Source organism: Bacillus sp. FSL W8-0640, from assembly GCF_038007725.1.
Classification (GTDB): Bacteria; Bacillota; Bacilli; order Bacillales; family Bacillaceae_G; genus Bacillus_A; species Bacillus_A cereus.
This window is the reverse complement of the sequence record NZ_JBBOXT010000002.1, coordinates 403700-461370: the sequence shown is the minus strand read 5'-3', so window position 1 is coordinate 461370 and position 57671 is coordinate 403700. Positions and strand designations below refer to the sequence as shown.

Genomic DNA, 57671 nt, shown 5'->3' with positions numbered 1-57671 from the left:
TTTTTTGATTCTGCCAAACTATAAAGAACCCTATAGTAAGAGGTATCCATTCTCCAAAACTATGTTTATATAGATACGTAAAGCCATCATGACTATGAACTTTTATAAATGGATAACATAGTTATAAAACAAAAGAAAAATATCATTATAAAAATAGTATTCATTTCAAAGAATAAACAACCCCATAAGAACTCGTATCTTAATAGTTATTCCTACAATTTATCTCTGGTTATTTATTGTATATAAAGTGAAGTACGCATTGTATTGAATGGGAAATTAATAGAGGTTTTTTGATATTCAAATGTCCCCTGTTGATGTCCAGATGCATCCCACTTATAATACCAACCAACAATTGGGTTGCCGCCAATTACAGTTGATCCAATACTCTTTACTGCTGAACCATTCATTTTTGCAATTGGATTTTGTCCATACCCAATCTCTTTTGTGTAAATATATAGGTAACTTCCCCCATGGTTTCTTGTTGTACTAAAGCTATTAGTATTGATAGTCTCTATCCCACCTTGCTCAGACTCTACTTGTACAACGTTTAATGAAGATAATGGTGCTGCAGGACCAGCAGATGCCTCTGTTGCCATTCCTAAACCTACAAATGTAGTGATTGCTAACGATGAAATCCCTAAAGTTACTTTTTTAAACATATAAGATCCCTTCCCTCCATTTATTGTATATCATCACAAACATAACTTTATTCCCTAAATATGTAAATAATTTGAAGTTTTATAAAAATAAGATGGAATATTCTGTTTTATATTTCTACAGTTTTTATCAACACAAGAGATAGGATTTTCAAAGCATTTAGGGGTCACACCACATCGCTATCAAGTTAAGCCCATACAACGTTAATTATAGTAGAGGTTGTTTCTTTTTTTAAAGCTACGTGTAGGGAATTTAAAGATTTGCATACGAAATAAACCCTAATGGGTTTCAATTTTTTGATTTAAGCCGCTTGATTATCAAACATGGTACAATTGTAAATGACACCTAATATATCAAAGACTGTTTTCTTCTCATATCGATGAGATTTTCTCCCGTTTTGCTGTAGGAGGTTGAACAGGCGAAGTAATACCTTTGATAGCTCTTGGGTGTCTTTTTGTATCGATTGGAAAAGAAGAAAAAAGTAATCTTTAATCATATATATGGCCTTATATTCACTCAGTTCTCGTTTCTTTTTCATAAGAAGTAATTGCCGCATTTGAAACATGGTAGAAGAACAAAGTAGAATGGCAATCAGTTGCCCATACAAATGGCATTCCAATCGTTCTCGTTTTATTTTTTTACAATGATGAATATGAAAGAATGATTTCCATGTTTTAAATAAAATCTCGATTTGCCAACGTAAAGAATACCAATCATGTACTTGTCCCATCGGGACAATATCTATAGGGGTATTTGTCATATATACATTGATACCGCTTAGTCGTTTACTACGAGCAGAATACTTCATTCCTTTCTTTTTTTCTCTTACCGTTTGATCATGTAATCGTTTTCGTTGCTGTTCTTTTGTTAGTCGATGAACAATCATACGAGCTGGTACTTTATCAGTCATTCCCACATAAGCGTCGGATATTTCATATGTTTGTCCTGGCTGAAGAGAATTCATTAAAACCTCCATATCTATTTGGATATACTCTGTACCCTTCTTAATTCTGCCATCTTGAAAATAATCAGGGTTTGGATTTTTTTGATAAATACGTGTATTCGATTTGATACGTGAGATATAATAAGCCTTTTTATCTTGTATATGTTGAAGATCTTTCAAATGAAAATAACCTAAGTCTCGGATACATAAATCATTCGCTGTTACAGTTGGGGCACACAGGGAACCGTAGGTTCGATCATGTTGTTTACCTGGACCTGTATGAATATGAAGGAATTGTCCACTTAATAAATCATACTCAAGCTGTATCTTTACTCCCGCTGTATGGCTGCATCCTCCCGCACCAGGATAAATTGATGAAAATATATCCTGAAGTTGAAATGCAGTTGAATCTAAAATACGAATACGCTTGAAAACAGAAGTATATGGATAAGAAATTGGCATAGATGAGGTCAGTTTTTGGTTTAGTAGTTCAGCTAATAGGTGTTGTAAAAATTGAACAGCCGCTTTATTAAATCGTTGATTCAAGCCCTCAGGGCTGATGAGTACTTCTGTTGATGCTTCTAAACAGCTAGATAACTGAGTTAAAGAAGTCATAGCTACATTTTGGCTCAGCCATACACATAAAGCGACTAAATCTTTTGCTCGGTACTTACTGGTTCGTTGTACAAAGCCAACATCTCTAGCAAGATTTCGTAAGGCATTTGGAGATAGGGCACTTTGAATCTCTTGAGCAAATAGTTGTAATTCGTTAGACACAGAAACAGACATAAAAAACGCCATCCTTTCCTATGATTCTACAGAAAGAATAGCGTATTTTTTCATTATTTTATAGTAAAATAGGTCTCATGGTATGAATGTACAATTTAGATATTTGCCCAATGAACCATATGCTTTTAGAACTGAGAAAGACCTTGAAACAAATAAGTTATATATTTAAGACAGTAATGTTCCAAGCAGTATAGATGGGAACGTCAAGAACTTAAATGATTTAAGATTCACACTATATAAAAGTTGAAGTATACGACTAAGGAAAGAGTGCTTTGCAGTGTGCTGCATATTCAATAATTAACCTTACGTAGGAAGTGCTTATATGAAAAGCATGAAAAATGTAATATTGCTAGTAGTATGTTTCATATTTTTAAGTGGTTGTAATCAAGTTAATGAAGATGAGGTACAAAAATATATAAAAGAAAAACACGGAATCGATGTTGTTGTAACACATATGAGCCCTTTAAATGAAAATAATATGGGACATGCATACCATACTGTGCAAGTAAAGAATAATAAAAATATTCAATTTCGAGTAGAGGTAGATGGTCTCTTCTATTCATCCATAAAAAGTGATGAATACAAATATGGAAAAAAAACATATGAGGCATATCAGAAATTCCAACCAACTCTAGAAGAAATAAAAAAGTTAGGGTACGTGGAAACTAAAACTGATAACACTCTTCAATATTTGTCAGAGGATAGAAGGTCAGATGAAGGAAAACCAACTAATGAATTATTATTAACTTTGCAAATGAGTAACGAGATTGACTTTAGCCAATTTGAATCAGTAGAATTAGATCGTTTATATACTCTATTTCAACTCATCCAGAAAAATAATAAAAAGATAACAGAACTTGAAATTAAGGATTATAATGGAAAATCTTTAGGTGGACCTTTTAAAAATGTGCAAAAAATGATAACAAAAGAAGAGCTGTTATTAACAATGAAAAAAACGATGAACAATACGATAGACATTTATTTGGAAAATTGGATTAAAAATCATACAAAAATAGAAGAGAGATTAATTGCAATTCAAAACAATCGTTTTGAATTACAAGGTATTACTTATGCAAATTTGGAATATATGGATGTTCGAGGATATAAGGTGAATTTAATTATTAATACCGGTAGTAATGAATTTGAAAATAATCCCCTTGTAATTAAAGATTTAATCAAGATAACCACAATCCTTAAAGAAGAACTATATAATAAAAAATTTCAGATATACTTACAAACTAAGAATGGAACAAGATATACACCTTGGTTATCATCAGAAAAAATTAAAAAAGCTATTAACATCGAAGAACTTGTAAAAGAGCGATATCCTAAGAATTAAATTTAAAGTACTGTTGCTGTTTGTTATTTGATGGGAAAGCATGATATTTCGATTTGTTCCGCTAGCTTGCAAATTAGGGTTCTGTTGTAAAGTTTATTAACAGGTAGAAGGTTAGAATAAGTATAGTCGGATCTGATTTAAGAGGAAGTACGACATCATCTTAAATTAGGGGCACAGACACATGCCCATCAACCCAAAGTTTTATTACACCCCCAGAACGAAATTTTTAGGATTTCTTGTAACGAAAAAGCTTATTTATCGTTTTGGGGGTGAACTGTTTTCTTAGGTTGATGGCAATGTGGTGTGACCCCATCGCTATCAACCTAAGAAAATACAACTATCCCAGAACAAGATTTTGTGCTAATTTGTAATAAAAAAGCTCATTTTTTCGTTTTGGGGCTGATCTGCTTTCTTAAGTTGATGGGCATGTGGAATGCAATATTATTTGGATTTATTTCAACGGACATTATAGAAATTAATAAGTCACTACCACCAATTGCAAATTCAATTATATTTCTTGTTGTAGGAATCTTATCATTTATCTTACTAATACGTTATTTTTTATACGGTGGTTTATTCTAAAACTGAAGAAATTCCTATTTTTAATTACTCTTTAGGCACTGTTTTATCCTTAGTTATCCTTGTTATCCACTTATTTATCGATCAATATCAATGGTTAATTAAAGAGATGACTTCATTAATTATAAATTTTTAATAAACTAGTAAAAAATAATAAAATATAACAAGAATATGTTAAATAGTTCTTAATCTACTTGTAATGGATTATTTTTAATTTAGCCCTTATTGTATTACCTTATTGAATAAAACCTCTTATAAAGGAATCTGAAAGGTCGTTTTTAAGTTATAAAAATTAATTTTTGGATTACATGCAAATAAAAAGAAAAAAATTCCATTTTACGGACCCTTTTTCCTTTTATTTTTTAATCTTAGTGTATTCTGTATTGTCCTGTTAATTGCTCTTCAGCCATTCGAACTAAACGCTTTGTAATTTCTCCACCGACAGAGCCAATCACACGTGCTAATGTATCTATTCCAAGTGTAGCTTCTAATTTACAAGCTGTCACTAAACTTAACTACAAAAGTATTTTTGATTGAATGTAATTTTTTATCAATAGAATAAAATAATACTTTCTTATTGTTTTTTATACGGATATAACCCTTGTTAATCATATAAAAAATACATAATAAAATTAGGTTCTTATATTAAAATCTTACATCAACATATCCGCAAATGAAGTCCCCACATTATTCTTTCTTTTCATATGCTTCTCTAAATAGATTTTTGTTGTTTGGATATTTTCGTGACCCAGTGTTTGCATTAAATGATATAGATCCGCATTTCCTTGTTCAACTGCCATGATTGCAAATGCATGGCGAAATGTATGTGCCGTTACAGGATTTTCACGATACTTTAGAAACTCTAAATTTGTCTTTTTTATCATATCTGTTACCTGATTTGATAACGTTTTTGGATTATAAAAATTTCCTCTTTGATTTACGAATAAAGGACATTCATCTCCCCGATCCAATATAGTTTGGAATCCTCTTCTCCGTCTCATTTCGCTTATACATTGGAATAAATACTCAGGAATGAAAAGTTCACGTGCTTTATCTCCTTTTCCTGTGACTTTTAACCAATACTTTCCGTCATAATGTAAGTCTTTTACTCTCGCGGTGCACAATTCTTGAATTCTTGCACCAGTACTTGCTAGAGCTAGTAAAATTGTATAGTTCACTAAATGCCCTTGTTCTTTATAAAACCCTAAAATTTTCATTACTTCATCATAGGATAGGTCCCGATTTGGTCGATCCTGTTCATTTACATTAGCGCGCTGCAGTTCCTCATGAAGAGGCTTCTCGATATATGAAAAAACATGAAGATGTTTTAGAAAAGAACGAATGAGCACTGTTTTCTTCGCAAGAGTTGCGACCGCGTATGTATCCCCGTTCCTACCGTTCTCTACCCGCTTCAACCAAGCATTATATTTACGAATATGCCAAGGCTGCAATGTTTTTAATAAAGATTCATTTTGCTGTACCTCTTCCCCATTCAATTCGAATGCTTCTGCATGCTGCACCATGCACTGACAAAATGATAAGATTTCAGAAACATAACTCTTTTTCGTATCCTCTTTTCTATTCTTCTTCTCATCCATATCTTTTTGTAAATGTATGAAATGATAAATGACTTCCAAATCACTTAAATACGTATATTTACTCTTCCCCTCTTTTTCTGCAACCTCTATCTTCTCTTCCATCTTATCTACATAACGACTATCATGCAGGAATGGAACCATATCTCTTATATTTTCTACATATGTATCTATCTCTTCACTTTGATTCATTGTTATAGGTAAGTTCTCTTTTTCATTTTGTTTATTCATATTTCGAATCCACCTCTCCTATTGAAGATTATGAGTATAACTCTCTTTATAATCCTTACTTACCATTTTATTTTACTTCTATCCATTATACAAAAGATAATTCATATTCTTTCTGTAAGAATGCTACATTCTTCTCTATTTACTTATACTTATATTTTTTTTATAATTTATTAGAAAGTAGATATCTTTTAATCATTTGCTATTTAACAGTAAAATTATTTTTATAATAAAACAAAATATAAAAACCCATTAAAATATAAAAAGAATTATAAGTATTTTTAAATCATAAATATGTATAAGAACTTTAATGAATTCTAGTTCTTGTTTTAAATATATATCATATTCTGATATGATATATACATATCTAAAATACTAGCAAACGATAGTTAAGGAGGTGTCCTTTCATGACACAAGATTTATTGTTCATTACAAAACCTACTGTAACGACAAAAGAGGCAGCCGGCTTATTAGGAGTAACGGTACAAACAATTTTACAAAAAGAAAAAGATGGATTAATAGAATGTGTATATAAAGATAACTGGAAGCAATTCGGTAGTAAGATTTTTTATTTAGAGGATATTGAACGTTTAAAAAATATTGAAGAGGTTCAAGGATATAGTACAAGAGAAGCAGCTGAAATTCTCAATGTAGCACCATCTACAGTTTTTACCTATATCAAATCTGGTAAATTACCTGCTTCAAAGATTGAAAAACGTGGAAAAGAAGTATATATCATTGATAAAGATGATCTTGAAACTTTTCAACTTACTTATGAAAAAACTACATCAAAAGAGCGAAAAACATTCATTACTAAGATTCAAGAAGAAGAAATTTATCTTTATCAATTATTAACACACCAACATACCGGAAAAACAGCTAGGGTAATAGAGATCAATGGAGCAGACGGCAAGATTCTTACAGAAGACGAAGAAATATTCTCTCTATCCACTTATAAAGAACATGATTACTCCTTTGAGTCTTTCCATAAACAAGCGGTAATTACGAAACGAGGGTATTTATCTTTTTCATTTAAAAAACCTCAGCTATTCCATTCCATCACCTATAATCTAATAAATTTATTTTATAAAGAACTAGGTGTCACAAATATGCGATTGAGTATTTCATCTGATACTATCAAATTAGAAATTAAACCTTTCGTATTACAAGTTGATCCATTGCAGTTTCAAGAGGAGATTAAATACTTACATTCTCATATGAAATCTGGCACGATCCTTCCACATGTAGAAGGTATTTACTTTAAAAGTAATGTAGAGTCATTAACTTTTCATGCAGATCATGAATTCAAGCAAAAAATAGTGCAAATGGCAGCGGACGCAAGTATGGGACAGGAAGAATTCTTATTGCAAGCTGTAAAATCTTATATAAGAAATTTAGAACAACAGTAAATATTTATAAATAATAAGAAGGGTAGAAAATAAATCTTTCTACCTTTTTTAGATTTATAAATTTTAACTTAATATCAATGTGTTATGCTCCCCCTAGTAGAGATAGAATTCAGCATTCAAGAGTTCGTTAAATCTAAGTTTAACGAAAAGTTAAGTGGTGTGGTGTAAGTAAACTCCCCTCCTATTGTACAAGGATATACAAAGACATGAGAATGGATACTTTTTAGACAAGAAAATCTAATCTTTGGAACTTAATTGGACAATAAAATCCAAACTGAAATTATATAAATTTACAAAACTAAATACATGTAATCTTGTGTGAGCGTATAGCTTTACATACTACATTAATGTTATTTATAAAAAAAGACATCCTAAGATGCTTTTCTACTCTGTAACAAATTTAAATACATAGTACATAAAAAATAGACAAGATAGATATGCTAGTCTCCCACCAATCGATTCTCTCATAAATCTCATAAGTATGACTTTGACAATCCATGCTAAAAATAAAGGTACCATAGCAAGTTTGATTGCTATGGTACCTTTATTTTTGGATTAGAAAGGTCAAGCATCCTATATTAACTAAAAATCTATTTTTTTAGTATAGCTACTACAGTTCTTATAGTGGTCCAGCTAATGTAGCATCTGCAATGTGATACTAGAAACGCCTTAATCATTAAAAAAATCTAATATAAGGTTATTTATATACTGAGGGTTCTCCATAGACATCAAATGACCTACATCCCTCACCAATTCTATAGTTAGATTGGTTGATGAATTTTCAGCATATTTGAAAGCTTCCATTGGATTATACATTACTTCATTCTCTCCTAACATTAATAGCATAGGCGTTTTAATTTCGGATAACTCTTGATTTGTAAAAATATATGGGAATCCCTGTTCTATTTTTGTTTCACTTTTTACTGAATTATTCCACATCATTCCTGCTATCAATTGTTCTTGAATAAAAGGATGAATAGTGTACCGATTATCAAAAATCCAATCTAAAAATTCTACTACTCCTTCCCTACTACTTACCATTCCTGAAGCATAGGAAAAAAACAAAGGATGAAAAGGAATATATGTTGCTGCAGGACTCATTATTACAGCCTTATTTACCTTCTCTGGAAAAAATGTCAAGAAGTTAACAGTATGCAAAGCACCATATGACAACCCTACAATGTTTGTTTTATGAATTTCTAATGTATGTAGTACTTCTTTTAACCATAGTGCGTAACTTAAGCGATCTGTAAAGCCTTTTTTGGGAACACTTTTATTTTTATCGCCTAAAATGTCAATACACATTATTCTAAAATGGTTACTCCAGTGTAAAATATTTGGATACCACATTGTCGAACTCATTTTCGATCCATGGAGTAATACGAGAGGTTGTGCTAATTTATTACCACTTTCAATAATATGAGTCTTTCCTTGAGATGTTTCTACAAAATAAGATGAAGAACTAGTTGGCCATAATTTTAGACTTTTCTCATAAGATTGTAGATAATTAGTTTCTTGATATTTTTGTTCTAAATTCTTCACGTTTATTCCCTCCACATAGCGCATCTTCATAGTTCATTTTTAAAATCACAGTAGTTTTACTTTAATTAATACCCATTTTAAATTTAAAGGTTTCAATTTCGTCGACTGCTTTCTTATACCCCCCAGCATTTTTTAAAGATTTCCCAATTCTATGGCTATTTTTTGTATAAATATTATTTGATAACACATGCATTGATGTATTACGTAATATTTCCGGAGTAAGCAAATTACGATCTAACTGGATTCCGGCTTCTAATTCTTCTATTCTTTGAGCAACTATAGGCTGATCTCCCATAACTGGGATAACTAGCATAGGTACACCAAAATATAAGCTTTCACTGGAACTATTCATTCCCCCATGTGTAATAAATAGATCCGTATGTTGTAGAATGTCTAATTGAGGAACGTAATTATATAGCTTAAAATTAGAAGGAATATTTCCTAATTGACTAATATCATTTTGTTCCCCTACAGCTAATATGATAGTAACCGGGCTATCTCGAAATGCTTCAAAACATGTGTAATAAAAGTCAGGTTGTTTGTTAAATACTGTTCCCATAGAAATAAAAACAAGCTTGTTTCCCTTTTCCTGTTCTAAGGAAAAAGTATCTACATCTTTACGCTGTGCAATAGAAGTCCCGACAAATATATAAGAATCATCAAATTCCTCTACATTTGGTTGATACAATTTTGATGTATATACAATTGTAATATCCCCCGGGCATGTCATCACATTTTGTCTTTCATTAAGGGTAATACCATAAATATCTTCCCATTTTTTTAAAATATACATGACTTCCTGATATGAAGGAGATTTTTTATTTTCTTCTCCATGATTTTTCATAAGAGTAGAGGCCATCTTCTTAGTAATGGCAAATGTTGTACATGAAGAAATTTTAGGTAATTGTAATACTTCTGCTATAATCCATCCAACAGCAAAATTATTATCATATATAACATAATCGTATTCTTCTTTTACTTCTTCTAAAATTATCTCTATTATTTTATCCATGGATTTTACCATGTGTAATAATAGTTCTTGAGAATCTATTTGCCTACTCATTCTTTTTACCATGTCTATTTGTAATATGAAATTTTCATATGGTCGAAACAAAGCTCCTGTATTCTCTATTTTACTTCTATACTTTTCTACGCAATAGTAAATAACTTCCTCGCCTCTTTTTATTAGTTCTTCGACAAGTGCAGTTGTCGGATTAATATGTCCTTCTCCTGGAAAATTAAACATTAGAACTTTTGCCATATTATTGTTCCCCCTCTAAAGTTTAATTAACTTTATTATTACTAATATCAATCACGTACTGATATTTGAAGTGAAGGTAAAGATTTTCTCCTTTCATTTTAATGAAATCACCTGTGCTATTAAATGGAAAAAACAATTAAGAAACAAAGTAGATATAAAAATCACATAATTCCCTCTCTCTATTTCACTCATGTATAATAAAAAATAACTAAGAGTAGAAAGGGCTGAATTATGCGCAGATATCAATATTTTTAATCTACCCATCACCAATATAATGGAGGTAAAAGTATTGATTACAGAATTATACACACAAAGATTACATTTAAGAAAAACAGAAGAATCCGATTCATTAAGCTTATTTAAAATATGGTCTGATCCAGATGTTACGAAATTCATGAATATTATTAATTTCACAACTGAGGATCAAGCAAAAGACATGATTAAATTTCTAAACGAGCTGGCTCAAAGCAATAAAGCGCTCCGATTTACTATTATCGAAGCAAAATCTAATCAAATCATTGGTTCATGTGGTTATAATTTCTTAGATTTCGAAAACTCTAAAACTGAGATTGGTTATGATATTTCAAAAGCATTTTGGGGCAAAGGATATGCACCTGAAGCAATTTCCGCTTTATTAGACTATGCATTTACTAATTTAAAGCTAAACCGTATTGAAGCAAAAGTTGAACCTGAAAATCTAAATTCCATAAGTGTTTTAAAAAAATTAAAATTTACATTAGAAGGAACGCTAAGAAAAAGTGAAAAATCAAATGGAAAATTCATCGATTTAAGTATCTATTCGAAACTAATAACTGATTGATTGTACTCTCTCCCCCTATACTTCAATGAAGTATAGGGCCTTTTGATTCCTTAATAAAATTATAAATTAATAAAAAATTGATTTCGTTTCTAGTTACTAACCTCCAACTCAAAACCCTTTATAAAGGTACACTTTTATAGGCATATCAAATGCTCTCTATATCTTTGAACACGTAATAATAAAAAGCGAACCAAAGGGTGTACCTTTTGAAACGTAATAAAAAGAAGAGTTTGCTATGAACTCTTCTCTTTATAAAAACAATGAATAATTTCTATTATTTAATTTACACTCTTCCCTCATAAAAATTTATTTTTTAAAGAGCATAATTATCTGTGTACTCTTTTCATTTACTATTTTAATAACTATGTTGTTAAACTTCCTCTAACAGCAACCACTTTCACCATTAATATCAAATTAACTTCAGTGCTTTCAGTAAGGCGTGTTCTCTTGACTTAGCATCTTCTTTTGAAAAATGTGCATCTGGAAACATAGAAGACAAATGATGGTACCCAGGGTAGACATGTAATTCCACTAAAACACCATCAAAAATCAGTTGTTTCGCAAATGTTAAGGCTTCGTCTATAAATAAATCAATGGTACCTATATTCATATAAGTCGGTGGTAACCCAGCCAATGACTTTGCACGTGCAGGTACGTAATATTCACTTACTTCCTCCAGACCTAGTTCATGCCCTAATACGGATTTCCAGCCAAAATAATTACTTTGTTTTGTCCAAATAAATTCCCCTGCATAGGGATGCTCTGGTGCAATACTCGTACGGTCATCTAGCATTGGCCTTATTAGTCTTAGATGATGGATTTCAAATTCCTTCTGATCACGAATGTATAGGGCTAATCCAGCTGCCAATCCGCCGCCAGCGCTGCTACCCGCAAGAGCAACTTTCTGCGTATCTATTCCTAATTCCTCCGCATGTTCAATACACCATTTTAGCCCTGAATAGCAATCCTCGAGTTGACTTGGCTGAATATGCTCAGGTGCCAGGCGATAATACACAGATACACAACAAAAACCATGTTGTACAGCTAATGATGCATTGCTTGAACGATCAACGGCTGGGCTTCCTAAAACCATTCCACCACCATGGATCGAATAAAATAAGGGCATTCTATAATACTTTGATTGGGTTGGTTTAATGATTTCTATTCGAATATCCGGACCACCAAAATAACTTGGCACAACCTTTTCTTCAAATGTGACAGGGAACATCTGTGTTATATCTATTTGTGGCATCATTTGTGATTGATTCTTACGTGATTCCATTAGGGTAGATTGGGTAAGTGCGTTTGTTGGTATTAAATCAACTGCCCTGATAATTTCTGGATCAATCAAATGTCTACTTCTGCTTTTTTTCTCCGCCATAGTAAAAATCCCCTCACTTTCTTGTTATAAACATAATTTAGTATTAAAATTTCATTTTGTTTTAATCATGAAACAGGATCTATCCAAACCGTTATAAAATCTTTCTAAGAAATAAAAGTCGGCCACCACATGTATTGTTATATCGTTTTTTTATGTTGCTGACATGCTGTCTATTCATATTTTAAAGTGCCAAATAATCTTCTTAAATGGAAACAATGATTTAGAATCATTGTTTCCTATTTTTTTATATAAATAAACAATTTGGTTCTGTTGCAAAGTTTGTTAAATATTATCTGATTTTGATTAAAAGCACTTTGCAGTCTTCAGGTCTCTTGTTTTGCTTAGGTAAAAATCGATTGTATTTTCTTTAAAATCAACAGCACAATACAGATACTTCCATTGACTTTTAACTTTGATATAGGTTTCAGCGACTCTACAGGAGTCATTTATTTTTTTAGGTGATATCGGATTCGTTTGTCGAATTTAGAACTGTACTGATGAATCCAACGGATAATCGTTATATAAGAAATAGATAAGCCCCGTTCCTCCATTATTTCCAATGAATCACGAAAACTGAGGTTTTACCGTAGGTACCATCTTACCGTTAACAAAATAAGACTGAGAATGCTTTCATTTGAATACATTTTTCTTTTCCATACCAATCACGCACTCTTTCTAAAGTAATAGTATCAGTATGTCCAAGATTTATAGATTCATTGCAATGGTCCTTAAATTTTTGCATCAGAATCAATATAACTGCCCTCAAGATGAAGACTTACTTTTCGTAACAAATTATAAAAGGAAATATACGCAGTTAACTGTTAGAGCTATAAAGAAGTTAAATGATAAATATTTAAGTGCATTTGATGAGAAGCATGGCCCTCATAAACTGCGCCATACCTATGCTATAAATCACTATAAAGAAAATAAGGATCTGGCATTGTTACATGATTAACTTGGTCATACTTCTGTCGAGGTGACCAGTATCTATACGAACATCAATAATGAGAAGAAACGTGAGGCGATTTAACGTTTAGAAAGAAGGCAATTCGAATAGTATCAACTCATACATTTTTATTAATCAAACTTGCATATTTTACGTAATACAAAATGTATGTTACAATATCCTCTTCATCCTTAATTATCCAGGGCTTTCATCCGTTTAGAAAACCATCGTAATAAAAAATACGATGGTTTCCTTGTGTTTTTCATTTTGCTTTATCACAAGGTAATTTTACCTTTATATAAGAAACTTCATAACTTTATTTCAAATCTACAAAAGATGTTTAAAAAAGTAGAGTGACATAAAACACTATGTCTCTCTACTAAATACTACTTTCTACAACTAACAAAATATTTTTACTAATTCTTCTGCGCAAATTTTAATGTATCAATACTGGATATCACGAAAAACCTCCTCCAATTTTTCATCTGCACGGTCTGAGAAAAACATATCTAAGTTGGCTTGAGTAATGGCTGCCATTTCTCCAGCGTATGCAAACATTTTGTCTTCATAGATTTTAATTGCATCATCCAAATTAGAATGATTAATGATGGACAGCGCTAGCTCTGCGCCATCCAGCATGGCCAAATTTGCTCCAGCACCAGCAAAAGGAGACATTAAATGAGCGGCATCACCGATAAGCGTAACTCCAAATCTATTTTCCCATCGGTGATGCACAGGGAGCATATAGATTCTTCTAGGGATTATTTCTCCATTCGCACATAAAATATATTTTTTTAAATCGTCTGACCAATCATCGAAATATTCCAACAATTCTTTTTTAGCCTTCTCTGGTTCATGAAAGGGAATGCCACATTCATCTAAAAAATTGTAATTCGTTCGGAACCCTAAATAGATGCGAATTCTACCGTCACCGTTTACTTGAGCCACAAGTGTTTTATTGTCCCCCATTGCAAACATGGAGCCACTGCCATTAAATTTTAAAATGTCTGGATGCTGGTCAGCGACATTCATTATACTTAATTCAATCATGCTAATACCAGAGTATTTTGCACTGGCCTTGCTTACCAGGGGTCTAATTCGGGAGAAAGCACCATCAGCTGCAATGACAAGATCCACAGTAACTTTTTCTCCATGTTCGAATTGAAGTTCATATTGATGATTTGCTACAGGGACAGCCTGAATTAACTTATAGCCCCATTGAACGGAATTGGGGTGTAGAGAATTTAATAGCAAATTTCTTAAATCCATTCGGTCAATCTCGGGCCTGGAATTTTCCTCTTTATCCTGGAAATCATTCTTATAGCGAAGGTGACCATTCTTATTCATAATCCTTAATTCTTGCCCTTCATAACGGCAAACTTTTTCAAATTCTTTCATCAGTCCAGCCACTCGTAGAGCTTTTTGACCTGTATGAGTTTCCAAGTCAAGCGTTCCTCCTTGAGACCGTTCAGTTGACGAAGATTCACGTTCGTAAATCAAAGGTTCAAATCCTGCTTGCTGCAAAATACGCGCAAGAGTTAATCCACCTGGACCAGCTCCAATAATGGCGATTCTTTTTTTTGAGTTGTACATAATAGTAGCCCCCTTTTGTATTTAATAATAAGCAATGTTCACTTTAGTATCAATACATGGTTTGTTTGTGAATTAATGTAAACTCGATATACTTATTCTTTCCTATTGAGATATGGCAAAGGCTCAAAAAATACCCCCTCATACCTGAATTTTTTATTTAAGGGATTACTTATGCTAATTATTAAAAATACGATTTACCCTAGAAGTTTTTGCATCACATTATACCACTTAATTATTTTCCCTTAGTAATACTTCTCCAGAGTCTGGTCCTTAAGTTTTTGTATCAGAATCGTCTATCATGAGACAGTATCTTTGATAAACAATAATTTTTTATGCAATATTGCATAAAAAACACCTGTCACTTTTGCTATAATTTCAAGAGTAAACTGTTGCATCCAACATTTTATAATCTTCTATATTTATTAATATAGAAACCCTAATTAAAAGCAAAAGGGGAAGAATATTGGTGGTTCTTCCCTTTTTGCTTTTTTTTTAACAGTCTAATGCTTTATTCTATAGTCTAAACTATTTTTATTAATGAAACTTATTAAAATTCAAACATATAAAACTTGAGTTAGCAAACTAAAGATAAATACTTCATTATTTTTTCTGCTATATTAAAAAGTTCCTACTCTAAATACAATAAGAAAAGCAAGTACCCCAAAACGAAAAAATGGACTAAAATTTCATATACACCTATGAAAAGACCAAATTTTCTTTTTGGGGGCGCTTCAAAATGTTAGCTAGATGGGTCTGTTGCGTAACCTCTACTATCAAATTTGCGTACGCTTTATATAACTACCAAAAATCCCTATCGTATATCCTAATAAACCGACAACTAAGATATCTCCACCATTTGTAAAAAAAGAATTGGATAAAAGGATGGATGTTTTTTCATTAACAAATAAATGCTTTATAAATGGTGTGATTGCCAATAGACGTACTAAAGCATAAAAAAGGATAACTTGCCAACTTGTAATGGAAGCATCCTTAAATATTATTTTTTGACGTTCATCGCCCTTTGATAATCCTTCACCTTCCCCTGCTAAGTTGCGTGTAAATAAGCTAAATATTCCGACTAAAATAATTATTAAAATAATTTCCATTCTAATCTTTCCTTTACAAATAAATTTATTGTTTATGCATCCAAATTAAGAATTACGCCTTCCAACGAATATATGGATAATTTGGTAAACGATAGGATATAAAAAGACTAAAAAGATTAACGGTTTGTTATGCATATGGTTAAAGTTCCATGTTCCTTCTGTTATAAATAAAATACCTACAGTTAATACATACATTATAAAACAACAAATTGATAAGCTCTTCTGTCTGATATGTAAAAACATTTCATCGATAACATGATCATTCTCTTTTTTATCTTTTAAAATTCTCTTCATGAATAATGATTGCAAAATGAGCGTAGCTACAAATAACGTGGTGATAGAGAGCTGTTGCTTCTGATACCACTCAAGCGCAAGTAAACCTATAATCAAAATGTAAAAAATAGTAAATAAGATATTAATTCCATTCTTCATTTGTTTTTTCTCCTCATCTAGCTTTTATAAATAAACAATTGATTAACTGTTACACCAAGATTTTTCGCCAAATTAAAAGCAAGTTCCAATGTAGGATCATATTTATTATTTTCTATCGCATTAATCGTTTGTCTTGAAACATGACATAATTTAGCTAAATCATCTTGGGAAAGTTTTTTCTCCTTACGTAAAATCCGAATTACGTTCTCCATTTATATATACATCACCCCTAATTTTGTCAAAAACCTTTTACATTATTAGTTTACCTACTTAAGTAATAAATGTCGAAAACTTTTTACATTTTTAAAATACAAACGATGCTCCTCCTACATTTTAGATAGAAAAAAAGCCATCCTTTCCTATGATTCTACAGAAAGAATAGCGTATTTTTCAGTTGAGGGTAATTTAATTTCGTTAGATTAATAGTAATTTGGTGAGATTATAACACAATCATCTCTAAATTATAAATCATTACCAATTCAGTTAACTTTTTGATAGTAGGTATCACTGCAATTAATCAATTATTATACAGTAGTTAGTATATTATTTTTAGTCTCCGGTTGAATCATGTATGTAAGATCAAGGATGATTCAAGAAGATTCTTTATTTCAATAATTGAGTAATTGCTGCTTCAAAATCACATTTTCCATATCCTGCATCAATAGCTGCTTTCATCTGATTTTCCATAACTTCACATACACTGGTATCAATGTTATTATCCTCTAATGTTTTCATTACCGTTTGGAGTCCATGCGCATGAACATCCAAGGATGCGACGGTAACATCTTGGAATTTGCCAGTGTAGTTTTCTAGATTATCAGGCAAGTGGGTAACCAGTTGGTGACCCACCACTGGAAGCGCTGCCTTAATATGTTTGCAATACTCGGAGATAGGTAATTTGTTTCGTATACAAAGCGCTGAACCTAGAAGGGCAAACCAATAAAGACCGAATTGCAGAGCTGACGTGCTCATCTCAATTATTTCTGCAAAGCGAATGTCTGTCCCAACAAAATGTGGCGAAGAAAGTGCCGAAAGTTGATCTTCAATTAGGTCAAAAGCCTCCTTGGGGCCAGAATATACAAGATATGCGCGATGTGTGCCAATATCGTGAGGATAACAAATAATCACACTTTCAAGGGCGATAGCGCCTCTGTCTTTAATCATTTGCTCAAAAATTTGGGCTTGAGTTGGGGTTGTTGTAGTAGTGTTTACAATGATTTTCCCTTTGATAGCTTTCGATTTGCATTGTTCAATAACCTGCATTGCTATCCTATAATCTGGTAAGTTTAACAGAACGAAATCGCAATCTAGAGCGTCATCCAATGATAATTTGAACGTAGCTCCTTCAGCTACAAATGGCTTGGCTGCCGTGGGATTTTTATCGACAATGGTAATAGTATGACCTGCTTTCATAAACGCGCGAATCAGAGCGATTCCCATAACACCACAACCAACTACAGTAATTTTTGACATAAGCGACCTCCAATATGATTTATTTAGTCCACTTGGACTAAATAAATCATATTACTCATATCAAGTTTCGTCAATGTTTTTTGAATAATCAAAAAGATCATAGCGTAATATTTGCTAGCACAGCATCTATTCTTGACTCATCTATCTTTTCGTGAAGTGAATAAATAAGAAGCCCATCAATAATGATTAAAACTGCTTCTGCCTTATATACCATGTGGTCATCCTTGCCTCGATAAACCTCTTCCAAAACACGTTTGATGGACTCTCTCCAATCGTTATAAACATTTTTGATTGCAGACCTTATTTCCATATTGTATTGACCCATAGTGCTTATTTGCGTGAAAGCCCACGATTGTTTTTGATGACTTATCAAAACCATATCTTTGATGAAATGTTTTACTATCGTTTGTGAACTTTCGTTGAGATTGGCGTTATTTTGTTTATACTTTATGTACCAATGCTCAATCCCCGTTTTATATGAAATAGCAAAAAATTCGATATAAGCCAGTAGAAGTTTCTCTTTTGTATTAAAATAATAGTTGATTTTTGAATGAGCGATTTTGGCCTTTGCTGCGATATCTCGCATAGAAACCTTTAGAAGAGGCTTTTCCTCTAAACATTGCTGAAGTGCATGCAGTATTTCATGCCGTACCTGTTCTCTGTCAACAATAAGTGGCATATCTTTCCTTCTCCTTTTCTAATTTAATGTGCCTGATATCTTTTTCCAATCGATACCTCAACACATGAGATTATAGCACATTATTGACCTGTTTGATCTTGAGTATTTTTGCTTTTAGTTACCCATCAATCCAAGATTATATAACTTTAATTTCACGTAAGTTTTTTCTTTTTTTTAATATCAGTCCGATTTATTTAAAAATAGGAAACTTTCCATCACCATCCACTTAAGAAATTGATTGTTGTCCAAAACGAAAGAATTGAGCCAAATTCTCATGAACAATTGTAAAAAGTTGAAATTTTCGTTATGGGGATAATTAAAAACCTTAGGTTGATGGGCATGGGATACCGCCAGTATTTTGGAAAAAAACCACGTTAAGCAAAAAAAAAATAAGCTGCCCATATAGACAGCTTATTTACATAATTATCGTTATTGGAAGTAAAAACATTAGGTTAATTTTTGTAAATGTGTTTCCTTAAAAGAATTATTATATTTTAAGCCATATCCTAAAATACGATCCATTCCTATATGTGCGGTCCAGATTAGTCCTAATATAATAGTAATATTGTTTGTGAATAGTATTCCTAATATGATGCACAAGATAGGTAAGATATAAGAGTGAAATATATTATATAAAATTGCTCCTGTCCTGAGATTAACGATATAGCCTAGCGCAGAAATATCAGGAGCTAACAAAAGTATTAAAAACCACATCAAGCTAAAATGGTAGTGATAGAAATATATAAAAGTGCTTAAGAATAATACAAATAATCCCTCAATATTTAAAATATTTTTAATCAATGTAATCCCTCGCAATTTAAATTTTCTTCCATTATGGCATAAAAGTATTAATAATACAGCTTTATTTTGATGTATACTCCATACATATTAGGTTAACATAACGTCTCATTATCGGGATTCAATGTATTTAGAAGACTATTAAAAGTCCTCCAAATTGTTTAACTGGAGGACTTTCGTGTTCACATAATTATTGTTAGCGAAAGTCAATTAATATATGAATACTCAGATTTATTCATTTTCATATTAAAAATGATATTATATATAATCTTATGCTTGCAAATCTTTTTTTGATGTTTTTTCTCTTATTAGTAAGCCAGCTAAATGCTTACGTGCTGTTTCCATTGGTCCCATGGTAAAGTAACCTAACCATACAGTAGCAAAGAGTAGCTGCAGTAAACAGATTAATATCCAAATAGAAATGACCGTAAATGAGTTGAGATTTCCACCAAACCCCAATCCCCAACCATAAAACAGAACTGAACACAAAATATTCTGTAATACATAGCAACTCAAGGACATCTTACCTGCTTTTTCTAGGAAGCTCCACAATGAAAAGGAATGGAATTTTTCAACTAATAAGCTAATTCCCCCCATGTATCCAATCGACAAAATTGGAGCAAATATATACCTTACTGGAAAATCAAAATAACCTCCAGGAATAAACAGCAATAAGTTTAAAGGCAAGCCAAGAGATAGTCCGATTTTCATCATCTTTTTGCGAATGTTCCTTCCGTTATCATCATTCGTAAAAGCTCCTTTCCTCATCAACAGAACACCCGTTAGAAATAGAAAAATATTAAAGGGAATAATAAAGATTGCTTCTGTTCGCAAATCCCAAAAATGACTAAGTCGATATTGAACTTGTTTCAACCAAGGTCCGATTTGATAAAGGTTAGTGATTTCTTGAGGTTTTGCAATTGACTCACTATTTACTTGGTGTTCCAGTACACCTAAGCAAACAATTAATATAAAGAAGACATGAATCACTGCAGCACTGATTATCGTTATTTGCATCGTTTTTTCTCCTGCTTTGACGATAAGAGAGACAATAATCGCGGTTATTGCATAAGACATCAAAATATCGTACTCTAACACTAAGGTAAAGTGCAAAAATCCTTCGAGAAGTAGAATTAAGGAAATCCATATGTATATTCCTGGCCAAGGACGGTTCAACCGTTGCGATTGCTGATATTTTAATTCCAATCCAACGCCAAACATGATGGCTAATAAGCCAAGTAATTTGCCATTAATTAAAGCTAAAAATAAAGTTCGTAAAAAGTCATCACCCGATAACCACCATTTGTTATGAGTAAAAGTAAATATATAATTTAAATCCCCTAAATGTGCAAAAATCCAAATATTTGTTCCTAAGGTTCCTAAAATTGCTAATCCCCGTAAAATATCCAGACTTCGAATTCGTTTGCTGCTTTTCATGTTTCACTCCCTACTTTCTTAATTTTTTTATTATTAATCACATGCTTACTTTATTTAAAAAAATAACTTATATACCATTATTATACAAAAAGTAATTGAAGATTTTATTTGTATATTGTATACATGCTCGGTTAACATAACGTAACATTATTAGTATTCAGTGTATCTAGGAATCTAAAAGAATTCCTTCAGAACCCCCCTAGATGTTTCACACTCCAAAAAGGTATAACTTTCAGGATGTTTTTTATTTTCATACATCTAAAGATAAAAAGAATCCTTGATACGTCTGTAAAATGTTTCAAAAGGTTACAGTTTTTACTTTTGGTGACTTGACGCCTATAATATTATTAATAATCTATGTTCTACATAATAGCTGCTACACTATCAATCTTATAGAGGTGTATATATGAAAATATTATTAGAGGGAAGAAGAATATTTGAATACGAAACTGATGAAAATACAAGGTATCTAATCTTTTCGAATGAAAGTTTAAAAAAATATGTGTACAATGCCCCATCGATATTTATTAAAAAAGGAGACTTTTCTTATCCTCAAAAATGGCTCATTAGTGACAATTTTAAAACTAGAGAATTATTAACTCCTATAGATGATTTTGATTCAAGTATTTATGAATATATGTTTCATATTGATTGGCCACTAGTAGAAAGGATAATCCAAATTCTAAAGCCATATGGCATACAAGTTGCCGAAGAACCTAATGGAGTACGAATGCGCGATTTAAATGGTTTGTTGCGTTTAGGAGAGATACCTCAAGAAGTCCAAGATGAAATTAGAGATGCTTTAGCAGAGGAGGATCTAAGAACATACGAGGGGTTTCAAGTATTCGAGTGTTACTCTTGTAAAGAAAAAGGTAATGAAGAATTCCTCATTATAAATGGGGATAGTGACATAACCTTATCCGCTATTTCTTACGATTAGACAGATTGGTTTTCCGATAAATATATAGTTGAAACATATCGAAAAAAACTCATTCAAACACGGAATATGTTTTTAAAACTGATAAAGACGAATGGTTTACATACTCCCCTGGAGATTCAGATAGTAACTATTGGGTTTTAGAGCATATATATGACGATGAATTGGAGAATTTTCCACTTTCTTCTTATATAAAAGTTGAAACAGAAAAGAGAGATATTCCCGAACGAGAAGATGAAATCGATTTTCAGCGTTATTACAATAAAGATACTCCTTACGACTTTTATTACTCAGATAAGATGTTTGCACTAAGAATTTTACAAGATGAAGGACGATTCAACATGGCAAACATTAATGGTAAATGGGAAAGGTATACAGAAATGGTCTTAAAAGATGAAGAGCCGTTCTACAAGTGGGATGATATGAAATATGTTGGTTCAGGTATTTTCGGTGATATTAAAGAAGAAAAATTAACACAGGAAGAGATCATGAACTTTGCTGTTGTAATGAGGGAAAAGAAACAGCAGGACACTACAATAAGAAAAGTCTAGAAGATACGGAATATTTAAATATGAACCACCTCAAAAAGAACATGTAGTAATTAATCTGTACCCTTTGTAAAGGACATTTTGAAAAAAGTTAGGCAACATCAAGAAGATGATTTCTGTATCCAACAGGAGTCATCTTTTTTAAATTCCATTGATATCTATAATGATTATAATACGTCATATATTTCTTAATCTCTTGTTTCAATTCATTAAAGGACACGCAAGGTTTTATATGAGCTTCATCTTTCAGATGACCAAAAAATGATTCTTGTGGGGCGTTATCCCAACAGTTTCCTCTTCTTGACATGGATTGTCCAAGGTTTAGCTTTTTAACTAGCTTTTGATAGGTAGGGCTTGTGTAGTGGGATCCTTGATCTGAATGAATATAAGCACCTTCAGTCAATCGAATCCACGGATTCCTTTTTAGTTTATGGAGAGTTGTCGTTACGAGCTCTAATGTCATCTGTTCTGAAACATGGTAAGCTAAAATTTTATTAGTTGAGCCGTCTAAAATTGTAGATAAATAGGCCCTTTGATTCTTACCGTAAACTAAATAGGTGATATCTGTAAGAAGTGTTTTCCCTGGGGTATTTTGTTTAAATTCCCGATTTAATTGATTCGGTACTATTCGATGTTCTTTTGTAGCTTTAAGCATTCTTTTATAAGGATTCCCTTTGTGAACCGGACAGATAATCTCGTATTTCTTCATAATTCTACGGATACGCTTTAAATTGTAGACAACTTGAAACTGACCCGCCAATGTCATCTTTATCTGACGAGCCCCCTTGTTTCTATTTCTAAATCGAAGTGCTTTTAATATGGTTTCCTTCAAGATTTCATCTCGATCACTCTTTTGTTTCCGTTGTTCTTGAGATGAAACTGAAAAGTAATTATAGTATCCCGAACGGGATACACCAGCTACTTTACACAAATGACTGACCATATTCCTTAAGTTGTATTTCATGATGACGGAACGAATCAAGATGAATTTCTGACTAGGTGGTAGTGTTATTTCCTTCTCATCCTCCCTTCCATAAGTTTGATTTTTTTTAGCAATTCGTTTTCCGCCTTTAGTAAGTTTCGTTCGGCTTCTAAACGGGCACACTTTTCTTCTAACGTAAGCTCTCTCTCAAGAGTTCTTCCAGCGTTTTCGATACGTGTATCCCTTAAACCCAATACACCATTTTTTCTATAAGCAGCACGCCATCTACTTCCCGATGACATAACTCGTTTCATTCCAATCATATCTATATCAAAACCACATTCTTCAAAAATATTTCGAGGTAGCTTTCCTTTTTCATTTTCCTCAATAAAAATATGCTTAAATTCCTCTGTATAAGTGATACCTTTCTGACTTACAGATTTTACGTATAGGTTATTTGATAGAATTTGAATTCCTCTTTCTGTAAATAGTTTTTTTGTCATTTTCAACATTCTCCGATCCCAATTTTCCTTTTATTATACAAGAAATACCCTATAGAATAGACTTTTTTCAAGTGTCTATTCTATAGGGTACATTTTAGTCTTACCTGGTCCTTTTTAAATTTTAAAGAAATGGAATTGATGAGAAAGTGCCAAAACCACCATCAGGCGGAGGAGGAAATACTAATGCTTATAATAGCTTGTGTCGTGCAATGTTGAGTGATTTGCAATAAGTTAGTGATTTAAATGCAGCTGGTTTAGTTAATATTCGCCTGCACTTTGAATATGATGAAACTACAAATAATCCAATAACAATTACGGTTACAAGCGTTAATCTTCAGACTTGCACAATTCGAGTTGTAGAAGAAGGAGGAACTGGAGGCAATAAAACAATATCTTGCGCTTTTGCATTTGTGAATTATATCGACATGCAAGTGAATTAGTGAACTACCCCCACCTCAAGCGATGCATATAAGTAGGTGGGGGAAAGATACTTCACCTTATCTAAGATAAAATGGTGAATATAATTTTAATGCATACATATAATTTATTAAATTGATACAAATTCCCTCGACGATTCAAAAGAAAAAGTAGCCGGTAATGGCTACTTTTTTGTTTGGAATTTCCCGTTTTCGAGTCTTCTATTAGGGGTCCCGCCACATCGCTATCAAATTAAAATTTTATAGTACCCCCAGAACGAAATTTTATGTTAAATTATAACAAAAAAGCATATTTTTCGTTTTGGGATTAACCTGTTTTCTTAGCTTGATGGTCATGTGGCTGTACCCCTATTTTAAATAGGAGATGTGACACATAGATAAAAAGATGAAGTTATTTGCTATTTTAGGACCTTTTTAATATTTTTGATTTCTTTTGCAGGATGTTCAGGTATTTTGTTGGGGGGAGAGATAGTTATTAGTTTTAATTCTAATTTAGCTACATGACTGGATTTACAGTTAGTTCGATTGTATATTTATTGATTATCATTGCGAAAGTAATTTTTGCTTATATAGGGTTGAGAGTTTTGGATAAGTTATTCGTTAATAGTTGTCTAAAACATCAAATAAACAAGAATAGAAATAATTAAAGAAGCTATGTTTATACGTTCCAGAAGTTATACAAAGGAAAATATATAGGGTTATTCCAAACTTGTTACTGTGAAGTAAAATTTTATACCTAAACAGCTAATAACCAGCCTAACTTATTTCATTTCTGAGGGATATTTCCAATCTCGTTCCTTTTTAGGCAGGGAAAAGACTTAGATGTTTTTTGAACCTTAACATGTCTATCTGATATGCTGCCGCTAAATTAACAGCAGAATTAGATCAAACGGATGAAATTATCAAGCAAATCACTGGTTATAAACCAACTCTCTATCGACCAGTCGGAGGCCTTCTCAACGATTTAATTATTAATACAGCTATACAAAATTGGAAACTTGTTATTCTATGGTCATGGCATCAGGATCCTCAAGACTGGAGAAATCCAGCAGCTAGTAAAATTTATAGGTATATAACTAAAGGTGTTAAACCTGGAAATATTATTCTACTTCATGATTGGAATGGTAGCGAATTTTCTCAGACATCTCAGTCAGTTAAAACATTAGAAAATATTATGAGATATTTATACAAAAATGATTACGAATGTGTAACAATATCTGAAATGCTCTATCGTTCCATAAAAATAATCCTCACACCTTTTGATACTTTTATCATTTTAGCCAAGAAGACTCCTTCCTCAAGGAACGCGAAGTGAGTAGGTGGAATTGAAATAAAAAAGTGGCCGAGCGCCACTTTTATTATTATTATTATTGTTAAGCTTGTTCGGAATTTCGTACATGTAATGGCGGAGGAACTACCCAGCCTTTCTTCTTGCTTAAACGTAGTAAAGTTACTCCAGCTTGTGCTTTTTTCATGTGAAATTGTCCAAAGAGCATGCCTACATCTTCTCGAAGGCATTTCCCCATAACTTGACTACAAGTTACTAATCCTGCTGCAAGACTTGTAGCAACGGCTGCTGCAATTTCAGCATCATTAATGCGTGCGCCAGGAGGAATATCTTCAATAGAGGCAACCGGTCTTTCTGGAGGTGCTGGTGGTAAAGCCACTCCATTCACCTTTAAAAGAGCTTTTAACTCTTCTATTTCAGAAGTCATATCATTCTCAATTAAGTTTTGTAAGAACTTATTTAAATCTTCATCACCTGTGTGATTCATAAATACTTGATGTCCAGCTACAGCTCCTTGTGCTGCAAGAAGATAACTCCAAATATCAAATACTTCTCCGTAATGTAAAGGCTCATTTTGAGGATTTCCACTTAATATACCCATTTTAAAATGCCTCTCTTTCGAAAATATCATAATAAGTATAGTTTTCAATATTGAAAAGATATTTTTAAGTATGTTTTTTCCTACAAAAGACTTTCTATCATGCATGGGAAACACCTTCCCAACACTGTGTGTAGTTTAGAAAAGAGATTTGCAAACAAAATACTCAAAGATTATCAATAACCTTTAAGTGAGAAAGCGTTTACTATAAGGGCTTATTTTTTTATGAATACACAAAAGAAATTGGTTTGAATATCTGCTATGTCTTATACTAATCCACTCTCATTTATAATTGAACTTAGCGATTAACTCCACCGCCAAGTTGTTGTTCAGCCATTGCAACTAAACGTTTTGTGATTTCTCCACCAACAGAACCGTTTGCACGAGCTGTTGTATCTGCACCAAGTTGTACACCAAACTCTTGTGCAATCTCATACTTCATCTGATCAATTGCACTCTCAGCGCCTCGAACCAATAATTCATTACGACTTCCGCTATTATTGTTTGCCATAGTGTATCACCTCCTATAATTTTAATATGCTACGAATCATGGAAAAATAGTTATTCCTTTTTATGGAAAAATAATCCCACTTTAATTATGTATTAATATTGACTCTCTTCTTAAAAGAAGATTAAAAAATAAAGCTGAACAGAGTAAGAATAATTAATCTGTTCAGCTTTATCCAATACAATTTAATTAACATATGTGCTTACTAATTCTTATATTATTGTAACGGCTGATTAATAGGCTGATAACTGCTTGCTATTGCTTTTATTTCAGACTCTGGTGCTGGAGATAACGGATAGTAACCTTTTTTAACCATGTATTGCCAAATATCATACGCATGTCTACTACTATTTAAAAAGGCTTTTTCTAAAAAAGACCTCAAATTTGGATTCGCGCACTCTAATACAGCCCCAGCATAATTTAATGCAGCTGATTTTTGATTTAAGAGATAGCCCGTAGCGATTGCTCGATCGTTTGGAGGTGCTCCATTTATACTAGGTGCAACTGATGGATATTGTTCAATAGGTGCTTTTAAATAAGAAACCAATACTGGATTTAACTTAGAGGGCTGAAAACGCTCAATATCGGGTGTATTCTGGCTTTGGACAAATTCTACTTTTAAATTATAGTCTTCCACATGGAGCGGAAAATGTTGCTGTAATAGTTGTTTTAATTCTAGATCTTGTGCTTGCTGAATGTATGTACCCATCGTATTAATTGTATTGTAACAGCCAGCAATTAATTCACTTAAATCACGTAACTCATGTGTAGCTAATTGCATTTTTGAATCCTCCTTTTCAAAGTTTTTTTAGTCTCTCCCAAAATATAAAAAATATAAAAAATGCATATGAATTTTCTTATTACTCATACTAAAACTATTCATTTTCTTTTTATGGAAGGAGAAGTTTCAAATGCACACGGTATGGAAAGGCTCTCTTTTACTTGGATTATTAAACATCGGCATTATGCTATATAGTACTGTAGAAGAAAAAGATATTAAATTTTTAAGTCTTCATAAGGAAAGTCTTACCCCTATTCAATATAAAAAGATTGCCCCTGATTGTACGGATACTTTAGATGAAACTTGTTCAAGAACTACGCTACCAATGTATTAAATCGCTAGTTAATTATCAAAATATCTGTAGATACTTAAATACGGCCAAATAATTGCATGATTGTTGGTATTTACGACCTGTTGGTTAATCCACATATCAAGCAACTAAACCTTGTGCGTGATACTTATATTTAAGCTAATGTTAATAAAAGAGGTATATTCTAAACATGAAAACAGGACAAGCTATATTGCTTGTCCCATCAGGAGCAATTCATAAAGATTTTTAAAATGTTCAAATGACTCATATTGGTAAAATGAATCATTAATAGTTTGTGTAAGATCAATGTAATTATACAAAAAAGAGCAAGTAACTTCTTTAATTCCCCGCTATTACAGCACTTGTATAATAGGGGAGAATTCCGGAATTCCATTATCGTTAACATATAAAGGATATGTACGAGACTATCATTCGTTATATAAAAAGTTAATGATTTGGCAGACAATATTTTAGATTGTCTGCCTGTGGGTTTCATGAGCTTGATTGGAAAACTAATTGTTTTCCAAGAGTGAAGCCGCTAGATCAACCGGCTTAGAAATAGTTTATGTAAAAACAGCAAAAATATGTAAAGTGAAGTTAAATTCTAATTCTATAAATAAAATATGGCGATATATATAAATTTCCTACTTTAAATAAGTGGAGTATCAGCGTTCTTACAACTGAGGGCGAAGTAGCATTTGCCATAGAATAGATGCTACTTTGCTTCTTCATATTGCTTAATTATTTTATATAGCGTGTTTTTCTTTAGTTCTAACATTTCCATAAACATAACAGCGTTATTTCGCCACTCTTCCATTTGGAATAAGTTTCTTCTATATTAAAAAGCCTAATTCCTCAGCATTAAAATTGAGAAATTAGGCTTTTTTCGTTCCTCAATAAAATAGAAACACAGAATATAATTTGTCATAATATAGATTTACTGAGATTTCTTTAAACTTTTAATAGCGAGAAACAGAATAACGACTGCGCTAAGTGAGAAAACGACATTACCAATCTGGTCTATGGTCCCTGTGGCCCCAATGACTGGTTCTTCGATGAAGCTGTGCCATGCGTAGGTCAGGAGTGCTCCTGCTGCTAGGGCTAACTCGTGTATATTCCCCCAACCTTTGCGCCGTGACCAATGCAAGAATAAGATCGTCATCACGGCGAACAGTAATATCCAGAAAACGACAACCCCCCAGGCATTGTACTCACGCACAATCATAAATAAACTTGAGGCTATCAGAGAAACTACACCGATTACCCAAGGATTTGGTGCATCCCCTCTTACAAAAGTGCTTGGAACATGGCCAATGCTGACAGCAATGATAATCACTATGAAAATAGCAATGAGTGTACTGATTAATTGTGTTGGAGTAGCAAGAAAATGTCCTTGTGCATACGAACCATTAAAGGTGAAGATCATTCCAGCTACGAATAACAGGCTAATTATGAATATTCCAATCTTTCCTAACCAGGGTGTTGTTTTCCGGTTAGGTATAAAGGATTCAATGAGTGCAATGGGCACGCTAGTACTCCAAACTGTGTGTAATGTAAGGACGAACAAAGTCCACCAAGCGCTTATCCCTAGTTCCGGTATAGGTGCATTACTCAGAAGATTGGCATTTGCATACGAAGGATTAAAGAGAGATTGTGTGATTAATCCTTCTTCTAAGATTCCATACGCTAACCCCATTAAGATCATTGTGGGCCATCCGTAACCTCTACGTCTGGTAATCTCCCGAATGAGAATCGACCCACAGCCATACATCAAAGCAAGAAAAGGTAATGCTGCTATTGCGCTAATTGAAATGTTTCCTAGCAAATACTCTGCAATGAGCGGTGATAAGAAGAATAGCCCGAGTGTTAGAGTAATTCGTCTACCCTTTGTTAGAGGCTTAATGGAAACAGCTTTAGAATTTATATCCATCTTGTTATCCACCTTCATAACTTAGTTGTAAATCCGCATTTTCCTGATGCTTCTCCATATACCCTTGTAAAGTGTGCATACGGTTCCCGTCCCTTTTACAATCGTTTCATAATTTAATTGTAATACTGTATCTTATATGTATTTCGAAACTAATGCATCTATACCCCCAATCTATAGAAAGTGTTATCCCAAAGGTGCAAAGGCCTTCCCCATATATTAGATAAGAATTGGATGGTGAATAGTTTTTATTTTATATTAATAAAATTTTCAAAATAGGAGTTCAACTTGATATTAGATTATTATTTTTTATAAAATAGTTTTCTCATTATTCATGAATTTTCCTATACCATTAGATACGTGTTTACTTCTTGTCCTAATCGGGTCAAAAAAGAAGGAATTCTTTTCTTTGCTCTTGAAGAGAAATATGCTCATTTGATTAGATATGAGAATCAAATAAACATATTTATAACATGGAAGGTCATAGAATTATTCGGTAAAGAGGAGTATTAATACCAGAGCATTCAATAGTTATGCGCTGATAAGGAGGAAACTAATGAAAAAGATCACTTTTAACGATTTAAACTCACAGGAAACTATGCGCAATCCCATTATGTTCTATAAAAAGCTTATCAATCAACAAGAGCGTTTCTTTCATATTGACGACTTTTATGGAATGGGAGGAGCATGGGTCGTATTGCAATATGATGATGTTGTTTCTATACTGAAAGATCCACGTTTTCTCAAAGATTTACGAAAATTCGCACCGCCCCATGATAAGCAGAAGTCCATTGAGGAGAATACACCTGTGAGTAAACTGTTTGAATGGATAATGAATATGCCAAATATGCTTACGGTAGATCCTCCTGATCATACGCGCCTACGTTGGCTAGTCTCTAAATCCTTTACACCACGTATGATCGAAGAACTTCGTCCCCGTATTCAGCAAATTTCTGACGAATTATTAGCTGCTGTGCAGAAACAAGGAAAGATGGAAATTATTGCAGACTTTGCTTACCCACTACCCATTATTGTCATTTCAGAAATGCTCGGAATTCCCGCCACTGATCGAAACCAGTTTCGCAAATGGACACAAGAAATCATGAACGCCTCTGTGGACCCTAGTCAGGGGACTGCAGTTACTGCAACACTTGAAAAGTTTATTCATTACATCGAAGTATTGCTGAACGAAAAGCGCCTAAATCCTGGTGACGATTTGATAAGTGCTCTAGTTCAATCAAAAGAGCAAGAAGACAAGTTGAGTAAGAACGAGCTTCTTTCGACAATTTGGTTGCTCATTATTGCTGGACATGAAACGACAGTCAATTTAATCGGTAATGGCGTACTGGCGTTAATTCAACATCCCGAACAAATGAATTTACTAAGGCAGGCCCCTTCCCTGCTTCCTTCCGCCATCGACGAGCTATTACGTTTTGCTGGTCCAGTTATGTTTAGTAGCCGTTTTGCTGGTGAAGATATGACAATACATGGAAAGAGGATTCGTAAAGGCGAATTAATTCTGCTCTCTCTGACTGCAGCGAATATTGATCCAAAGGAATTTACTTATCCAGAGGCATTGAATATTTCACGGGAGGAGAATAATCATTTAGCCTTTGGGACTGGTATACATCACTGTTTGGGAGCTCCGCTGGCGCGTCTAGAAGGACAAATTGCATTAGGCACTTTGTTACAGCGGTTTCCTAATCTTCGCCTGGCAATCAAACCGGATCAACTGATTTATAGACATAGTAAAATTCGTTCTCTCGTAAGTCTACCAGTTGTTTTTTAATCTATAATGCGACATTAATACCGATGATAATCCAATTATCTATGGTTTTGGAACAAAGAATGATTAAAAACGCTCTTTTCATTTGTACATAATTTCTAAAGCAAAATCCATACTATATTTAGGTCTAAATATCCAAAATCCCCATTTCGGTCTAAGACCTAATCAATCGCTCCTTTCCCTTCCTTGGGCTCAGTAGCTAGCTGCTTTTTTCAAAATTTAATTAGACTAAGCGTATATTAATACTGGTTATGATTACAATTACGTCTACCTCTTAAGAGCACTTATATACAGTGCTCCTTTTTTGATCCTGCATAACATTCCTAATGCTGGTTAAGCTATAACTGTAACTTAACGTTGCATACCTTTTTTCTTTGCAAATGTATTGTTCTTGAGTGCAAGAGGCAGTTAGCTTTTACTAGCTGCTCTTTTCATTTTTTGGTCTTATGCACATATAAATTTAAATATGAATATAGTATTAAACGAAACTCGTTACAATCAGATAATAAACTCTCTTTACTAAGAGTACTTGTATAAGGGGTCACCATACATGCCCATCAAGTTAAGAAAAAATACCCCAAAACGAAAAAATAAGCTTAATTCTCATATATAACTGTTGAGAAATAAAATTTTTGTTTTGGTGGTGCTTCAAAGTATTAGCCTGATGGACATAGGGACGAGCCCCTAAAATACAATTCTGCCAGAAATTTTTGCTCTATATTCTCTTTTATTTATGATAGTTGATTAACAACACTTTCTAAAAATTTGTCTACCTTTTCTTTTGATGTATCCGGCGCATGATAACCAATCGTAAATGTAAGTCTTCCATTATAAAAGCTTGCACCCATTGAAAAGAATGGCGCATACATAACGGGTGATGTCATATACCCGTCCTCAGCTTGAATTTCACCAAACTGAATAGGTTCATCAGCGATCACCCCGAAATTTGTCAGTAATGGCAACGCCATCCCCATCTGTAAAGCTTGTTCGTATTGCTGATTATACATTTCCTTCACCACAGATAGCTTCATACCTGCCAGTTGCTCCATTCCTGCTGCTGAAAAAAGACCTGGATTTTGAGACTTTATTTTATCCATTGATTGTTTAATTCGAACGAGAGTCTGATTAAATGATTCATCATCCTCCATTTTAATCACTGGCATTTCCATGCCGGATAAGTTGCAAATAGCACCAGTTGTATTATTAGGCAGATATCGACGTAAATCAATTGTCAAGCCAATCATTTTTTCTGCAGTGCGAGGTTCTGCATACACAGTGAAATGTGATAAAGCTCGGAAATATGCAGTCATGAATACATCATTCAAGGTAGCCTGTTGTACTGTTGTCCATTGGGTTAAACGTAGAGTTTGCTCATGGCTCAATCGCCGTACGGACATTTGGGGAAATTTATTTTTGTTAGGTTGAGATGGAAAAGACCATAACGATGCCTGTTGTTCTTGGTTAGGACGATACGCACTTTTTATGTCCGATTTTCCAGCGTATTTGAATACATGTGATTGATCTCGACAACTCTCATTTCCCTCATCAAATTCCTTTATAATTTGCTTCTTAGACCGTCCCAATGAAAGGTGCGTATATATTGTTCCAAGCAATTTAATATATTCCTTGACTCATGCACCATCTGAACATAGATGAGATAATTTCACAACTAACATATCTGTTGTAGTGCCCCGTAATAATTTCATTTGAACCATAGGCCCCTGTATACGATCACCAGGTTCCTTAATAAAATCTATTGTCATTATTTCAAGTTCTTGATTATTTCCTTCTGCAAAAAAGCAAATAGATGAGTTAGTGTCAGATGAATGTTCCTCCCAGTAAGGAATATCATTTTCTACAAACCGGCTGTTCAAAACTGGTTGCAATTGCAACGTTATCCTTACTGATTCTTCAAGTATTTCCTTTGATATACCTACAGGAAAATAAAGAACTGCATTAATTTGTTGATCTGCAGAATAAAGACCTAATACATAATTCATTTGATCTTGAGGTGTTACTGAAAACTTTCTTTGTTCCATAATTTTGTCCTCTTTTTAAGATTTTTTTGTATAACCTTATTCTCCATATGGTTGTAACTTTTCTAGTCACTTTTCTTCAAGAGCAAATAATTCTTATCTTTTAAAATTTTTTATGAAAGTATCCTTTCTTTACTGGTTCCATTCTTTTTGCGGCTTTTTGTAGGTGATATATCCAATATTTTATTATTATTAATACTTACTATTTTTTCAGAAATAACCAAACGAAAATTAACTAAGTTTATACATATTCAAACATTTTACAATGACGTTCGGTAAATATTAATAAAACAAATAAATCATTTTTATGTCTGTTAATAAAAAACAATAATATAATACGTTCAGGTGTTACTTCATAATAAAAGGTTGATGGACATGGAGGACCACAAACCTTTTATCATATTGCTTTAGATGTTTGTATTCATTATTACATTGTTTACAAATAACTTCTGTTTGCACTTGTATAACTTCATTATTTTCAACAATTAATCTTTTACAAAAAAAATGATGTATCAGGTCTTTGTACAAATGGAGAAAATGTAGGCGTATATGGCGCTAATGTACGAAACACAGCATCTGCTAGCGCTAAGGTTGTAGGTTTCATTAGTAAAAATACTAATGTAACTAGTACTTGGGTTAATGGAGAATATGTCCAAGGACATTATGATAATTCATCTAAATGGTTATATATATCTTCATTAGGTGGTTATATATCTAAAACAACTTTAATTAATAATTGTGATGCATAAAAAATAAATTGGTAATTAATTGGGTTGTTTTATCTTTTATTATTATTTATAGGGGGCACATCACACCGCAATCAAGCTAAAAAAATGTATCTATTAAACGAAAAAACACTATTCTTTTTGTAGAAATATACAGAAATAATAGCTTTTTTTCATTTTAGGGAGGATTTTGTTTTATTAGCTTAATAGCGTTGAGTTGCCGCCTGAATTCCAAAAATCCCTAAATTTATTTTTAATTATAAAAACTACGACAAAATTTATCCGATTTTCCTTTTTGCCTACTTGCTAAATTCAGCAAGTAAAATATTTTTAAAAGGATTAGGACTGTCAGCTCTACCCAAACTGTTCCAATTGACGACCAACGTATGCTTGCCTCCAAGTGTACCTCCAACAAGAGTAGTAAACCCTGGAATGCCACCTGTGTGTCCCCATATCGAGACACCGTTCGGAAGCTTAGTTTCATAGATTCCAAGACCATATCCATCGATTCCTTCTCTTCCTGTAGGAACTGTAGTAAGCATTTGTTTTAGTTGTGGTTCTTTCAGTAATTTTCCACCGAGCAAGTAAGAGAAGAATTTGTTTAAGTCGTCAGCAGTAGAAATCATATCTCCAGCAGAGCTACCTGCACTTGGGTTATAATAAGTAACGTCTTTTAGCTCACTTGCTCCGTCTGGTTGGTCATATCCACGGGCATGGTTGGTGCCTGGAATAACGCTTGAATTGCCAGGTAGGAATGTATTCGACAATTCAAGTGGTTCAATAATCCGATTTTCAATCTCTTCCGCATAGCTGTTTCTGGTTACTTTTTCAATAAGAATACCCAGTAATACGTATCCTGTGTTTGAATAAGACCAGCCCTTTCCTGGGTCAAAGTCAGGGGGCAGAGAAATCCCCATCTTCACTAACTCTTCAGCCGTATACGATTTTTTTGTATCCGTAAAATCAGCGTCTTTTGATCTTGAGTATTCAGCGATACCACTTGTATGGTTCAATATATGCCGGATAGTAATCTGGTTACCATCATATCCATTTCCTTGAATGGTACCAGGCAACCATTTTTCGATGGAGTCGTCTAGATTCAGGCGGTTCTCTCCAGCTAATTGAAGTACAACTGTTGCGGTGAACGTCTTAGTCACACTGCCAATACGAAAGCGAAAATCTGTTTTCATTGGTTTCTTGGTTCTCAGATCCGCTATCCCAGCCGCATACCCCCACGTTTTTCCACCCTCAGAAGTTTTAGCAAGTATTCCCGGGTATCCAAGTTGCAATGTATCCCGCATAGCTTGCTTGACAGAATTACGATCTCGTTGAGTGCTTTTGTGTGACGCACTAGATACATTTTGAGTAGGCTCTGCTTTTACAATTGAGATTGGTGTTGTGTATAACAGAGAACTTCCAGCTATTAAAAGGGCCAGACTTGCAAATGTTATTTGACTACGTATTTTCATAAGGTATTCCTCTCTTCTATTCATATTGTATAGGTGGCGGTTTACTGTTCCTTAGCTCCTAGGCTTAGGGAAAAGGCCCTCACTCATATAGATTAAAGCCCCAGTACAAAGGTATCTATCAATATCAACAATTTGAGCCATTTAAATCTCCATCCCTTCTATAACAAAATCATTTAAGGATATGGAAGCATATTATGTATCCTTAGTTATTGTTAGGATGAACACAACATGAGACATACCCTCAGCCCATATTTTACCTTATTTATCCATAATATATATTGAGAAAAAATGTAAATCCGAATCATTTCCTTATCCCAACTATTGATCGTCTTTTTCATCTATTATCATTAGATATTTAGAATTTCATTATAAAAAAACAACCAATCTCTTAACGTACAGGAAGCGGTTGAAAAATGTATCTAACGTACAAGTTACTTTTTTTGATATGGTGACCCCATCACCATCAAGCTAAGGTTTTGAAGTACCCTCTAAATGAAATTTTTCTTTCTCTACATAACGTGACCTAATTGATACTACGAAATACAAAAACATCCTGCATGTTTGAACCATGCAGGATGTTTTCTAGTCTTTGTTTTTCATAATGTAAGAAACCAGACGAAGGATCTCTAGATATAACCATACTAATGTCATCATAAGTCCTACTGCGCTGTACCATTCCATATACTTTGGTGCTCCACTATGAGTACCATGTTCAATTGAATCAAAATCTAGTAATAAATCTAATGCAGCAAAAACAATTACAATTGCACTTATGATAATACTAATTGTCCCACCTTGATGAATATATGGAACAGTCACCCCTAAGATGCTCAATAAGAAAACAATAAAATACATAATAAAAATTCCAAGTGTTGCAACCGTTACAACCGCACGAAACTTTTTAGTTACTTTTACTATTCGAGTTGCGTATAACACTAACATGGAAAATAAAATCGAAATTGTTAGTAATACGGCAGTTAAAACGATAGAATCACCAAAGCGCATTGTATAATATGCTGAAATACTTCCTAATAAAACCCCTTGTAATATTGCGTAAATCGGTGCGCAAATTGGGGATATGCGCGGAACGAATATAACCACAAAAGCGACAATTAGAGTAACTATTATAATTCCAATTAACACGGGTATTTTCATTGTCTCTTGTGTCATCTGTACGTAGGAATAGACAGATGCTGCAAGAAGTAAGATAAGCAAAATGAATGTTTTTCCTATCGTTCCACCTATTGTCATCATAGAAGCGCTTGTCTTCTCTTCATGGAATTTGTCTTTTTTTAACATTGGATTAGATGTTCTCATGCTTTCCTCCCAAAATATCTTTTACTTATAAAGTGATTTTTTATATCTCTAATTTCTTATTGATCATGCGACCTGTAATCGCTACGAGTACAATTATTAACAAGCAAGTAAAACATAGACCCAAAATAGTGAAATCTTCAATAGGGTAAAATGATGTATCAAAAAAATCATTCTTATCCATGAACCCAGAACTTTTAATAGTAACTGCATATTTCTCTAATTTACTTAACACATTCATTACTATTGTTTGTATTGTTGAAAAGATAGCAACGAAAATGATGAATAAAATTATTTTACTCATCCATGACTTCACTGGAAACAGTCTTATAATGACTATGATAAAATAACAAGAAATAAGGATACTCATGAAATCGATTCCCCATAAAAGAAAAGCAAATATGTGTTGGAAGATTCCGTAACTATACAACTTGTGATATTCTTGTCGAAATTCTCCGGTTACTTCTCCACCATAAAGACTCGGATTATAACCAATTACTTTTCCATCAAAAAGACTTTGTGAAAAATAATATGAAAAAATTAAGCCTATACCTAATAAAATAATAAACATTAATGTAAAAAACAATAAATTCGTATATATAAATTTTCTGTTTGAGATGGCTGTATAACGAATCATAGAATTTTTTAATATTTTATTGAAAGAAGGCAGCGCTATTAGAAGAAGTAAAAATGCAGCTATACCAATTATTATTAGGTATATGAGTAATACTAAATCCTTTATAAACGGAGGTAGTACCCTTGAGAGTCCTATCGTACTAAATAAAAGAAGTAAAGAAATAATAATAAAACCAGAATAAAAGACTGCTATTTTTTTTCTATTGCACTTATATAAATAGAGAAAAAGTGGGTTCATTGCTCAAACACCTCCCTAAACAACTCATGTACTGCTTTCCCGTGATGAAAACGAATTTCCTCTACGTTTTCATGTAATATAATAGTTCCGTCTTTTAAAAAGATTACTTCATCAAATATATTTTCGATTTCTTCTATTAAATGAGTTGAAATGAGAATGGTACAATCTTCTCGGTAAAATTTCAGAATTAAATCTAGTACATGTTTTCTAGAAACAAGATCAATTCCACCCAATGGCTCATCTAATATATATAACTTTGCTTTCCTGGAGAAAGTTAAGATAAGTTGTAATTTTTCCACTCCACCTTTTGATAAAGCAACTATATGCTCTTCTAATGGCATTTTAAACTCAGCTATTAAGTCCATTGCTTGATGAAAATCAAAATCACTATAAAAATCCCGATAGAAAACTACAGCATCTTTTATCGTCATCCACTCGTCAAAAACAGGACTATCAGGCATAAATGAAACAGTTTTCTTTGTTTCTATTCCTACCTTCTGACCTTCAATTGTGACAGTTCCTTTAGAAGGATAACGCAAACCAGCAATCATTTTTAATAATGTCGTTTTTCCGCTACCATTATCACCAACAAGACCAATAATTTTCCCTTCAGAAATTGTTACACTTAAATCTTGAAGCACTGTTTTTAAGTTATATCTTTTCCACAGATTTTCAATTTTTAATAACTCTGTCATTCGTTTTCCTTCCTTTTCTTTTCTAATGAAGAATGGAGGATTGGAAGAATTTCTTCTTTCGTAAATCCTAAATTGTCCATTCCATTTATAAAATTATTAAGCAACTCTGTTGCCATTTCTTTGCGTAGTTCAGTAATCTTTTCTCCTTCACTCGTTACAAATCTCCCTGTTCCTCTTCGTGTCACAGCAATACCTTCTCGTTCTAGCTCTTGAAATGTGCGTTGAATCGTATTGGGATTCACTTGTAATTCACTGGCTAGTTCACGTACAGCTGGGATTTTATCACCCGGTACTAAACGACCTGTTACAATTTCCTTTTTTATGTATTCCATTATCTGAATATAAATCGGGATATTAGGAGAAAACTCAATTTCCATTTCTCCCCTCCTCAGTATTAGTGTACTAGATGAATAATACACTAATACTGATTGTGTGTAAATGATAATTTTTCCAAACTATATATAATAAATAAAAGATGATATCTGAAAGAAATACGGCCAAAAACCAGTTCTTAAACTCATTACTAAAAACAAAATCCCATAACAAACATTAAATGTCGTTTATGGAAATTTGTTAACGTACGGTAAAACCCAGTTTTTTAACTTAGAAATTCCTTAGCATACGTAGTTCGCGTTTAGTTGGCGAGACCTCATTATTAACTCGCCTATTAATTTAAATGTAGTTCTGTTAATCTCGAAATACACTTTCAACTTACCAACTCTGAACTTTATTTTCATCTGCCCCACTCTCTTTTTTGATTTGATAAATCATTTTAGTTAATCGGACACGTAAATATAATTCTTAAGCTGTTGGAGTGTTTTTTATGTAAAAGTAGCAATTGTTCATAAAAACCAAAATAACAGTGTTTTGAATGTATACTTTTTTGGATATTTATTCGAAATATGAAGAAATGTTATAAACACAGTGATTGAAATAAAACCAAAGTAAACTTTTGAATAAAAGTTTACTTTGGTTTTATTGTATTATTACTGGCTAAGTAGTTTAGAGTTTCTTGTCCTATGTTCAAAAAGTAGATACTTCTATTCCTATCATTGTTTTAGGACAAGAAGGTGGGTACTTTTTTATAAAGGAGTTGCTTCAGTTATATATAACTACGTGTATCATTAGCATGATTTTCAATATCTGTATTACTAATCTAATATGTATAAAAAAAGAGGATATATGCTGTATATTGAACATAATACCCTCTTCTTAGTTTAGTCCATTTAAACGGAATTCTGAGACTCTATTTTTATTTTAGAAAGGACAGCATAACTTTCTCTGTTTCTTCTTTACTTAAATCACCTGCAATAATAAAGACTTGAAAAGCGCTATTCTTTCCTTTTGCAGGAACAATCATTTGCATTACTTTATAGGTTTCCTCTGTATCAAGACTTTCAACTAAGGTTATTTTTGTACCTTCTAATTCATAATTTGTTACCTTTTCATTATAATCCGCTTTTTTATTCGAGAATTCTATTCCTTCAGCAGTAACTGCAGATTGGTGCACAATATATACATTATCTTTACTTTCATTTTGATATTCATAAATAAAATCGGGATTCATTTTTCCAGTAGTCATCGGTGTATTAACACCTTCTCCAGTTAATTTAAACCCTTTTACCACATAACTTGGGGTGTTAATTGGAAAATCAACATATTTCTGTGCTTCCTTTTTAGTTAATCTAAAATGCGAATGAATTTTCTCTCTAAATGGTCCAATTTCTTCACTGTTTTTCTCATATTTTTTTTCCTCTTCTGGGTCTAACTTTTCAGGACTTCCTACTTGCCTTACTTTTTTATCTAAAATATGTGCTTCTGTTTCCAATGTAATGAATCGATCAAATTCTTCTTTCGTAAACAGATTCCTCGCCACTCCAATCTCTGTAAGTAAAGTATTATAGTCTCCTTCGGAAACAAAAAATTCTGCTTCTGCTTGTTCTTTTGTACCAATCATTTTTTCTACAATTCGCTGTATAGGAGCATCTGTTCGTGTTTTTAATTCTTTCATATTATTTTTCACTTCTAATTGTTGTTTCTCAGGGTTAGTCGGCTGATCAGCACGGGCGTTTAATAAGGATACAGATGATACTGCAATCACTGCCACAGCCCCTATCGCAGACCAACGATATGATTTTTTTTGGAATTTTTTAATCATTAGAATTCTCCTTTTTAACGCTCTCTTGTTTTTACTAAAATTTGCTATACTTGGTACTCGATAATAACTTGAGTAGTGTTCCAATAGACTAATAATAGTATGTCCATACGCAATTTGTTCCTCTGAATCTATACATGTAAGAGCTAATGCATCGCATGCTAGTTCTTGATCTTCCCGCATACATGAGTAGGCATACCATAGAATGGGATTAAACCAATTTAAAATGAGTAACCCATGCATAAGCCAATTTACACCAACATCTCTTCGCTTGATATGAGCTAATTCATGATAAAAAATATATCGTAATTGTTGTTCATCTAAAATCTTCATATGTACACTGGATAACAACAACTTGGGGCGAATAAATCCGAACACCGTTGGACTGGAAACCTTTCCAGATACAAATAGAGGGATATTCCGTTGAATAGACATAGATTGCTTACACTTTTCAAAAATCTGGACAATCTTCTCATCTGTAATAACAGGTTGTTTTTTTATGTAAAGTAATAATCGCCTGTTCATTATAAAAGTAGCAACACTTAGAAGGATAACGCCAGTAAGCCAAATATACATACAGATTGTATAGAATGAAATTGTCTCATCTTCCTGCTTTTCATTAATACCTGCTTGTGTCTTGTTTGCCTGAACAGTTTTTGTTGAACTTGAGGTATAAGTATCTTCTTTTGTGTGAACCTTTGTATCGTCTATACCTTTTAATTCTTGCGTACTCTCTTTTGTAAGAAACTTAGCTACAGCATTTCCCCTAGAAATGAATGCATCATCATTCTTGTAAGTAAGAACAGAATAGATACTATAGGAACTATCTGGCGACCAAGGTAATACAAGTCTTATAATTAATATGATCCATAGCATATATTGCCAACGTGGAGTTAACTTATTTCTAAACAAGACCTTAATACACAAGATTAGTCCCACTAATATACTAGCCATAATAGAAGTCTCAATCATCCAATCAAAAAAAGCAGGTAGATAGATATTTATAAATTTTTCTATCACTATAATCTATCCTTCCTCTGATTTTCCTCAGTTTTCTCATCCAGAATACGTTTAAGTTCGTTAATATCTTCTGATGACAGCTTCTCTTCTTTTAAGAAATTTACAAGTAAAGGTTTAAATGCTGCACCATAGAAACGTTTAAGTAAAGATTTCGTTTCTACTTGTAAATAACTATCTTGCGATACCAAAGGATAATAAGAGTACAAACGCCCTTTATCTTGATGATAAGCCACTGCTTCTTTGTGAACTAATCGATTAATCAACGTTCGAATCGTTTTCGGTTTCCAATCCATTTTTACCTCCAACGCTTCAATTACTTCATTTGCCGTTTGTGGAGAGTTTGACCACAATACTTTCATTACTTCTAATTCAGCTTCCGAAATTTTAGGTAATTCTTTCATAAGTTTAAATTACATCCTCCTTTGATTACATTTGTAATCCACATTTGAATATTACACTTGTAATCTCGTGTTGTCAACCGTATTTAATGTTTGTAGAATCCTCTCCTATGCCCATTAACATAAATTTAGACTATCATTATCTCCTAATGAGACAAGAAAGTGGATACTATTTTTAAGCGATAGCATCTGTGAAATTTAATTATATTACATTAATAAATATTATATATATGCACGTATACTGGTACTATTTTAATTAAAAACTTGTATTAAAAAAGACAAGTACTTTAATTTATAAGTAATTGTCTTTTTGTTAAAAGGTAGTTATTTCTAATAATAAATCCAACAATATAATTAACTCTTTAAATTTAACTGTTAAGCAGACTTAAAAATTGACCTATTTTAATAGCAATGTGAGAACCACTCTCCACCATCGAATTAATATCCGTTAGGGATTCTTTTGCTCTTCTAAGAAGAGATGGTTTTGGTGACTGCCCCTCTTCAATATTTTGCGCTACTTCTCCAACAAAGTCTATAGCATCTTCTTGAATTACAAATTTCCTCTGTATGTTTAGTGTTATACACTGCACACTTTATGTTTTTATTCAGTCCCTGTCCCAATAGGATATTTTATATATGAATTTTGAGATGACCATTAAGCATTTTTATTTGTTTTAATTGATAATTTGATTTTGTTCACATGTGGATATATTGCTGGATTAGAGCCCACACATCTAGTGAAATCTGCAGTTCCTGCAGAAAGGGCACCTGGAATAGCACCAGGTAGAGCACCATAAGTAGCTGGTGTAGCATATGGTGCTAAAATTTTAGCCATCGTAATTTTAGCTACTTCCATACATTTATCTAGTGAGTTTTGTACAGTGGAGGCAATGCTTTGAGGAACTTTAACTTCAAGATAGACACGATAAAGTCTCCTTCTACAAATTAAACCTTTACAGTGAGGGTAATGGAAGGAAGTAATAGTTTTAGTTAATGTGGCCTCCTGGCGATGTATGTTATCGTCTATTTCAGGGGAAAAGGAAAAATATTCTCCTGAATATAATTCTGAATCTTCATCTAACTCGAACACTTCATTAAATTCTCGATTAAGCGTGGGTTCATAGCATACGGGTAAATCTCCGGAATATTGAGGATATTGAGGATATTGAGGATATTGAGGATATTTGGGATATAACTGATTTTGTGTCATACTCTTATTTAACCATTGGTAGTTATAAACATTAGAATTCATCATTTTCACCCTTTATAAAATTATTAAAGACTTTATATTTCTTGATACTCTATGTGAAATTTTTTATGTTCGTTCAGTAAACACGAGCCTAAATTAATAATTTATCTTTTTATAAATGAATAGTTTATTAACCTGAGGGAGGATATATAAATTTAGATTGGAGTAGGCATTGCAGCATGGAAATATTCTAATAGTTCGTCAAGTGAAAACAATAAAAAGAGCTTAGAAACCATAATCTATAAGGATTCTAAGTTCTTTTTTGTTATAGTAAATATACAGTTACTAGTAGTTTATTACCGATTTTAGGAAGTGTATAAATTACAATTTCCTTATTACTCCCTCATTAATTCCAGTCATATAATCTCCATACATATTCCTTGCGAAAAGCTCGTTTTGTACTCCTAATTCCCATTTTTCGTTTGTAGCAGCTGCAAGATAAATAAACATATCTTTAACATGTAATTCAATCTTCTTCTTATCATAATTTTCATAATTACTGAAGGAACTTATATACCTACAATACATCTCAAACAAGTGAGTTTCATCAAAATAAGTATCTCCTATGACACTGTAAATATGATCATTTCCAAAAAGGAACTCTGTCATTTTCGATATTAGGTCAAACTGATGCTTCTCTAGTACAAACCATTCTGCATCAAGGTGCTTAGGTTTTTCTGGTTCTGATTTATCATAACGAACTGCAGATGCAAGTTTAGAAATATAGCTCCCTGTTATCACCACTAGCATATCTGCTAATTGTAATCCAACAAACTCTTTAGAATCCTTGTCTTCCCTTATCTTGCCAAATCCAATACTCTCAAATGGCTTAGAAGGTATTCCTTGATCTAGAATTAGTGTGGATTGCTCTGGTTGCCATATACCGTTTAATTTATTCTCGCTTAGCCATAAATCAACATCAGAGCTTACCTTTTCCCAGTCAAATGATACTTTTTCAAATACTACATCACTAGCTAATTTCTTCCCATTCCCAATGTCTTTTATCATTTTTTTGTAATATGCTATTTGGTTTCTCATTCTAGAAATATTTTTATGTTTTGCAACAAACTCTTTCAAATCTTTTTGGATAGAGTATAGTATTTCATTGATTGTTTTTTCTGGATCAAAAAGATTTCTAATAACCTCTTCAGACGCTTCTAATTCACAATACTTTGTGAGACTGTATTTAAACAAAATAGCGGAATCGATAAATCTTTTTGCTTCCATTTGGAGAATCCAGTGTGTAAGCCTAGCATCAATAACCATTGACATTTTATTTACTGAAAATAGTAAGTTAGAGACATTCGCATCTAGTAGCATGTTAAATAAATTTAAATAAAAACTACTATTTACTTCTTTCATACTTGCTACACCGAAATTGAAGTTTCCTTTTAGAATGTCAATTCCTTTTAGCTCTTTCACAACTTTATTTTTTTGTCCGTTTCTATAGTTTTCAACCAGTTCCAGATATTTTTTGTTAACATTCTCTAGGGAATCTTCTGGAATATAAAGTACATCAGCTACATAAGAACGCATTAAATCATCACCGAGATTTATTCTTCTATCGTCACGGTATGTATTTGGAATTCTGATTGTTTCTTGTGGTCCTTTTTCATCAATAAAGACTTGTCCCATTGTTAATCATCCTCTCTTCTACTTCAGTCACTTAATTTTAACTACTGCTTTAATGCATTGATAATAGATAAATAGTACACTCTAAAATTACTATTTAACGCTTTTTCTTAATGTTAGTATCTATTAATATATTATATATACGATATATGTGTTTTGTATGGAGTTACTGTAAATTTTTTGGGAAGTTTTCACAAAAGTTATCTATATAAAGAAGATCTTAAGTCTAATTTTTAAGATTATGCTTATAGCTCAAAAAAGATAAAAACCCTCCTATTCATAGGAGGGTTTTTATCTTTCATATAAGTGAATCCGATTTTATGATTTTAAAAATGAATGTCGTCTGTTATACCCCTATAACGCTGACTTTATTATTATACTAATGTATATAACGGAAATCAATATTATAGTAATAGGTAGATTCCCCCTGCTCTAATTCATTTTAATACATACAATATTACTAAAATAATATACAAATATATATATATATATATATATATATATATATATAGTTTTAATTATTATATACTTATACAAGTGATTTAGCCCTTTTTTAAGAGTTGAAATTACGTTATATATAAGGAGTGGTTTTAATGAAGAACAAATTTACGCGTATAATCATGTTAATGGTGGTAATGGCTTTATCAGTTACAGCACTTGCAGCATGTGGAAATAATCGTAATCCTGAAGAAGTTGCTACAGCGTATTTCGAAAATGCAAAAGAAGGAAATGTAAAAGATTTTGGAGAGTTATTTACTCCTGAAGCGAAGAAAATCGTTGCTTTTGTGGGCGGAAATGCAGATTTAATGAAATCAGTGAGCAAGGATCTTAAAAGCTATATAATCCGAAAAGTCGAAGAGAAAAATGAAATTGCTACAGTAACTGTTGATGCTGTATATAAGGATAATCCTAAAAAGGTAATCGTAATTGAATTAGAGAAAACGGATGATGGTTGGAAAATTAGTAAATCATAAAAAAACGGTCTAGAATTCTAGGCCGTTTTTTTGCTTCCTCAATCTTCTTCTTCAAAATCACGTAGACTAGCAAGCAATTCTGTAAACGTTGAGCAAACAGGATATATTGCTTCTTCTATGTTTTCCTCCTCATGTTCCCAAAATACTACTGTTGGCGATTCAGGATTGCTACGGTAATCAAAACATAGATGATTCCCAAATGAATCCTTGCCAAAAGGATATACTTTATTTGCTAATCTATCTTTTATATCATCATAAACTTGAATGATTGAATTTCTACTTTCTAAATCAAAAGTTAAAAGCTTACTAAATACATTCTCATCCTGTCCAGGTACATCAAATATTTTTGGTCTTGGATAGCCACTATCATATTTTTTTACACATTCTACAAAATCCATAGGGAACTTTACGTTGAAATATTGTTCTACTTTCTGAATGTTTTCATCTGTAATTTCTTTTTTATTTACTCCAATCCAAGTAACGTTGCTCATATATACTCCTCCTTACTTATCGCTGTCTTTTCCCCAAATTTTATATCCACCAGTGTGACCTGTTTTCCTATGTGTTTCATAATCAACAAGTTGCATTCGTCCTGGTTCTTGATGATGATGCCATGTATAATTTTCTGGTACCTCGCCTAGCTTAAATAACTCTATTTCTTCTTCTGTGAATTTTGCAGCTAACTTAGGGTCTTTCATTATTTGTTCGTATAATGCTTTACTACATATTCTATCATGTGTTGGTCTAGATTTTTTAAAATCAGCTTCTTTTAATTTAACTTCAGAAAGAGCTTTAAAAATAGGGAAACCATCTAAATCATACCGAATGCCTGTAACAGGATGTTTGTCCCCCGCTAACTCACCCAACCTTAATCTTATTGTTTTCGGACCATTTGGCCCCTCATAAGTATATGGAGCTGCTTTCTGCAAGTACTTTTGAATACTTCCGACTCCCTCATATGAAAGGTGATTTCCAGCTTTAAATTCATAGTTATTTAATATGTGTAATGCATTTCTGTATGCCGGAGAATTAGTCACAAGTGATTTCCCTTTAGTAAACCCTGTAATAGCAGCTCCCTTCCCTACTTGTCCTGCTTTACTAAGACCCTTATCACCTAGAAGCCCGAGCCCTAACGTTGCTATGCCATAAGCTACATAATGCTCTCTACTTTCCATATCTCCATACCAAAGATTATTTACAAATGAATCTGATAGAGCATTCAATGCAACAGGAATAGTTTCCTCATAATTTACAATCGCATCTCGCATATCCAACCAGGTTTCTTTATCACCTAAGGATATCAGTCCTTCCCACGCATCCACTGCACCATCTACAAACCCAGTAGAAATACCAGTCCACGCAGCATTTATATCCTTTTTATTAAAAAATGGCTCTTCCGATTTTGGAGGGATTTTTTCACACATAGCTCCTTCTTGAATATCAGAGTCAACTAAATTTCCGCCATACAATTCATCTGCTTCTCGGAATTTAACAGCTGCACGCTCTAATTCTACTGCGATTTTATCTAATTCTTGCAAAATGTTAAACATCATTGGCTTCGCTTCATTAAACATCTAATAGAAACGATCACTGCTTGCTCCACTCCACTGGGAAGCTATATATTCAGTTTGAGAGTATAAATCTTTATGTATATATTCTAATGATGATCTCGTATTTCTTACGGTTTTAGCAGCTTGTTCTAATTGTTCCGGTGTTACCTTAATTTGTGTGCTCATTCCATCCCTTCTTTGCATATATATTATGAAAATTATAACATATCTAATATCGATACTATTTTATCTTTTAAATATTGCTAATCAAATAATTTTCTAGTTTTTATTTTTAATATATATGGTTTTATTTGTAGTTAAGTAGTCTGTTATTTTTTCTTTTTATTTATAGTATAATGAAACAAAGAGACGAGTCTCCTTTAGGCTATTTACATATGAAAAACTCCCAATAATGTTTTTGGGAGTTTTTCATATATGCTTTAAATGGAAGTATGATCAGCTTGTATATTGACCAAAAAATAAAAATATGGTATGTTTACTGTAGATTAGATATATATTGAAAGCAAATCCAATATATATTAAGTATAGTACTTAACTGAATTGCATAAACTAAAAAAGACGAGATGCGTCAACATCCCGTCCCATAACTGCTACTGTCAAGGTGGCTGTTATTATGCATTATCTTTTTCTTTTAGACCCACGCTTGTACTTTGGTCGGTGAAGCGCGGGTTTTTTGTTGTCTTTTTTTTCGAATTGCTTTTTCAGTGCGTATGCTGAAACCTCACGCACAACTGCTTTTGCAATTTCTTTTAAAAGTTCAAACAAAAATTCCATGTTATATCACCCCCTTTCCTTCCAAATGGAAAGAAGGGATAATAACAAGCCCACCTTCACACGATATACAGTTATACTTCTATTTTATCATATTCCTATTCATTTAAATAGAGAATCCACAATGATACATTCATTTTCTAATAATCTAGTTTACTATAATTAAAATATGTTTACTTGAAGGTTTTTACACTTACCCTTAAATTTAATTAGAAACAGTAATTGTTTTTTGAATTTTATAATATTTATTTATCAAGTTTTATTGATTTAAAACACCTGTGGTATATGTTACCATTTTATTAACCTATTAGTTACATTATTCTAATAAGTTAATAAAATAATAAGGGGGATTATTTATGTCAAAGTCAAAAATTAAAAAGATAGTTGGGGCGCTAAGTTTAACATCTGCATTACTTATTTCTGCAATGCCGGCAAGTGCTGGTTCAGGATTAATATGGGTTAGAGACAAATACCCTAATGCATATGAATTCGATTATAATGGCGCTAAGGGGACAGTTAAAATTTTTTACAGAGATAAAAAAGGGAATACTAAAACAAAGATAGAAAAATGCTATATGGATAACAACACATGTTATGTACCAGATAAATGATAAAAAAAGCACTCAATTCGAGTGCTTTTTTTACCTTGAATAAAATCGTCTTAAATTTTTTATCGCTCCCTCCACAATTATCCATATATAGCATATATGTTACTTTTTTTGTATTTTAAGAGAATTTTTTCAGGACACACTCAAAAAAAGGGCCTTCAAATTCGTTTATAAAGAACATCGGTTATGTAGGTAATGCAATAAGATTCGATAGTTAAAAAGCTCCTTAAAAACAAAAACAGACCCCTTATAACGTTTTTTCGTTTTTCAGGGATCTATTCTCTCTAGAATTCTATTCTTCTATTTCTTCTTTTACTTCTGCGGATAAAATGTCTTCAGCAAACTTCTTGTAGCCATTATACCCTTTCTTTGCAGCCTTTTTCTTTATTGCTTCTACCACCTTTTCATCAAGATAGAGACTTAAATGCTGCTTTTTTTCTTTTGATTCCTCTTTTGATTTGTTTTCAATTTTTTCTTTGAAAACTTCCAAATCCTTTTTTAAGTACAATCGTTCAGTAGATTTCCCTTTAGCAATCTCTTTAAAGGGCAATATCCCTTCTTTAGCGGCATTATGAACGTAAGTCTTAGACTTATTTAGAAATTCAGCTGCTTCTTTTAATGTTAAAGAGTCTTTGTATAATTCCTCTAACTTTTTTACATCCTCTTGCTCAAAGCGATATCCGCCATCTGCTTTCCAGGTAGCCAGATTGATAGGTTCGATTTGTTTATACTTAATTAAATAGCCTAATTGATTTTTTGTTAAACCTACCCTATCGCATACCTCTTCTAAAGATAAATAGTCCATTTCTCACCTCGTCCGAAACTTTCATTCTAGCTGTTGTTTAAATTTTCTTAGTTGATACTTTGTTAAACCTGTTTCTTTTACTACATCTGTAATTGAGTACTCCTTATACTGCAGATACTTAAATGGATTCTCCATATAACGTTCTCGTACCTTATTAAATGTACTCTTTTTCGATAAAGAATTCAATTGCTCTCCTTTCTCTCGGATGGAATCAAAAATGGGACAACCTTTACAATGTTTGTAGTTTCTCTGTTTTGCCTGTTCTTGCTCATCTGTACAATTCACTGATAGGTTGTTCAGAGGGCAAATTGAACAATGGGTATCTTCTAAATTATGGATTTCTTGTAAAATTTTCAGACGAAGACTAGTCAAAAAAATCTCCTCCTACCGCATTTGGATTGAAATGTACAAAAAAATCAATTAAACATTTCCATTATACATTACCTAAACAGAAACGTTAAATAATAAGGTAAAAATATATATTTAAACATTTCATTCTATACCACAATAAATAATGCGTTTATTGTGGTATAATAAGAATCATAAAAATTTACATAAAATATATGTTTGTCTTTTCATTCTAATAAAAGGTGAGTGTAAATTTGAATATTATAAATTACGAACATAGTAATCAACTTGTAAAATCCAAATCGGATTTTTTTGATAGCAGTCATTTCGAAAAAATTATGGGCATGGGCATTCGAAATATTGACTATTCCCAATTAAGCGAAGAATCATTAGTTTATTTATTTTTGCACGATGAGCCTTCTTTAACGAAAAAAAGAAGTGAGCGAACAAAAAAACTTTATCTGCATGACCTTTCTCATTTTCTTCGTTATATAAAAGAAACAATCGGAACCATTAAGGAGTTATCCCATAATGAGGTGGAAATCTACTTCTATCAACTAAGCAAGAAGTATGCGGCCACCACATTACGTCGAAAGAAAACTGTGGTTCAGCAGTTCTTAAAATATGTGTATGATAACAATGGACTCTCTGACAACTTTAGTACTCGCCTCAAAAAAGTATCTGTAAAAAAAGAAGAGTTAGTCAATCGTGATCTCTTTCCGGAAGAAGTGAATGAAATTCTAGATACATTGAAGAAAACAAATTTCTTTATGTATTCCTTGTTTTTCCTTCTTACAACTACTGGACTCCGGATTGAGGAAGTGGCAAATGCAAAGTGGGCTGATCTTGTATTCCACCCTTCTTTAAATGTTTATCTCCTACGTGTGGTCGGAAAAGGAAATAAAACGAGAGAAGTTCGTATCTTTGAAGATGTACTCAACGATCTCTGTCGTCTTCGTCAATTACGAAAACAGATAAGTGAATTAGATCCGTCTAGCTCATCTGCCTTTCTACCAAAAGCGGACGGTTCTCATTATAGAGCCGACTACTTATCGAAATATGTAGCAGAAAAAATTGAAGAAACTAATTTATCATTTCTGCGTTACCGAAAAGATAGAATAACTCCCCATACCTGTAGACACTTCTTCGCCAATCATTTGATGGGAAAAGGAGTCGAACTTAAGAAAATACGGGACTATTTAGGACATGAGTCTATTATGACGACGGAACGTTATTTAAGAGAACGTACAAGACGCCAAAACTTGGCCACAATAGATATCGGCAATTCATTATTTTAGTAAGTATATATAATAGGAAGAAACTCGATTCAACATTTCAGTTTCTTACTATTTTTTGCTCATAGAATGCTAAATATTGCTCTTTCATCATAACGTTTTAACTAATTATTACAAGTTACTTTAAATTATGACTTATTATTAGTTATCGGGACACAATTTATCCTTTCTGTTTTAAACTAACGTTATAATTCAGAAAGGAAAAGGTGATATGTCCCATCTAAGCAAGCGACTTGCTGAATTGCGAAAAAAACAAGGATATACCTAATCCGATATATCACATCGCCTAAACATTGCTGCACTACTTATGCAAATTGTGAATGTGGAAAAGCTGATCCTGATGCAGATTCGATAATGCGGATTACAGAGTTGCATAATATCACTATAGATGAATTATTTGGAAGAAATAATCCTCTAGAAAGTATATTAGAATCCATTAAAGTAGCATTAGCAGATCTACCTGCTGAAAAGCAACAAGAAGCGCTAGATGTTCTTATCGATTATACATATTTCATTAAAAAGCACTTTATTAAATGATATTTGTAGTACTTAAAACATCAAACTTATAATGCGAACAATCTTACTTACTATAATTCCATCTTTATAATGACAGAGATCGATTTCGTCTCTTGTCTGCATAGCTTCTATTAAAATTTGGTTTTGCATTGTTGGGGAATAATGAATAGCCATACACGGGAATATTCTAATAAACAAGAACGTTCGTTCTTGTTATATTCCTACCCAACCTATATAATCAAGTCATTTCACGAAAGTACGTTCGTTTTTTAGGGGGGAATTATGTATATTTTTTTAAATGTAATTTTTATATATAGAATAATAGATTTTTCGTGCTAAAATGAATGTGATATGAAATAGTGCTGATATATTTACCACTGTAAAAGTAGAATTAGTAGAATCATGTTGTTTTAATACAAAGAAAAAGACATCTATATAGATGTCTTTTTCTTTGTATTGTACTAAGGAGAATGCCCTTATTTAACTAATTGCTGTTGAATCTCCTTAATTAAAAGTTTAGCCCCTTCAGGACTGAGAACGATTTGCCCATTTGCTAATGATATATTTTTTTCTGAAATATCACCAGTTATTGCACAAGCATCATAAGATTTATATTTTTGTAAAATAATCTTTTCATCTTCTACAAATATTTCTATAGGATCTTTTTCTGCAATTCCTAACGTTGTTCTTAACTCTTTCGGAAGAACAATTCGCCCTAATTCATCTACTTTTCTTGTGATACCTGTTGATTTCATGTTTATACCACCTTTTATTTTTTACATTTCTAGCTACTATCTGCATGTCATACTACAATTATATATCTATGCATAAGTAAAAGGATGTTCAGTATGACTAAGAAGAAGCAGTATAAGGTAGTGAATAGAACACAAGTATCTACAACATTAGCCAATGATTTGAATGAAATAAAAGAAGAAAAAGGATTTAATAGTAGTGAATTAGCAGGACATATTTTAACTAAGCTTAATAATGAGAAAAGATAAATACAAGGAAGAGCCGTAATGGTGTATCTACTTCCATTTTAATTGAAATTTCACCTAAATACAGTAACACTTTTAATAAGTAAGGGAGCGATTACTGTTGAAAATGACAAAAGGAGATGCAATACTCCGTTTGCTGGCAGAAATTAAATTAGAGCTGAAGGAAACAAAAGAAGCGATTGAAAAATTAGATGAGAGATTAGAGAAAATAGAAAAGCAAACACTTTCAATAGATTCATCTAAACCTACTCTAAATACTCGAAAAGAAAAAGATTGGAAATATCCTTCTAAGATGAAATAAATTAGAGGAATATTTTTCACTTTAGAATATATGGAAACAAGCAGAACATCTAGAATTACTTTTCATTATTTAATTAAGATGTTACAATATAGATTGTACGATGAACATGATTTTCTTTCTTACTACCATACAGAAATTGTCCCTTGGCTCTTGCTAGTGGGCTTTTTCTATGCACAATATTAATTGCAGCATAAGTATACACACGTTATAATAGTCACCTAATTACATATGAAGAGGTGCAAAAAATGAATAAGACATAATTAACAAAAGTAGTAGCAGAAAAAGCAGAGCTTACACAAAAGGATGCAGCTGCAGCAACACAAGCTGTTTTAGATACAATAACAAATGCGCTAGCAAATGGGGAAAAAGTACAAATTCTTGGTTTTGGTACATTTGAAGTACGTGAAAGATCTGCACGTACAGGACGTAACCCACAAACAGGTGAAGAAATGCAAATCGCCGCTTCAAAGGCACCTGCTTTTAAAGCTGGAAAAGAATTAAAAGCAGCAGTGAAATAATTATACATAATCAAAGGGGTTTGATATTCATATCAACCCTTTTTAATATCGTTGTTGGGATATTGCCACACATCCATCAACTTAAGAAATTGGTAGTTCCCCAAACCGAAAAACAGATAGAATCCAAAAAACACAATGAATTCTATCTGTTTTTTATTTTTTTACATAAAGAACATTAAGACTGCTTATACTCTTATAAGTCAGATGGTTTACTAAAACATAATAATAACAAAAATAAAAACTTTTTTTATTTAATTAAAATACAAATACTTTTGATGAGTTTTCCTCTAATAAACTAGAATTATAATTAGGTGCTAGTACGATGTTTGTATATGTTCCTGTACCCGAAAGGTACTTGTACCTATGTTTTAACCCTGATGGAATAAAAACAGATGCTGGACTTTCAATTATTTGTAATTCTCCTTCAATTTCCACTTCACAAATGAGACCAGTACCATCTATTCTATTCCCCCAAAAAATAAAGGCACTATCACAGTGGTGTGCATGAGTATCTACATGTCCTTCTAAGTTCTCATCCATATGGGCGTCGTAAAATACACGCTGTATTACATAAAATGAAGCACGTTCATCAGTTCTATAATCCATCTGTACCCAACGCTCTCCTGGACCATCACGATGATATAAAAGCTCAGATGCTCCTTTTACAAATGGTTTACTAACTCGGAGAGACTTTGAAAGCCGAGGCCCTTTTCTTTCTATACGTTTTTGTTGTATGTTCCTTACTCTTCCTAACATTTCAGGTTGAATACCCTCGTATGCTGAGTAATTTTGCTGAACAGCTTTTACATGATAGGATGCAGTATGAGTAAATATATTCTTTCCAATAATCGGTCTCCAATGATCTACTTGACAACCAGTAGCTAATTGGAGAGACTGCGTTAATTCAGGAATCATCTGTAGTTTAAAGCTCTGTAGATTACGCTTTTGAGATAAAAATACTGATAAATTTAGCAAATCAACAATCCCAGCGCGTTCACCTATTCCACACAATGTAGCATCAATGACAGTTGCTCCCGAATCGATTGCAGCAAGAGCATTTGCCAGGGCTAATCCTAAATCATTATGAAGATGAACTTCAATCTCACAAGGGAATGTCTCAACAGATTTCTTCACGATTGTCGCACACTGACCTGGCTCCCAAATTCCTACAGTGTCAGCTAAACTGATTCGATCTGCTCCAGCTATATGTGCAATCTGTCCAATGTAAGCGATATCTTCCCATTCCGTTCGTGAAGCATCTTCAATAGTAAAACGGATTTTCATTCCTAAAGATTTTGCTTCTTCAATAGCTTGCTTCACCTGATTAATAACATAATCTTTTGATCGATTAGTGTATTTTGTTTGTAAAGAAATAGGATTAATAGACGCCCAGATTCCTATCCAATCGGCACCAGCACGATAAACCGCATGAACTTCTTCTTTTTTCGCCCGAGCATGCATAAGTATTTCGGCGTTTTTTGCAGATGCTGCAACTTCTCGGCAAATCTCCTCTTCTTCTTCAGAGATGCCAGGGTGCCCAACTTCAATAAGACTTACTCCAAAATCCTCTAACATGTGAAGTAATGTAATTTTGTCTTCCTTGGAGAAACGAATACCACATTGTTGTTCTCCCTCACGCAAGGTAGCATCTAATATTGTTAAACCCTTTTTCATTCCTGTTTGCCTTCTTTCGCTTCTATAAAGTTTAATGTTTGTTCGAATAGGATATTACGATTCTTTTCATAAACAGCCCAGTGTGTAGCATCAGGGATTACTACTTCTTTTTTTTGTTTTGTACTTGTTAATTTTGACATCATATTTCGGTCTGCAAATATGTCATCTTCCCCGTAAATGACAAGTAATGGAGTGGTAATCTTAGATACATCATATAGGGGCTGATTTTTCCAAATATAAAATAAATCTTCAAGTGGACCTACTGGTCGACGAATCGTTTGATTATTTTTCTTACTCATAGGATCTGAATCAATAAAAACTTGTTTTACTGCATCCATTGCTTCGTTTGTAACAATTTTTTTATTTCCCATCATCATATGCCAATGATGCATTCCTTTATCAAAGTCCACCATTTGATAAGCTGGTGCTTCAGGATTAAACTGATTAGGTTGTAGTGGGTTTTCGAAAGACTGTGTCATCATAGGAAGTGTGAACCCATGCATATATCCATATAAAATAAGTTTATTAATATCTTGAGAATGGGATATTGCATAATTCCCAGCCACAACACCTCCATATGACCATCCAACAATATGAATTTTTTTTACGTTTCTCTTCTTTTTAATCCAATTTACAATTTTTTCTAGATCCTTAGTTGCATCATTCAAATGAATAACCGGACGGTTTTGGACAGGAGGATCTGACATTTCTTTAGGACGAGAAGAACGACCAAACCCTCTGAAATCCATAGCCCAAGTATCATACCCTTTTCTGGCATACTCATCCATCCATGAAAATTTTGGTACATCAAATGCTTGAGCTGTAGGTACACTAAATGGTTCTAAAAATAAGATGATTTCATCAGATGTATACTGTTTTTTATTATTTAAGTTTTTATGAAGTAAAAATAAATTTTCTTCTCCTTGCTGAATTTCTAATTCTTGTTTTACCACTTTAGGAGTTTGATCATTTCGAGAAGTTTCTTTGATATTAGTACAACTAGACATAAGTATTATCAAAAAAAATCCTACTAAACTAATATGTTTCCATTTCATCTTCATTTAGAATATTCCTTTCATTTCATAGAAATGATAGCTATGATTCCAGCCGCAATAATTAATCCGGCTGGTAACCCTTTTGTAAATAATACGGCAATAAGAGTGCCTATTAAGACACCTAACAATATCGTAGGATTCATAGGTAGAACTCCTACACCTTTTCCTCCTATGTATGACACAGTAAAACCTGCTAGAATGGATCCTAATCCGATAGGAGAGGTAATTAATTTTATTACGTTTTCACTTGTAATCTTTCCAGATGTAATTGGTACTAAAAGGAATAGCATCAGAAAGAAAATCCCAATTGTAAAAGAATATTGTTGAATAAGATGTAATAAAGTTTTTTGTCCAACAGCAAGTAAAACTCCTAATAAACAAGCCGCACCAGCTAGCACATAATCCTTAACAAGTAGAGCGAGTGTAACAATAATCCCCAGTAACAAAAAAGGAAGCATATTCTCTTACCTCATCTATAATGTTGTATAATCCCAACTATCATTTTTAGGTACAGACACATGTACCATATTTTGACTTGCAAGGTTAATTTGTATTAAATTTGGACTTATTACAGGTTTTAAGTCTTCTCGATTTATTATAAATTTAAATGCTTCAAAGCTTGCTAGAATGCCTACGATATTCGCAACGGGAGACAGCACAGCCCATGGACGATTTTCTTGTACATAATTATTTGCCCATTTCTCATCCGCACCATGTTTGACGGAATGAAGAGCACGTCCATCTTTTAATTTATGAATTTTACTTTGCATTTCTGGTGTTAGCTCTTGTTGATAAGACGGATATCCTAACGCGATTTCATAAGGCGTAGAGTCAGGAGTTAAAGACATGACGCCACCTCTAAAGGGAGGTGTAACTGCAATCCAAATAGAAGGAATCCCTAATTTTTGAGCTGTACGATGGATAATTACTCTCGCTACTAAATTATCAGTTGCATCTATAATGACATCTGTATTCGTTAGAAATTCTAATGCATTGTCCTCGGTAACAAATTCTTTCGTTATCTCTATTTGTAATAATGGATTAATGTCTTGCAAAACTTCTAAAGCAACATCTGCCTTCGGCTGTCCTAATTTACTGTTGGAACTTAGCATTTGTCG

The 57671-nt window shown here is 32.8% G+C and carries 50 protein-coding genes and 10 pseudogenes (1 of these 60 cut by a window edge); 17 read left to right on the top strand and 43 right to left on the bottom strand.

Annotation, left to right across the window (positions count from 1 at the left end):
* Window positions 1-233: 233 nt before the first annotated feature.
* Entirely contained in the window at window positions 234-659 is a 426-nt protein-coding gene (locus N2V80_RS29460) for a DUF4879 domain-containing protein (protein ID WP_061655145.1), read from the bottom strand.
* A gap of 299 nt (window positions 660-958) precedes the next feature.
* A complete protein-coding gene (locus N2V80_RS29455) occupies window positions 959-2389 on the bottom strand; it encodes an IS4 family transposase (protein WP_061655146.1) in 1431 nt (476 codons plus the stop codon).
* A 322-nt stretch (window positions 2390-2711) separates the two neighbouring features.
* Here N2V80_RS29455 and N2V80_RS29450 point away from each other — a divergent pair, with 322 nt between their 5' ends.
* Complete coding sequence (locus tag N2V80_RS29450) at window positions 2712-3728, top strand: hypothetical protein (protein ID WP_061655147.1); 1017 nt, start codon at window positions 2712-2714, stop codon at window positions 3726-3728.
* Between the two features lie 426 nt (window positions 3729-4154).
* Window positions 4155-4310, top strand: a complete 156-nt coding sequence (locus N2V80_RS29445) for a hypothetical protein (protein WP_253859332.1) — start codon at window positions 4155-4157, stop codon at window positions 4308-4310.
* 365 nt (window positions 4311-4675) lie between these two features.
* On the opposite strand, the pseudogene N2V80_RS29440 reads toward N2V80_RS29445, so the two are convergent.
* Both N2V80_RS29440 and N2V80_RS29435 read right to left on the bottom strand, forming a co-directional pair.
* A pseudogene (locus tag N2V80_RS29440) lies at window positions 4676-4792 on the bottom strand (small, acid-soluble spore protein, alpha/beta type); the annotation flags it as partial.
* Between the two features lie 168 nt (window positions 4793-4960).
* On the bottom strand, window positions 4961-6133 hold the full coding sequence (locus tag N2V80_RS29435) for a tyrosine-type recombinase/integrase (RefSeq protein ID WP_061655148.1): 1173 nt from the start codon (window positions 6131-6133) through the stop codon (window positions 4961-4963).
* A 404-nt stretch (window positions 6134-6537) separates the two neighbouring features.
* Here N2V80_RS29435 and N2V80_RS29430 point away from each other — a divergent pair, with 404 nt between their 5' ends.
* Window positions 6538-7539, top strand: a complete 1002-nt coding sequence (locus tag N2V80_RS29430; protein ID WP_061655149.1) for a helix-turn-helix domain-containing protein — start codon at window positions 6538-6540, stop codon at window positions 7537-7539.
* 669 nt (window positions 7540-8208) lie between these two features.
* Here N2V80_RS29430 and N2V80_RS29425 read toward each other — a convergent pair.
* Together N2V80_RS29425 and N2V80_RS29420 are read right to left on the bottom strand one after the other, a co-directional pair.
* Window positions 8209-9081: an alpha/beta fold hydrolase gene (locus tag N2V80_RS29425; RefSeq protein WP_253859335.1), complete on the bottom strand. Its 873-nt coding sequence runs from the start codon at window positions 9079-9081 to the stop codon at window positions 8209-8211.
* A 61-nt stretch (window positions 9082-9142) separates the two neighbouring features.
* Complete coding sequence (locus N2V80_RS29420; protein WP_061655151.1) at window positions 9143-10342, bottom strand: macrolide family glycosyltransferase; 1200 nt, start codon at window positions 10340-10342, stop codon at window positions 9143-9145.
* A 289-nt stretch (window positions 10343-10631) separates the two neighbouring features.
* Here N2V80_RS29420 and N2V80_RS29415 point away from each other — a divergent pair, with 289 nt between their 5' ends.
* Window positions 10632-11162, top strand: coding sequence for a GNAT family N-acetyltransferase (locus N2V80_RS29415; protein ID WP_000627284.1), 531 nt, complete (start codon window positions 10632-10634; stop codon window positions 11160-11162).
* Between the two features lie 409 nt (window positions 11163-11571).
* On the opposite strand, the gene N2V80_RS29410 is transcribed toward N2V80_RS29415, so the two are convergent.
* Both N2V80_RS29410 and N2V80_RS29405 read right to left on the bottom strand, forming a co-directional pair.
* Complete coding sequence (locus tag N2V80_RS29410) at window positions 11572-12543, bottom strand: alpha/beta hydrolase fold domain-containing protein (protein WP_061655152.1); 972 nt, start codon at window positions 12541-12543, stop codon at window positions 11572-11574.
* 306 nt (window positions 12544-12849) lie between these two features.
* Window positions 12850-13200: pseudogene (locus N2V80_RS29405) on the bottom strand (DDE-type integrase/transposase/recombinase); the annotation flags it as partial.
* Between the two features lie 88 nt (window positions 13201-13288).
* Between N2V80_RS29405 and N2V80_RS29400 the strand changes: the two are divergent.
* Window positions 13289-13573: pseudogene (locus N2V80_RS29400) on the top strand (tyrosine-type recombinase/integrase); the annotation flags it as partial.
* A gap of 360 nt (window positions 13574-13933) precedes the next feature.
* On the opposite strand, the gene N2V80_RS29395 reads toward N2V80_RS29400, so the two are convergent.
* From N2V80_RS29395 to N2V80_RS29360, 8 genes are all read right to left on the bottom strand, one after another.
* On the bottom strand, window positions 13934-15082 hold the full coding sequence (locus N2V80_RS29395) for an FAD-dependent oxidoreductase (protein ID WP_061655154.1): 1149 nt from the start codon (window positions 15080-15082) through the stop codon (window positions 13934-13936).
* Window positions 15083-15855: 773 nt separating this feature from the next.
* Complete coding sequence (locus N2V80_RS29390; protein WP_061655155.1) at window positions 15856-16188, bottom strand: hypothetical protein; 333 nt, start codon at window positions 16186-16188, stop codon at window positions 15856-15858.
* A gap of 45 nt (window positions 16189-16233) precedes the next feature.
* Window positions 16234-16620, bottom strand: a complete 387-nt coding sequence (locus N2V80_RS29385) for a hypothetical protein (protein WP_061655156.1) — start codon at window positions 16618-16620, stop codon at window positions 16234-16236.
* 17 nt (window positions 16621-16637) lie between these two features.
* Window positions 16638-16832: a helix-turn-helix transcriptional regulator gene (locus N2V80_RS29380; protein WP_061655157.1), complete on the bottom strand. Its 195-nt coding sequence runs from the start codon at window positions 16830-16832 to the stop codon at window positions 16638-16640.
* A gap of 391 nt (window positions 16833-17223) precedes the next feature.
* Window positions 17224-18093, bottom strand: coding sequence for an NAD(P)-binding domain-containing protein (locus N2V80_RS29375; protein WP_061655158.1), 870 nt, complete (start codon window positions 18091-18093; stop codon window positions 17224-17226).
* A 97-nt stretch (window positions 18094-18190) separates the two neighbouring features.
* On the bottom strand, window positions 18191-18772 hold the full coding sequence (locus N2V80_RS29370; protein WP_061655159.1) for a TetR/AcrR family transcriptional regulator: 582 nt from the start codon (window positions 18770-18772) through the stop codon (window positions 18191-18193).
* A 447-nt stretch (window positions 18773-19219) separates the two neighbouring features.
* Window positions 19220-19573: a DUF4260 domain-containing protein gene (locus N2V80_RS29365; protein ID WP_080450909.1), complete on the bottom strand. Its 354-nt coding sequence runs from the start codon at window positions 19571-19573 to the stop codon at window positions 19220-19222.
* Window positions 19574-19840: 267 nt separating this feature from the next.
* The gene (locus N2V80_RS29360) at window positions 19841-21007 is read right to left on the bottom strand and encodes a DUF418 domain-containing protein (protein ID WP_061655160.1); all 1167 of its coding nucleotides are present in this window, start codon (window positions 21005-21007) and stop codon (window positions 19841-19843) included.
* A 406-nt stretch (window positions 21008-21413) separates the two neighbouring features.
* Here N2V80_RS29360 and N2V80_RS29355 point away from each other — a divergent pair, with 406 nt between their 5' ends.
* The gene (locus N2V80_RS29355) at window positions 21414-21947 is read left to right on the top strand and encodes a hypothetical protein (RefSeq protein ID WP_253859339.1); all 534 of its coding nucleotides are present in this window, start codon (window positions 21414-21416) and stop codon (window positions 21945-21947) included.
* Window positions 21948-22108: 161 nt separating this feature from the next.
* Window positions 22109-22495 carry a hypothetical protein gene (locus N2V80_RS29350; protein ID WP_253859341.1) on the top strand — a complete coding sequence of 129 codons (387 nt, stop codon included), beginning with the start codon at window positions 22109-22111 and terminating at the stop codon, window positions 22493-22495.
* An 88-nt stretch (window positions 22496-22583) separates the two neighbouring features.
* Here the strand turns inward: N2V80_RS29350 and N2V80_RS29345 are convergent.
* Window positions 22584-23926, bottom strand: a protein-coding gene (locus N2V80_RS29345; protein WP_154695883.1) for an IS3 family transposase whose coding sequence is annotated in 2 segments (ribosomal slippage) — window positions 22584-23545 and window positions 23545-23926 — 1344 coding nt in all. Because the reading frame shifts where the segments join, the coding sequence is not laid out codon by codon here.
* Between the two features lie 1287 nt (window positions 23927-25213).
* Here N2V80_RS29345 and N2V80_RS29340 point away from each other — a divergent pair.
* Window positions 25214-25669, top strand: a pseudogene (locus N2V80_RS29340) (polysaccharide deacetylase family protein); the annotation flags it as partial.
* Window positions 25670-25727: 58 nt separating this feature from the next.
* Here the strand turns inward: N2V80_RS29340 and N2V80_RS29335 are convergent.
* The 3 genes from N2V80_RS29335 to N2V80_RS29325 form a co-directional block, all read right to left on the bottom strand.
* Window positions 25728-26243, bottom strand: coding sequence for a DUF3231 family protein (locus tag N2V80_RS29335; protein ID WP_061655164.1), 516 nt, complete (start codon window positions 26241-26243; stop codon window positions 25728-25730).
* Between the two features lie 295 nt (window positions 26244-26538).
* Window positions 26539-26751: an alpha/beta-type small acid-soluble spore protein gene (locus N2V80_RS29330; RefSeq protein ID WP_061655165.1), complete on the bottom strand. Its 213-nt coding sequence runs from the start codon at window positions 26749-26751 to the stop codon at window positions 26539-26541.
* Between the two features lie 214 nt (window positions 26752-26965).
* Window positions 26966-27529, bottom strand: coding sequence for a spore coat protein (locus N2V80_RS29325; protein WP_061655166.1), 564 nt, complete (start codon window positions 27527-27529; stop codon window positions 26966-26968).
* Window positions 27530-27659: 130 nt separating this feature from the next.
* Here N2V80_RS29325 and N2V80_RS29320 point away from each other — a divergent pair.
* A pseudogene (locus N2V80_RS29320) lies at window positions 27660-27818 on the top strand (Ku protein); the annotation flags it as partial.
* A 736-nt stretch (window positions 27819-28554) separates the two neighbouring features.
* Here the strand turns inward: N2V80_RS29320 and N2V80_RS29315 are convergent.
* Together N2V80_RS29315 and N2V80_RS29310 are read right to left on the bottom strand one after the other, a co-directional pair.
* Window positions 28555-28676, bottom strand: a pseudogene (locus N2V80_RS29315) (recombinase family protein); the annotation flags it as partial.
* A 100-nt stretch (window positions 28677-28776) separates the two neighbouring features.
* The gene (locus N2V80_RS29310) at window positions 28777-29769 is read right to left on the bottom strand and encodes a hypothetical protein (protein ID WP_061655167.1); all 993 of its coding nucleotides are present in this window, start codon (window positions 29767-29769) and stop codon (window positions 28777-28779) included.
* Between the two features lie 553 nt (window positions 29770-30322).
* Here N2V80_RS29310 and N2V80_RS29305 point away from each other — a divergent pair.
* The gene (locus N2V80_RS29305) at window positions 30323-31555 is read left to right on the top strand and encodes a cytochrome P450 family protein (protein WP_340981053.1); all 1233 of its coding nucleotides are present in this window, start codon (window positions 30323-30325) and stop codon (window positions 31553-31555) included.
* 728 nt (window positions 31556-32283) lie between these two features.
* On the opposite strand, the pseudogene N2V80_RS29300 reads toward N2V80_RS29305, so the two are convergent.
* The 11 genes and pseudogenes from N2V80_RS29300 to N2V80_RS29250 form a co-directional block, all read right to left on the bottom strand.
* A pseudogene (locus N2V80_RS29300) lies at window positions 32284-33591 on the bottom strand (condensation domain-containing protein).
* Between the two features lie 1021 nt (window positions 33592-34612).
* Window positions 34613-35782 carry a serine hydrolase domain-containing protein gene (locus N2V80_RS29295; protein WP_061655475.1) on the bottom strand — a complete coding sequence of 390 codons (1170 nt, stop codon included), beginning with the start codon at window positions 35780-35782 and terminating at the stop codon, window positions 34613-34615.
* 582 nt (window positions 35783-36364) lie between these two features.
* On the bottom strand, window positions 36365-37099 hold the full coding sequence (locus N2V80_RS29290) for a Bax inhibitor-1/YccA family protein (protein ID WP_061655476.1): 735 nt from the start codon (window positions 37097-37099) through the stop codon (window positions 36365-36367).
* Window positions 37100-37139: 40 nt separating this feature from the next.
* Complete coding sequence (locus N2V80_RS29285) at window positions 37140-37970, bottom strand: hypothetical protein (protein WP_061655477.1); 831 nt, start codon at window positions 37968-37970, stop codon at window positions 37140-37142.
* Window positions 37967-38665: an ABC transporter ATP-binding protein gene (locus N2V80_RS29280; RefSeq protein ID WP_061655478.1), complete on the bottom strand. Its 699-nt coding sequence runs from the start codon at window positions 38663-38665 to the stop codon at window positions 37967-37969. Before N2V80_RS29280 ends, N2V80_RS29285 begins: the two co-directional genes overlap by 4 nt.
* Window positions 38662-39042, bottom strand: coding sequence for a GntR family transcriptional regulator (locus tag N2V80_RS29275; RefSeq protein WP_061655479.1), 381 nt, complete (start codon window positions 39040-39042; stop codon window positions 38662-38664). The genes N2V80_RS29280 and N2V80_RS29275 overlap by 4 nt, the downstream gene beginning before the upstream one ends.
* A gap of 875 nt (window positions 39043-39917) precedes the next feature.
* On the bottom strand, window positions 39918-41840 hold the full coding sequence (locus N2V80_RS29270) for a M56 family metallopeptidase (RefSeq protein WP_061655480.1): 1923 nt from the start codon (window positions 41838-41840) through the stop codon (window positions 39918-39920).
* Window positions 41840-42241, bottom strand: a complete 402-nt coding sequence (locus N2V80_RS29265) for a BlaI/MecI/CopY family transcriptional regulator (RefSeq protein WP_044585231.1) — start codon at window positions 42239-42241, stop codon at window positions 41840-41842. Before N2V80_RS29265 ends, N2V80_RS29270 begins: the two co-directional genes overlap by 1 nt.
* A 365-nt stretch (window positions 42242-42606) precedes the next feature.
* Window positions 42607-42828 (bottom strand): hypothetical protein, encoded by a 222-nt coding sequence (locus N2V80_RS29260; RefSeq protein ID WP_061655481.1) that lies wholly within the window; start codon window positions 42826-42828, stop codon window positions 42607-42609.
* Window positions 42829-42893: 65 nt separating this feature from the next.
* Window positions 42894-43490: a hypothetical protein gene (locus N2V80_RS29255; RefSeq protein WP_253859366.1), complete on the bottom strand. Its 597-nt coding sequence runs from the start codon at window positions 43488-43490 to the stop codon at window positions 42894-42896.
* Between the two features lie 318 nt (window positions 43491-43808).
* Window positions 43809-45122: a hypothetical protein gene (locus N2V80_RS29250; protein WP_061655482.1), complete on the bottom strand. Its 1314-nt coding sequence runs from the start codon at window positions 45120-45122 to the stop codon at window positions 43809-43811.
* 590 nt (window positions 45123-45712) lie between these two features.
* Between N2V80_RS29250 and N2V80_RS29245 the strand changes: the two genes are divergently transcribed.
* A complete protein-coding gene (locus tag N2V80_RS29245) occupies window positions 45713-46093 on the top strand; it encodes a DUF4878 domain-containing protein (protein ID WP_061655703.1) in 381 nt (126 codons plus the stop codon).
* 38 nt (window positions 46094-46131) lie between these two features.
* On the opposite strand, the gene N2V80_RS29240 is transcribed toward N2V80_RS29245, so the two are convergent.
* The 3 genes and pseudogenes from N2V80_RS29240 to N2V80_RS29230 all read right to left on the bottom strand — a co-directional run bounded on the left by N2V80_RS29240 (window position 46132) and on the right by N2V80_RS29230 (window position 48438).
* Window positions 46132-46584: an SMI1/KNR4 family protein gene (locus N2V80_RS29240; protein ID WP_061655704.1), complete on the bottom strand. Its 453-nt coding sequence runs from the start codon at window positions 46582-46584 to the stop codon at window positions 46132-46134.
* A 12-nt stretch (window positions 46585-46596) separates the two neighbouring features.
* Window positions 46597-47829, bottom strand: a pseudogene (locus N2V80_RS29235) (WXG100 family type VII secretion target).
* 453 nt (window positions 47830-48282) lie between these two features.
* On the bottom strand, window positions 48283-48438 hold the full coding sequence (locus tag N2V80_RS29230; protein WP_172793976.1) for a hypothetical protein: 156 nt from the start codon (window positions 48436-48438) through the stop codon (window positions 48283-48285).
* Window positions 48439-48791: 353 nt separating this feature from the next.
* Here N2V80_RS29230 and N2V80_RS29225 point away from each other — a divergent pair, with 353 nt between their 5' ends.
* Window positions 48792-49046 carry a hypothetical protein gene (locus tag N2V80_RS29225; protein ID WP_000045595.1) on the top strand — a complete coding sequence of 85 codons (255 nt, stop codon included), beginning with the start codon at window positions 48792-48794 and terminating at the stop codon, window positions 49044-49046.
* Window positions 49047-49335: 289 nt separating this feature from the next.
* Here N2V80_RS29225 and N2V80_RS29220 read toward each other — a convergent pair whose 3' ends face one another.
* Together N2V80_RS29220 and N2V80_RS29215 are read right to left on the bottom strand one after the other, a co-directional pair.
* Window positions 49336-49848: a helix-turn-helix domain-containing protein gene (locus tag N2V80_RS29220; protein ID WP_061655706.1), complete on the bottom strand. Its 513-nt coding sequence runs from the start codon at window positions 49846-49848 to the stop codon at window positions 49336-49338.
* Between the two features lie 21 nt (window positions 49849-49869).
* Window positions 49870-50220: a zinc-finger domain-containing protein gene (locus N2V80_RS29215; protein ID WP_000202840.1), complete on the bottom strand. Its 351-nt coding sequence runs from the start codon at window positions 50218-50220 to the stop codon at window positions 49870-49872.
* Between the two features lie 230 nt (window positions 50221-50450).
* Here N2V80_RS29215 and N2V80_RS29210 point away from each other — a divergent pair, with 230 nt between their 5' ends.
* A complete protein-coding gene (locus tag N2V80_RS29210) occupies window positions 50451-51494 on the top strand; it encodes a tyrosine-type recombinase/integrase (protein ID WP_061655707.1) in 1044 nt (347 codons plus the stop codon).
* Window positions 51495-51702: 208 nt separating this feature from the next.
* Window positions 51703-52028, top strand: a pseudogene (locus tag N2V80_RS29205) (helix-turn-helix domain-containing protein).
* Window positions 52029-52483: 455 nt separating this feature from the next.
* Here N2V80_RS29205 and N2V80_RS29200 read toward each other — a convergent pair.
* Window positions 52484-52762: an AbrB/MazE/SpoVT family DNA-binding domain-containing protein gene (locus tag N2V80_RS29200; RefSeq protein ID WP_061655709.1), complete on the bottom strand. Its 279-nt coding sequence runs from the start codon at window positions 52760-52762 to the stop codon at window positions 52484-52486.
* A 93-nt stretch (window positions 52763-52855) separates the two neighbouring features.
* On the opposite strand from N2V80_RS29200, the gene N2V80_RS29195 reads away from it, so the two are divergent.
* The 3 genes and pseudogenes from N2V80_RS29195 (at window position 52856) to N2V80_RS29185 (ending at window position 53824) form a co-directional block, all read left to right on the top strand.
* On the top strand, window positions 52856-53008 hold the full coding sequence (locus tag N2V80_RS29195; RefSeq protein ID WP_172793977.1) for a hypothetical protein: 153 nt from the start codon (window positions 52856-52858) through the stop codon (window positions 53006-53008).
* Between the two features lie 103 nt (window positions 53009-53111).
* Window positions 53112-53306 carry a hypothetical protein gene (locus tag N2V80_RS29190; protein WP_061655719.1) on the top strand — a complete coding sequence of 65 codons (195 nt, stop codon included), beginning with the start codon at window positions 53112-53114 and terminating at the stop codon, window positions 53304-53306.
* A gap of 245 nt (window positions 53307-53551) precedes the next feature.
* Window positions 53552-53824, top strand: a pseudogene (locus N2V80_RS29185) (HU family DNA-binding protein).
* A 255-nt stretch (window positions 53825-54079) separates the two neighbouring features.
* Here the strand turns inward: N2V80_RS29185 and N2V80_RS29180 are convergent.
* The 4 genes in view from N2V80_RS29180 to N2V80_RS29165 are tightly spaced (at most 15 nt apart) and all read right to left on the bottom strand, a layout consistent with a single transcriptional unit that may run on beyond the window.
* Entirely contained in the window at window positions 54080-55498 is a 1419-nt protein-coding gene (locus tag N2V80_RS29180) for a homocitrate synthase/isopropylmalate synthase family protein (RefSeq protein WP_061655711.1), read from the bottom strand.
* Entirely contained in the window at window positions 55495-56559 is a 1065-nt protein-coding gene (locus N2V80_RS29175) for an alpha/beta hydrolase (protein WP_061655712.1), read from the bottom strand. Before N2V80_RS29175 ends, N2V80_RS29180 begins: the two co-directional genes overlap by 4 nt.
* Window positions 56560-56573: 14 nt before the next feature.
* On the bottom strand, window positions 56574-57011 hold the full coding sequence (locus N2V80_RS29170; protein WP_000936576.1) for a DUF441 family protein: 438 nt from the start codon (window positions 57009-57011) through the stop codon (window positions 56574-56576).
* Between the two features lie 15 nt (window positions 57012-57026).
* A protein-coding gene (locus N2V80_RS29165) for a HesA/MoeB/ThiF family protein (RefSeq protein WP_061655713.1) crosses the window boundary here: on the bottom strand, window positions 57027-57671 show its 3' portion. Its footprint extends 222 nt past the window's final position; the window shows 645 of its 867 coding nt (coding positions 223-867); the start codon falls outside the window, past its right edge — the gene reads right to left on this strand; its stop codon occupies window positions 57027-57029.

Coding starts and splice junctions, on each gene's coding strand:
- N2V80_RS29460 (WP_061655145.1), bottom strand. CDS start 659: ATGTTTAAAAAAGTAACTTTAGGGATTTCATCGTTAGCAATCACTACA.
- N2V80_RS29455 (WP_061655146.1), bottom strand. CDS start 2,389: ATGTCTGTTTCTGTGTCTAACGAATTACAACTATTTGCTCAAGAGATT.
- N2V80_RS29450 (WP_061655147.1), top strand. CDS start 2,712: ATGAAAAGCATGAAAAATGTAATATTGCTAGTAGTATGTTTCATATTT.
- N2V80_RS29445 (WP_253859332.1), top strand. CDS start 4,155: ATGTGGAATGCAATATTATTTGGATTTATTTCAACGGACATTATAGAA.
- N2V80_RS29435 (WP_061655148.1), bottom strand. CDS start 6,133: ATGAATAAACAAAATGAAAAAGAGAACTTACCTATAACAATGAATCAA.
- N2V80_RS29430 (WP_061655149.1), top strand. CDS start 6,538: ATGACACAAGATTTATTGTTCATTACAAAACCTACTGTAACGACAAAA.
- N2V80_RS29420 (WP_061655151.1), bottom strand. CDS start 10,342: ATGGCAAAAGTTCTAATGTTTAATTTTCCAGGAGAAGGACATATTAAT.
- N2V80_RS29410 (WP_061655152.1), bottom strand. CDS start 12,543: ATGGCGGAGAAAAAAAGCAGAAGTAGACATTTGATTGATCCAGAAATT.
- N2V80_RS29395 (WP_061655154.1), bottom strand. CDS start 15,082: ATGTACAACTCAAAAAAAAGAATCGCCATTATTGGAGCTGGTCCAGGT.
- N2V80_RS29390 (WP_061655155.1), bottom strand. CDS start 16,188: ATGGAAATTATTTTAATAATTATTTTAGTCGGAATATTTAGCTTATTT.
- N2V80_RS29385 (WP_061655156.1), bottom strand. CDS start 16,620: ATGAAGAATGGAATTAATATCTTATTTACTATTTTTTACATTTTGATT.
- N2V80_RS29380 (WP_061655157.1), bottom strand. CDS start 16,832: ATGGAGAACGTAATTCGGATTTTACGTAAGGAGAAAAAACTTTCCCAA.
- N2V80_RS29375 (WP_061655158.1), bottom strand. CDS start 18,093: ATGTCAAAAATTACTGTAGTTGGTTGTGGTGTTATGGGAATCGCTCTG.
- N2V80_RS29370 (WP_061655159.1), bottom strand. CDS start 18,772: ATGCCACTTATTGTTGACAGAGAACAGGTACGGCATGAAATACTGCAT.
- N2V80_RS29360 (WP_061655160.1), bottom strand. CDS start 21,007: ATGAAAAGCAGCAAACGAATTCGAAGTCTGGATATTTTACGGGGATTA.
- N2V80_RS29355 (WP_253859339.1), top strand. CDS start 21,414: ATGAAAATATTATTAGAGGGAAGAAGAATATTTGAATACGAAACTGAT.
- N2V80_RS29335 (WP_061655164.1), bottom strand. CDS start 26,243: ATGGGTATATTAAGTGGAAATCCTCAAAATGAGCCTTTACATTACGGA.
- N2V80_RS29330 (WP_061655165.1), bottom strand. CDS start 26,751: ATGGCAAACAATAATAGCGGAAGTCGTAATGAATTATTGGTTCGAGGC.
- N2V80_RS29325 (WP_061655166.1), bottom strand. CDS start 27,529: ATGCAATTAGCTACACATGAGTTACGTGATTTAAGTGAATTAATTGCT.
- N2V80_RS29310 (WP_061655167.1), bottom strand. CDS start 29,769: ATGGATATAAATTCTAAAGCTGTTTCCATTAAGCCTCTAACAAAGGGT.
- N2V80_RS29305 (WP_340981053.1), top strand. CDS start 30,323: ATGAAAAAGATCACTTTTAACGATTTAAACTCACAGGAAACTATGCGC.
- N2V80_RS29295 (WP_061655475.1), bottom strand. CDS start 35,782: ATGAAAATACGTAGTCAAATAACATTTGCAAGTCTGGCCCTTTTAATA.
- N2V80_RS29290 (WP_061655476.1), bottom strand. CDS start 37,099: ATGAGAACATCTAATCCAATGTTAAAAAAAGACAAATTCCATGAAGAG.
- N2V80_RS29285 (WP_061655477.1), bottom strand. CDS start 37,970: ATGAACCCACTTTTTCTCTATTTATATAAGTGCAATAGAAAAAAAATA.
- N2V80_RS29280 (WP_061655478.1), bottom strand. CDS start 38,665: ATGACAGAGTTATTAAAAATTGAAAATCTGTGGAAAAGATATAACTTA.
- N2V80_RS29275 (WP_061655479.1), bottom strand. CDS start 39,042: ATGGAAATTGAGTTTTCTCCTAATATCCCGATTTATATTCAGATAATG.
- N2V80_RS29265 (WP_044585231.1), bottom strand. CDS start 42,241: ATGAAAGAATTACCTAAAATTTCGGAAGCTGAATTAGAAGTAATGAAA.
- N2V80_RS29255 (WP_253859366.1), bottom strand. CDS start 43,490: ATGAATTCTAATGTTTATAACTACCAATGGTTAAATAAGAGTATGACA.
- N2V80_RS29250 (WP_061655482.1), bottom strand. CDS start 45,122: ATGGGACAAGTCTTTATTGATGAAAAAGGACCACAAGAAACAATCAGA.
- N2V80_RS29245 (WP_061655703.1), top strand. CDS start 45,713: ATGAAGAACAAATTTACGCGTATAATCATGTTAATGGTGGTAATGGCT.
- N2V80_RS29240 (WP_061655704.1), bottom strand. CDS start 46,584: ATGAGCAACGTTACTTGGATTGGAGTAAATAAAAAAGAAATTACAGAT.
- N2V80_RS29230 (WP_172793976.1), bottom strand. CDS start 48,438: ATGGAATTTTTGTTTGAACTTTTAAAAGAAATTGCAAAAGCAGTTGTG.
- N2V80_RS29225 (WP_000045595.1), top strand. CDS start 48,792: ATGTCAAAGTCAAAAATTAAAAAGATAGTTGGGGCGCTAAGTTTAACA.
- N2V80_RS29220 (WP_061655706.1), bottom strand. CDS start 49,848: ATGGACTATTTATCTTTAGAAGAGGTATGCGATAGGGTAGGTTTAACA.
- N2V80_RS29200 (WP_061655709.1), bottom strand. CDS start 52,762: ATGAAATCAACAGGTATCACAAGAAAAGTAGATGAATTAGGGCGAATT.
- N2V80_RS29195 (WP_172793977.1), top strand. CDS start 52,856: ATGACTAAGAAGAAGCAGTATAAGGTAGTGAATAGAACACAAGTATCT.
- N2V80_RS29190 (WP_061655719.1), top strand. CDS start 53,112: ATGACAAAAGGAGATGCAATACTCCGTTTGCTGGCAGAAATTAAATTA.
- N2V80_RS29180 (WP_061655711.1), bottom strand. CDS start 55,498: ATGAAAAAGGGTTTAACAATATTAGATGCTACCTTGCGTGAGGGAGAA.
- N2V80_RS29175 (WP_061655712.1), bottom strand. CDS start 56,559: ATGAAGATGAAATGGAAACATATTAGTTTAGTAGGATTTTTTTTGATA.
- N2V80_RS29170 (WP_000936576.1), bottom strand. CDS start 57,011: ATGCTTCCTTTTTTGTTACTGGGGATTATTGTTACACTCGCTCTACTT.